42 protein-coding genes and 7 pseudogenes (1 of these 49 running past the window's edge) are annotated in these 57,671 nt (G+C 62.2%); 28 read left to right on the top strand and 21 right to left on the bottom strand.

Features of this window, described 5'->3' with window-relative positions; all coding sequences use genetic code 11:
- Positions 1-1,141 carry the 3' portion of a serine hydrolase domain-containing protein gene (locus FFS08_RS00255; RefSeq protein ID WP_137861116.1) on the top strand. It extends 41 nt beyond the left edge of the window, so the window shows 1,141 of its 1,182 coding nt (coding positions 42-1,182); the start codon falls outside the window, past its left edge; it ends in the stop codon at positions 1,139-1,141.
- Positions 1,142-1,171: 30 nt separating this feature from the next.
- Here the strand turns inward: FFS08_RS00255 and FFS08_RS00250 are convergent, their stop codons facing one another.
- Both FFS08_RS00250 and purF read right to left on the bottom strand, forming a co-directional pair.
- A complete protein-coding gene (locus FFS08_RS00250; protein WP_137861117.1) occupies positions 1,172-1,885 on the bottom strand; it encodes an SDR family NAD(P)-dependent oxidoreductase in 714 nt (237 codons plus the stop codon).
- 7 nt (positions 1,886-1,892) lie between these two features.
- Complete coding sequence (gene purF, locus FFS08_RS00245; protein WP_137861118.1) at positions 1,893-3,353, bottom strand: amidophosphoribosyltransferase; 1,461 nt, start codon at positions 3,351-3,353, stop codon at positions 1,893-1,895.
- 131 nt (positions 3,354-3,484) lie between these two features.
- On the opposite strand from purF, the gene FFS08_RS00240 reads away from it, so the two are divergent.
- The 6 genes from FFS08_RS00240 to FFS08_RS00215 all read left to right on the top strand — a co-directional run bounded on the left by FFS08_RS00240 (position 3,485) and on the right by FFS08_RS00215 (position 8,736).
- Entirely contained in the window at positions 3,485-3,736 is a 252-nt protein-coding gene (locus FFS08_RS00240; protein WP_137861119.1) for a DUF7218 family protein, read from the top strand.
- Positions 3,737-3,788: 52 nt separating this feature from the next.
- The gene (gene hisI / locus FFS08_RS00235; protein WP_137861120.1) at positions 3,789-4,145 is read left to right on the top strand and encodes a phosphoribosyl-AMP cyclohydrolase; all 357 of its coding nucleotides are present in this window, start codon (positions 3,789-3,791) and stop codon (positions 4,143-4,145) included.
- Positions 4,142-4,648: a hypothetical protein gene (locus FFS08_RS00230; protein ID WP_137861121.1), complete on the top strand. Its 507-nt coding sequence runs from the start codon at positions 4,142-4,144 to the stop codon at positions 4,646-4,648. Before hisI ends, FFS08_RS00230 begins: the two co-directional genes overlap by 4 nt.
- Positions 4,649-4,861: 213 nt before the next feature.
- Complete coding sequence (locus FFS08_RS00225) at positions 4,862-5,281, top strand: MerR family transcriptional regulator (RefSeq protein WP_137861162.1); 420 nt, start codon at positions 4,862-4,864, stop codon at positions 5,279-5,281.
- A gap of 18 nt (positions 5,282-5,299) precedes the next feature.
- Positions 5,300-7,102, top strand: coding sequence for an acyl-CoA dehydrogenase C-terminal domain-containing protein (locus FFS08_RS00220; protein ID WP_137861122.1), 1,803 nt, complete (start codon positions 5,300-5,302; stop codon positions 7,100-7,102).
- A gap of 203 nt (positions 7,103-7,305) precedes the next feature.
- Positions 7,306-8,736 (top strand): ISNCY family transposase, encoded by a 1,431-nt coding sequence (locus tag FFS08_RS00215; RefSeq protein ID WP_137861123.1) that lies wholly within the window; start codon positions 7,306-7,308, stop codon positions 8,734-8,736.
- Positions 8,737-8,851: 115 nt separating this feature from the next.
- Here FFS08_RS00215 and FFS08_RS00210 read toward each other — a convergent pair.
- A pseudogene (locus FFS08_RS00210) lies at positions 8,852-9,109 on the bottom strand (transposase); the annotation flags it as partial.
- A 56-nt stretch (positions 9,110-9,165) separates the two neighbouring features.
- On the opposite strand from FFS08_RS00210, the gene FFS08_RS00205 reads away from it, so the two are divergent.
- Together FFS08_RS00205 and FFS08_RS00195 are read left to right on the top strand one after the other, a co-directional pair.
- Complete coding sequence (locus tag FFS08_RS00205) at positions 9,166-10,257, top strand: IS630 family transposase (RefSeq protein ID WP_137861124.1); 1,092 nt, start codon at positions 9,166-9,168, stop codon at positions 10,255-10,257.
- A 203-nt stretch (positions 10,258-10,460) separates the two neighbouring features.
- A complete protein-coding gene (locus FFS08_RS00195; RefSeq protein ID WP_137861125.1) occupies positions 10,461-11,627 on the top strand; it encodes a serine hydrolase domain-containing protein in 1,167 nt (388 codons plus the stop codon).
- A gap of 146 nt (positions 11,628-11,773) precedes the next feature.
- Here the strand turns inward: FFS08_RS00195 and FFS08_RS00190 are convergent.
- Positions 11,774-12,312, bottom strand: a pseudogene (locus tag FFS08_RS00190) (IS5 family transposase); the annotation flags it as partial.
- A gap of 25 nt (positions 12,313-12,337) precedes the next feature.
- Here FFS08_RS00190 and FFS08_RS00185 point away from each other — a divergent pair.
- The 5 genes from FFS08_RS00185 (at position 12,338) to FFS08_RS00165 (ending at position 20,418) form a co-directional block, all read left to right on the top strand.
- Positions 12,338-13,414, top strand: coding sequence for a GAF domain-containing protein (locus FFS08_RS00185; RefSeq protein ID WP_249341318.1), 1,077 nt, complete (start codon positions 12,338-12,340; stop codon positions 13,412-13,414).
- A gap of 140 nt (positions 13,415-13,554) precedes the next feature.
- Complete coding sequence (gene adh / locus FFS08_RS00180; protein WP_066278437.1) at positions 13,555-15,075, top strand: aldehyde dehydrogenase; 1,521 nt, start codon at positions 13,555-13,557, stop codon at positions 15,073-15,075.
- 79 nt (positions 15,076-15,154) lie between these two features.
- Positions 15,155-16,189, top strand: coding sequence for an alcohol dehydrogenase AdhP (gene adhP / locus FFS08_RS00175; protein WP_066278433.1), 1,035 nt, complete (start codon positions 15,155-15,157; stop codon positions 16,187-16,189).
- Positions 16,189-18,471, top strand: coding sequence for an acetate--CoA ligase (gene acs / locus FFS08_RS00170; protein WP_249340945.1), 2,283 nt, complete (start codon positions 16,189-16,191; stop codon positions 18,469-18,471). The genes adhP and acs overlap by 1 nt, the downstream gene beginning before the upstream one ends.
- Positions 18,472-18,957: 486 nt before the next feature.
- Complete coding sequence (locus tag FFS08_RS00165; RefSeq protein WP_137861126.1) at positions 18,958-20,418, top strand: ISNCY family transposase; 1,461 nt, start codon at positions 18,958-18,960, stop codon at positions 20,416-20,418.
- Between the two features lie 236 nt (positions 20,419-20,654).
- On the opposite strand, the pseudogene FFS08_RS00160 reads toward FFS08_RS00165, so the two are convergent.
- A pseudogene (locus FFS08_RS00160) lies at positions 20,655-20,771 on the bottom strand (transposase); the annotation flags it as partial.
- 202 nt (positions 20,772-20,973) lie between these two features.
- The gene (locus tag FFS08_RS00155) at positions 20,974-21,579 is read right to left on the bottom strand and encodes a hypothetical protein (RefSeq protein WP_137861127.1); all 606 of its coding nucleotides are present in this window, start codon (positions 21,577-21,579) and stop codon (positions 20,974-20,976) included.
- Between FFS08_RS00155 and FFS08_RS00150 the strand changes: the two genes are divergently transcribed.
- The gene (locus FFS08_RS00150; protein ID WP_249340952.1) at positions 21,568-22,848 is read left to right on the top strand and encodes a restriction endonuclease; all 1,281 of its coding nucleotides are present in this window, start codon (positions 21,568-21,570) and stop codon (positions 22,846-22,848) included. The two genes, FFS08_RS00155 and FFS08_RS00150, sit on opposite strands and share 12 nt — an antisense overlap.
- A gap of 5 nt (positions 22,849-22,853) precedes the next feature.
- Here FFS08_RS00150 and FFS08_RS00145 read toward each other — a convergent pair whose 3' ends face one another.
- Genes FFS08_RS00145 through FFS08_RS00120 form a run of 6 tightly spaced genes read right to left on the bottom strand, consistent with a single transcriptional unit; the run spans position 22,854 to position 32,311 of the window.
- The gene (locus tag FFS08_RS00145) at positions 22,854-24,938 is read right to left on the bottom strand and encodes an AIPR family protein (protein ID WP_137861128.1); all 2,085 of its coding nucleotides are present in this window, start codon (positions 24,936-24,938) and stop codon (positions 22,854-22,856) included.
- On the bottom strand, positions 24,931-25,935 hold the full coding sequence (locus FFS08_RS00140; RefSeq protein ID WP_137861129.1) for a PD-(D/E)XK motif protein: 1,005 nt from the start codon (positions 25,933-25,935) through the stop codon (positions 24,931-24,933). The genes FFS08_RS00145 and FFS08_RS00140 overlap by 8 nt, the downstream gene beginning before the upstream one ends.
- The gene (locus FFS08_RS00135; RefSeq protein ID WP_137861130.1) at positions 25,932-28,823 is read right to left on the bottom strand and encodes a Z1 domain-containing protein; all 2,892 of its coding nucleotides are present in this window, start codon (positions 28,821-28,823) and stop codon (positions 25,932-25,934) included. Before FFS08_RS00135 ends, FFS08_RS00140 begins: the two co-directional genes overlap by 4 nt.
- A 5-nt stretch (positions 28,824-28,828) precedes the next feature.
- On the bottom strand, positions 28,829-30,352 hold the full coding sequence (locus FFS08_RS00130) for an ATP-binding protein (protein ID WP_249340953.1): 1,524 nt from the start codon (positions 30,350-30,352) through the stop codon (positions 28,829-28,831).
- 5 nt (positions 30,353-30,357) lie between these two features.
- On the bottom strand, positions 30,358-31,845 hold the full coding sequence (locus FFS08_RS00125; RefSeq protein WP_212741929.1) for a DNA cytosine methyltransferase: 1,488 nt from the start codon (positions 31,843-31,845) through the stop codon (positions 30,358-30,360).
- Positions 31,832-32,311 carry a very short patch repair endonuclease gene (locus tag FFS08_RS00120; RefSeq protein WP_249340946.1) on the bottom strand — a complete coding sequence of 160 codons (480 nt, stop codon included), beginning with the start codon at positions 32,309-32,311 and terminating at the stop codon, positions 31,832-31,834. Before FFS08_RS00120 ends, FFS08_RS00125 begins: the two co-directional genes overlap by 14 nt.
- A gap of 282 nt (positions 32,312-32,593) precedes the next feature.
- Between FFS08_RS00120 and FFS08_RS23345 the strand changes: the two genes are divergently transcribed.
- On the top strand, positions 32,594-33,013 hold the full coding sequence (locus FFS08_RS23345; protein ID WP_171012410.1) for a tyrosine-type recombinase/integrase: 420 nt from the start codon (positions 32,594-32,596) through the stop codon (positions 33,011-33,013).
- A gap of 4 nt (positions 33,014-33,017) precedes the next feature.
- On the opposite strand, the pseudogene FFS08_RS00115 reads toward FFS08_RS23345, so the two are convergent.
- Positions 33,018-33,224, bottom strand: a pseudogene (locus tag FFS08_RS00115) (TrbC/VirB2 family protein); the annotation flags it as partial.
- 246 nt (positions 33,225-33,470) lie between these two features.
- Here FFS08_RS00115 and FFS08_RS00110 point away from each other — a divergent pair.
- The 4 genes from FFS08_RS00110 (at position 33,471) to FFS08_RS00095 (ending at position 40,117) form a co-directional block, all read left to right on the top strand.
- Positions 33,471-33,707, top strand: coding sequence for an RHS repeat domain-containing protein (locus tag FFS08_RS00110; protein WP_137861132.1), 237 nt, complete (start codon positions 33,471-33,473; stop codon positions 33,705-33,707).
- 121 nt (positions 33,708-33,828) lie between these two features.
- On the top strand, positions 33,829-35,862 hold the full coding sequence (locus FFS08_RS00105; protein WP_137861133.1) for a hypothetical protein: 2,034 nt from the start codon (positions 33,829-33,831) through the stop codon (positions 35,860-35,862).
- A gap of 10 nt (positions 35,863-35,872) precedes the next feature.
- Entirely contained in the window at positions 35,873-38,626 is a 2,754-nt protein-coding gene (locus tag FFS08_RS00100) for an RHS repeat-associated core domain-containing protein (protein WP_171012413.1), read from the top strand.
- A gap of 228 nt (positions 38,627-38,854) precedes the next feature.
- Entirely contained in the window at positions 38,855-40,117 is a 1,263-nt protein-coding gene (locus FFS08_RS00095) for a CoF synthetase (protein WP_137861135.1), read from the top strand.
- Here the strand turns inward: FFS08_RS00095 and FFS08_RS00090 are convergent.
- A complete protein-coding gene (locus FFS08_RS00090; RefSeq protein WP_137861136.1) occupies positions 40,114-40,374 on the bottom strand; it encodes a hypothetical protein in 261 nt (86 codons plus the stop codon). The genes FFS08_RS00095 and FFS08_RS00090 overlap by 4 nt on opposite strands.
- A gap of 319 nt (positions 40,375-40,693) precedes the next feature.
- On the opposite strand from FFS08_RS00090, the gene FFS08_RS00085 reads away from it, so the two are divergent.
- From FFS08_RS00085 to FFS08_RS00055, 7 genes are all read left to right on the top strand, one after another.
- On the top strand, positions 40,694-41,254 hold the full coding sequence (locus tag FFS08_RS00085; protein ID WP_249340947.1) for a TetR/AcrR family transcriptional regulator: 561 nt from the start codon (positions 40,694-40,696) through the stop codon (positions 41,252-41,254).
- A 20-nt stretch (positions 41,255-41,274) separates the two neighbouring features.
- Entirely contained in the window at positions 41,275-42,276 is a 1,002-nt protein-coding gene (locus FFS08_RS00080) for a 3-oxoacyl-[acyl-carrier-protein] synthase III C-terminal domain-containing protein (protein WP_137861137.1), read from the top strand.
- A complete protein-coding gene (locus FFS08_RS00075; RefSeq protein WP_171012412.1) occupies positions 42,273-43,253 on the top strand; it encodes an NAD-dependent epimerase/dehydratase family protein in 981 nt (326 codons plus the stop codon). Before FFS08_RS00080 ends, FFS08_RS00075 begins: the two co-directional genes overlap by 4 nt.
- A complete protein-coding gene (locus tag FFS08_RS00070; RefSeq protein ID WP_137861139.1) occupies positions 43,246-44,082 on the top strand; it encodes an MBL fold metallo-hydrolase in 837 nt (278 codons plus the stop codon). Before FFS08_RS00075 ends, FFS08_RS00070 begins: the two co-directional genes overlap by 8 nt.
- A gap of 200 nt (positions 44,083-44,282) precedes the next feature.
- On the top strand, positions 44,283-45,212 hold the full coding sequence (locus FFS08_RS00065; protein WP_137861140.1) for an ATP-grasp domain-containing protein: 930 nt from the start codon (positions 44,283-44,285) through the stop codon (positions 45,210-45,212).
- Complete coding sequence (locus FFS08_RS00060; protein WP_171015305.1) at positions 45,209-46,336, top strand: GNAT family N-acetyltransferase; 1,128 nt, start codon at positions 45,209-45,211, stop codon at positions 46,334-46,336. Before FFS08_RS00065 ends, FFS08_RS00060 begins: the two co-directional genes overlap by 4 nt.
- A 14-nt stretch (positions 46,337-46,350) precedes the next feature.
- Positions 46,351-47,334 carry a Rieske 2Fe-2S domain-containing protein gene (locus FFS08_RS00055; protein ID WP_171012411.1) on the top strand — a complete coding sequence of 328 codons (984 nt, stop codon included), beginning with the start codon at positions 46,351-46,353 and terminating at the stop codon, positions 47,332-47,334.
- Here FFS08_RS00055 and FFS08_RS24165 read toward each other — a convergent pair.
- On the bottom strand, positions 47,325-47,456 hold the full coding sequence (locus FFS08_RS24165; protein ID WP_275427233.1) for a hypothetical protein: 132 nt from the start codon (positions 47,454-47,456) through the stop codon (positions 47,325-47,327). The genes FFS08_RS00055 and FFS08_RS24165 overlap by 10 nt on opposite strands.
- Positions 47,457-47,834: 378 nt before the next feature.
- Positions 47,835-48,023, bottom strand: coding sequence for a hypothetical protein (locus tag FFS08_RS00050; protein WP_137861143.1), 189 nt, complete (start codon positions 48,021-48,023; stop codon positions 47,835-47,837).
- A 274-nt stretch (positions 48,024-48,297) separates the two neighbouring features.
- Between FFS08_RS00050 and FFS08_RS23925 the strand changes: the two are divergent.
- A pseudogene (locus FFS08_RS23925) lies at positions 48,298-49,128 on the top strand (plasmid partitioning protein RepB C-terminal domain-containing protein).
- An 835-nt stretch (positions 49,129-49,963) separates the two neighbouring features.
- Here the strand turns inward: FFS08_RS23925 and FFS08_RS00035 are convergent.
- The 5 genes and pseudogenes from FFS08_RS00035 to FFS08_RS00005 form a co-directional block, all read right to left on the bottom strand.
- Positions 49,964-50,740, bottom strand: coding sequence for an SIR2 family protein (locus FFS08_RS00035; protein ID WP_137861145.1), 777 nt, complete (start codon positions 50,738-50,740; stop codon positions 49,964-49,966).
- A 762-nt stretch (positions 50,741-51,502) separates the two neighbouring features.
- On the bottom strand, positions 51,503-53,956 hold the full coding sequence (locus tag FFS08_RS00025) for a hypothetical protein (protein WP_137861147.1): 2,454 nt from the start codon (positions 53,954-53,956) through the stop codon (positions 51,503-51,505).
- A gap of 447 nt (positions 53,957-54,403) precedes the next feature.
- Positions 54,404-54,708, bottom strand: a pseudogene (locus FFS08_RS00020) (transposase); the annotation flags it as partial.
- A gap of 241 nt (positions 54,709-54,949) precedes the next feature.
- A pseudogene (locus FFS08_RS00010) lies at positions 54,950-55,262 on the bottom strand (transposase); the annotation flags it as partial.
- 487 nt (positions 55,263-55,749) lie between these two features.
- Positions 55,750-57,671 (bottom strand): RHS repeat-associated core domain-containing protein (locus tag FFS08_RS00005; protein WP_137861148.1); only part of this gene is annotated, 1,922 nt, incomplete at its 5' end.

Below are 57,671 nucleotides of genomic sequence, written 5' to 3'. Positions count from 1 at the left end.
CTTCGCGGGGCAGGGGGCGAAGGCACAGGCGGTCGCCTCGCCCGGCGTGCAGATGCAGCCCGGCGACAATTCGGGCCTTCGCAAGGTCGGCGCGGAGGTGCTGTTCTGGAGCCAGGCCCAGCGCGACCAGAACTTCCCGCACATGGAGAAGCTCTTCCCCGGCCACATCGTCCGGGCGGGCGGGAAGGTGCGTCCGCTGCCCGCCGGCAAGCCGCTGGCCTTTCCCGATGCCGATCTCGATGCCTTCATCGCCGAGCAGAACGTCGCCGGGCTGATTGTGCTCAAGGACGGCAAGATCGTCCTCGAACGCTATGCCCGCGGCTATTCGCGCGAGGGGCGCTGGACCAGCTTCTCGGTTGCCAAGTCGTTCACGTCATCGCTGGTCGGCGCCGCGATCAAGGACGGCTTCATCAAGTCGGTCGACGAGCCGGTGACCAAATACATTCCCGAGCTGGCGGGCAGCGGCTATGACGGCGTGACGATCGCGCAGCTCCTCACCATGACCTCCGGCGTCAAGTGGAACGAGGACTATACCGATCCCAAATCCGATGTCGCCCGCATGTTCCTCGAGCCGGTGCCGGCGGGAGAGGACCCCACTGTCTTCTACATGAAGAAGCTTCCCCGCGAATTCGCGCCGGGGGCGAAATGGGTCTACAAGACCGGCGAGACCAACCTGATCGGCGTGCTGGTGATGCGCGCGACCAAGCAGCCGCTCGCCAGCTATCTCAGCGAGAAGATCTGGAAGCCGTACGGGATGGAGCAGGACGCGTTCTGGATGGTCGATCCGTCCGGGCACGAAGTCAGCGGCTGCTGCCTCTCGGTGAGCCTGCGCGACTATGCGCGGATGGGCCAGTTCGTGCTCGAAGGCGGGAAGGGAGTCGTCCCGGCAGACTGGTATCGCCAGTCGACCACCTCGCATGCCGATATCGGCGTGCCGGGCCGCGGCTATGGCTATCAATGGTGGACCTATCCTGAGGGCCGTTTCGGCGCCCAGGGCATTTTCGGCCAGACGATCCGGGTGGATCCGAAGTCGAAGGTGGTGATCGCCGTCTCGGCGGCGGCGCCCAAGGCGTCTGATGACGCCTATGGCATGGCGCGGACGGCGTTCCTCAACCGGCTGTTCGAAGCGGCGGCCAGATAGCCGCCGTCCCCGCTCGCGCCGGGTGGCGGGTCAGCCCGTCACCCGCTCGAAATGCCCGGCTTCGAACCCGGAGGCCGCAAGCGCCGCGATCCGCTGGGCCACCACTTCGGGGGCCTTCACCGTCTCCGGATCCTCGCCGGGAAAGGCGCGCGCGCGCATCTTGGTGCGCGTGGCGCCGGGATCGACGATGCCGACGCGCACACCGCTGAGATTGGCGACTTCCTCGCCATAAGTAAGCAGCAGATTCTCGAACGCCGCCTTGGATGCGCCATAGACGCCCCAATAGGCGCGCGCGGTGCGACCTACGGCGGAGGTGATGCCGATCACCCGCGCATGCTCCGCCGCCTTCAGCAACGGATCGAACGCCGCGAGCAGGGCTGCCTGTGCAGTGACGTTGAGTGTCAGTACCTTGGCGAATTCCTTGAAGTCGATCACCGGCACGGCGCTCAGCGTGCCGAGCGTCGCCGCGTTGAGCACGAGCACGTCCAGCGCCGTCCAGCGCCCGGAGATCGCCTCGCCAAGGCGGGCGATGCTGTCATTCTCGGTCAGGTCCAGCGGGGCGATCGTCGCGGAGCCGCCCGCGGCGAAGATCGCCTCCTCTACTTCCTCGAGCCCGCCCGCGGTACGCGCGGTAAGGATCACGTGCGCGCCCAGCCTGGCCAGTTCCAGCGCGGTCGCCGCGCCGATGCCGCGGCTCGCGCCGGTGACGAGCGCCGTGCGCCCCGAAAGTGCCCCTTCGTGCATGGCTGGATCAGCCCACCCGCTCGTGGAGCAGTGCGAACTGGTCGGCCGGCGGGCCGTTCTCGTCCTGATCGGTCAGCGTGGTGGGATATTCGCCGGAGAAGCAGGCGTCGCAATATTTCGGATGGATATCCGCGCGGTGTGCCTCGCCCAGCGCCTTGTAGAGGCCGTCGATGCTCACGAACGCCAGGCTGTCGGCATGAATGAAGTCGGTCATCCCGCCGACGTCCATCTTGGCGGCGAGCAGCTTGGCGCGCTCGGGCGTGTCGACGCCGTAGAAGCACGAATGCCGGGTCGGCGGCGAGGCGATGCGCATGTGCACTTCCGCCGCGCCCGCCTCGCGCATCATCTGCACGATCTTCAGCGACGTGGTGCCGCGCACGATCGAATCGTCGATCAGCACGATCCGCTTGCCCTGGATCAGCTCGCGATTGGCGTTGTGCTTGAGCTTCACGCCCAGGTGGCGAACCTTGTCGCCCGGCTGGATGAAGGTGCGGCCGACATAGTGCGAGCGGATGATGCCGAGCTCGAACGGAATGCCGCTCTGCTGGGCATAGCCGATTGCCGCGGGCACGCCCGAATCGGGGACGGGGACGACCAGATCGGCTTCCACCGGCGCCTCGATCGCCAGCTGGGCGCCGATTGCCTTGCGCACCGAATAGACCGAGCGGTTGTCGCTGATCGAATCGGGGCGCGAGAAATAGACATATTCGAAGATGCACGGCCGGGGCGCGACCGGCGCGAACGGCTTGTGCGAGCTGACCTCGCCGCCCTTCACGATCACGAGCTCACCCGGCTCGACGTCGCGGACATAGTCGGCACCGACCACGTCCAGTGCCACCGTTTCCGACGCGAAGACGATCGTGTCGTCGAGCTTGCCCATCACCAGCGGGCGGATGCCCAGCGGATCGCGACAGGCGATCATGCCCTCGGGCGTCATCACGATCAGCGAATAGGCGCCCTCGACCTGCTTCAGCGCGTCGATGAAGCGGTCGATCAGCGTGCGGAACTGCGAAGTGGCGACGAGATGGATGATCACCTCCGTATCGCTGGTCGACTGGAAGATCGCGCCGCGGCGGATCAGGTCGCGGCGCAGGCGCATCGCGTTCGAGATGTTGCCGTTATGCGCGATAGCGAAGCCGCCGCTCGCCAGCTCGGCATAGAGCGGCTGGACGTTGCGCAGCGAAGTCTCGCCGGTGGTCGAATAGCGCACATGGCCGCACGCCGTGTCGCCGTGCAGCGCCCGGATCACTTCGTCGCGGTCGAAATTGCCCGCCACATGTCCCATCGCGCGGTGGATGTGGAACTGGCGGCCATCGAAGCTGGTGATGCCCGCCGCCTCCTGGCCGCGATGCTGCAGCGCGTGCAGGCCGAGCGCGACCGCCGCGGCGGCGCCATCCATGCCGGAAACGCCGAAAATGCCGCACTCTTCGCGCAGTTTGTCGTCATCGAACGGGTTCGTGGTAAGCATCAGCCCTCGAGGGGTTTGGAACTGTCGGGCGCGCATATAGGCGCTTCGGCGCGATTTGTCGCCGGTCTGTCACAAATAAATGAACTGACAGGGTTTTTCGGTGGTTTTTCAGGGCGGAAAGGAGACTTCCGATGCCCGGCCACGACCATGGATCCCAGGTCAAGAACGACGAACTCTACGAGAAACTGCGCGAGGAAGGGAATTCGAAGGAGAAGGCGGCGCGAATCGCCAACGCCCATGAGGCGGGCACGCTTCATCCGCGCGGCGCCGACCTTGAGGACCGCTCCCGGGAAGAGCTCTACGCCGAAGCCAGGAAGATCGGCATCGAGGGCCGTTCCAGGATGGACAAGGAAGCGCTGATCGATGCGATCCGGGATCACTAGGCGCTGCGACTCCCTTAATGACGGGAAGGGGCGAGCAGGCTAGATAGCCCCCGTGGACACCAATCGCGAAACGGGCGCCGTGCTCGACCCGAAATATGATGCCGCCGGCCTGATTACCGCCGTCTGCACCGCGCCCGACGGCACGGTGCTGATGGTCGCGCACATGAACGCGGAAGCTCTCCAGGCAACGCTCGATACGGGCGAGGCGACCTTCTGGTCGCGCAGCCGCGGTCGGCTCTGGAAAAAGGGCGAGACTTCCGGGCACGTTCTCAAGCTGATCGAAGCCCGCATCGATTGCGACCAGGATGCGATCTGGCTCAAGGTCGAACCGCAGGGACCCGCCTGCCACACCGGCGCGCCGAGTTGCTTCTACCGGATCGTCGAGGACGGAAAGCTCGTGCGCGAATGATGCGCGCCGGGCTGCTCCTCGCGCTGTTCCTCGCCGCCTGTTCCGGCGGCACCAAGCAGACCGACAAGGCCCAGCCGCCCCAGGACCTGGAAAGGGCCGCCATCGAGCGCGGGCTGGTCCGCAATCCGGCCGATACCGATATCGCCGGCCTCTATGCCCGCGACACCGATCGCATCTGCATCGTCCCCGACGAGCAGCTCGGCTACCGGATCGGCGCGTTCGTCGATTACGGCGACCGCATCACGTGCAGCGGCAGCGGCCGGGCGAGCCGGGTAGGGGAGGCGCTCCATATCGAATTGGGCGAGGACGGCAGCTGCTCCTTCGATGCCCGGTACGACGGCGACAAGATCACCTTTCCAGGCGCGTTGCCCGATGGCTGCAATCGATATTGCGCCAAACGGGCTTCCTATGCCGGCCTCGAAGTGACCCGGCTGAGCGAGTCGGCCGCCGAGGCAGCGGCGATGCGCGATACGAACGGCAAGAGGCTGTGCGGAAACGGCTAGCCGCCTCCAATGCAGGGCTTCCTCTGAAACACTCGCGTCATGCTCATGCGCGATCATGCACGAAGGAATGCGGCATCCTCGCGGCGCCGCCCATGGCCGCCCATGGGTGTGGCAGGACGCCGGGGCGCCTCGCGCGTAGGTGCCATGACCCTTGTGACTTTACGACGCGCAAGTAGTTGACGTTCACGTAAAGGGAAGGTAATTTCCATGCCCATGAACGCACCAGCCTTTCCGCTCGAGGCCCTGGCGCCGATCGAATCGCGACCGGACCGCGAGACCTTCACCATCTCGGACCTGTGCGCCGAGTTCTCCGTCACGCCGCGTGCATTGCGCTTCTATGAGGATGAGGGGCTGATCGCGCCCGAACGCCGCGGAACCACGCGCATATATTCGCATCGCGACCGCGCTCGGCTGGCCTGGATCCTGCGTGGCAAGCGCGTCGGCTTCAGCCTCGCCGAGATCCGCGAGATGATCGATCTCTACGATGTCGGCGACGATCGCAGCACCCAGAAGCAAGTAACGCTCGAGCGCTGTCTCGAGCGGATCGGCCTGCTCGAGAACCAGAAGCGCGACATCGACGCACATATCGCCGAGCTCCAGCAATTCGTCGATCTGCTCAAAAGCAGCGACTAACCTCCGAGGAACCCTGAAATGCCCCAGTACACTCCGCCGGTGCGCGACACGCGCTTCATTCTCGAGCAGGTGATCGGCCTCGATCGCTATACCAATCTTCCGGGCTTCGAGAATGCAACGCCGGACACCGTCGATGCAGTGCTCGATCAAGGCGGCCAGTTCGTCGCCGAGGTGCTGTTCCCGCTCAACCATTCGGGCGACCAGGAAGGCTGCAGGCGCCACGACGACGGCAGCGTCACCACGCCGGCCGGCTACAAGGAAGCCTATAGGCAGTTCGTCGAGAGCGGCTGGGGCACGCTCAGCTTTCCCGAGGCGTTTGGCGGGCAGGGGATGCCCCACGTCATCTCCACCGCGTTCCAGGAATTCATGATCTCCTCGAACATGGCGTTCGCCATGTATCCGGGCCTCACGCACGGTGCGGTCGCTGCGCTGCTGGTCAAGGGTACGCCCGAGCAGCAGGAGAAATACGTCCCCAGGATGGTCGCGGGCGAGTGGGGCGGCACGATGAACCTCACCGAGCCGCAGTGCGGCACCGATCTCGGCCTGATCAAGACCAAGGCCGAGCCCCAGGCGGACGGCTCGTTCAGCATCACCGGCACCAAGATCTTCATCTCGTCGGGCGAGCACGACCTGACCGAGAACATCATCCATCTCGTCCTCGCCAAGACGCCGGGCGCGCCGGAGAGCAGCAAGGGCATCTCGCTGTTCGTGGTGCCCAAGTTCCTGGTCAACGACGACGGTTCGCTCGGCGAGCGCAACGCTGTCTCGTGCGGCTCGATCGAGCACAAGATGGGCATCCACGCCAACTCGACCTGCGTGATGAACTATGACGGCGCCAAGGGCTGGCTCGTCGGCGAGGAGATGAAGGGCCTGGCCGCCATGTTCATCATGATGAACGCCGCGCGGCTCGGCGTCGGTCTCCAGGGGCTGGGCGTGGGTGAGGTCGCTCTCCAGAACGCCGTGCAATATGCGCATGACCGCCGCCAGGGCCGCGCGCTCACCGGTCCGCAGGAGCCGAACGAGAAGGCCGATACGCTGTTCGTCCACCCGGACGTGCGCCGCATGCTGATGGAAGCCAAGGCGCAGACCGAGGCGCTGCGCGCGCTCTGCCTGTGGGGGGCGCTCCAGGTCGATCTCGAGCATGCCGCCGCCACCGAGGAGGAGCGCCAGCTCGCCGCCGATCTGGTCGGCCTGCTCACGCCGGTCATCAAGGGCGTCGGCACCGATATCGGCTACAAGGTGGCGACCGACAGCCAGCAAGTCTATGGCGGCCATGGCTATATCGCTGAATGGGGGATGGAGCAGTATGTCCGCGATGCCCGCATCTCGATGATCTACGAGGGCACCAACGGCGTGCAGGCGATGGACCTGGTCGGCCGCAAGCTCGCCATGAACGGCGGCCGCGCGGTCCAGGCCTTTTTCAAGCTCGTCGCCGAGGAGGCCGCTGCCGCCAGGTCCGACGAGAAGCTGGCTGCGCTGGCCGAAGGTCTCGAGAAGGCGCTGGGCCATCTCCAGGGCGCGACGATGTGGCTGGCCCAGAACGGCTTCAAGAACCCCAACGACGTCGGGGCCGGTGCCTATCCGTACATGCAGCTCACCGGCACGGTGGCGCTCGGCCTGATGTGGCTCCGCATGGCAAGGGCCGCTGCGGATGCGCTGGCCGCCGGCGGTGGCGACGCCAGCTTCTATGAGGCCAAGCTGGTCACCGCGCGCTTCTATGCCGAGCGTTTCCTCCCGGACGCGAGCGGCCTGCGCCGCAAGATCGAGGCGGGCAGCGAAACCGTGATGGCGCTCGACCCGGAGCTGTTCCGCGCCGCATGATCGCGATCCCGAGGGCCCCCGGTTTCGACCGGGGGCCTATCGGACCGGCAGCACCGATCTTTACATAATGTACATTATCGTTCTGATTGCCTGTAAGTGCCAGATACAAATGACACCATCCTGCTAGATAGAGATGGCACTGCCGGTGCTGTCAGCGGGTCGCTGGTGTCATAGCCTTCCTCGGCAACGAGGACGCGCATGGTATGACGGTGCTGACGATGAGTGCTGCAGAGATTACCCGGTTCGACACGCTGATGCGGCTGGACCGTGGCGAAATCCGGATCCCGGACGCGATGGAGCTGCTGGGCCTCCAGCGGCGGCAAATCTACCGGCTGCTCGATCGCCTTCGACAGGAAGGCGCTGCGGGCCTCGTGTCGCGCAAGCGCGGGCGGCCAAGCAATCGGCGCTACAGCGATGCCTTTCGCGCCGAGGTGGTCGCGCTGGTGCGAGAAAACTATGCCGACTTCGGGCCGACGCTCGCGCGCGAATATCTCGCCGAACGCCACGGCCTCGGCCTGTCGTGCGAGACGCTGCGGCAGATCATGATGGAAGCCGGCCTTTGGAAAGACCGCGCCGCCAGGCGCCCTCGCCCGTACCAACCCCGCTATCGGCGCGAGTGTCGCGGCGAGCTGGTCCAGGTCGACGGCTCGAAGCATTGGTGGTTCGAGGACCGCGGCCCGCAATGCACGCTCCTGGTATTCATCGACGACGCCACGAGCGAACTGATGCACCTCGAGATGGTCGAGAGCGAAAGCACCTTCTCCTACATGCGCGCGACGCGGACGTACCTCGAACGGCACGGTAAGCCGGTCGCCTTCTATACGGACAAGCACAGCGCGTTCCGCAACAACACGGCCTCGGCGAACGGCGACGGCATGACCCATCTTGGACGCGCGCTGGAACGGCTGAATATCGACCTGATCTGCGCGAACTCGCCGCAGGCGAAGGGCCGCGTGGAGCGCGCCAATGCCACGTTGCAGGATCGACTCGTCAAGGCGATGCGGCTTCAACGCATCGACACCATCGACCAAGCCAACGCCTTCCTCCCCTCCTACATGGCGCAGCACAACCAACGGTTCGCCAAGGCGCCCTTCGACCCGCGCGATCTACACCGACCGCTGGCCATCCACGAGAACCTCGAAGCCGAGATGGTCTGGCGCGAGCAGCGCACCGTCACCGGTGCCCTCACCCTCCACTACAATAAGGCGATGTTCATCCTGGAGCCGACCCCGGTCACACAGGGTCTCGCCCGCAAGAAGGTGGATGTGTGCGAGTATCCTGATGGCCGGCTCGAGATCCAGCATGAGCGCGAGGTGCTCCCCTATCGGGTCTTCGACAAGATGCGCCGGGTGAACCAGGCGCCGGTGGTCGACAACAAGCATCTCGACGCTGCCTTGGCGCTCGCCCACGCCATCCAGCAGGTGCAGCCGCACCACGCGAAGCGCAACAACAACGAGCCCGCCCGTACCGCTCAGCCCGGCGGGATGTTCAAGGCCCCCTCGCCCGTCCCCCCTGGGCCAAAGTTGGATCGCCGCAAACTGGGCAATCAGCGCCTGAAGCGAGGCCCTCGCCTTTCCGATGATGAGCTCGTTGCCCGCGGCTTGGGCGAATATGTCCGCCGGCAGACGGGATGACCGGATGGCGTGCCCGCCAGCGTCTCGAAAACGATGGTGTTTTGGGACAGTTACATGCTTACCGCAGTGGCACCCACCAAGCGCGCGATCATGCTTTAAGGTCAGGACTCGTTGATTACAGCCAGAAGATGACGGTGGCAGCGAGGGCGATGGCGGAGAAGAAGACGGTCGGGCAGCGGTCGTAGCGGGTTGCGACGCGGCGCCAGTCCTTGAGGCGGCCGAACATGATCTCGATGCGGTGACGTCGCCGATAGCGGCGCTTGTCGTACCTGACCGGCTCGTTGCGGGACCGCCGCCCTGGGATGCAGGGTTGGATGCCCTTGGCCTGGAGCGCATCCCTGAACCAGTCGGCGTCGTAGCCGCGGTCACCTAGTGTTCACCACCTGACGGATGATTCCCTTTATTGCCGTGATGTTCTATTCTGGCGTCATGAGACGCGATGACATTTGCCTATACCTCTGCCCGACTGACCGTGAGCAGCTTCAGGCACTACTCACCGACCGAAATACGCCTCGCAAGGTCGTCTGGCGTGCTGAGATCGTTCTGGCGACGGCAGATGGCTGCGGCACCAACGAGATCATGCGGCGCGCGGATACGTCCAAACCCACGGTCTGGCGTTGGCAAGAGCGCTATCTTGTCGATGGCGTGGCCGGCCTCAGGCGGGACAAGACCCGGCCTTCGCGTGTGCCACCTTTGCCACGGGAGATACGCCTGAAAGTCATCGCAAGGACGGTCCAGGAGACGCCGTCCAATGCCACGCACTGGAGCCGCGCCGCGATGGCCGAGGTCATGGGGATTTCGCCGTCGAGCGTGGGGCGCATCTGGTCTGAGGCTGGTCTGAAGCCGCACCTGACGCGCGGGTTCAAGGTTTCGAACGACCCGATGTTCGAGGAAAAAGTCACCGAGATCGTTGGGCTCTACCTCGATCCGCCGGAGCGGGCTGTCGTGCTTTGCGTTGACGAAAAGTCGCAAATTCAGGCGCTTGACCGAACCCAGCCGGGACTGCCGCTCAAAAAGGGCCGTGCGGCCACGATGACCCACGATTACAAGCGCCACGGCACGACCACGCTGTTTGCAGCACTCGATGTAAAGTCCGGCATGGTCATCGGCGAATGCCTGCCGCGCCACAGGGCCAAGGAGTTCCTGCGTTTTCTGCGCCGCATCGACCGCGCTGTCCTCAAACCGCGCGATGTCCATCTGGTGCTCGACAACTACGCCACCCACAAGACACCCGAGGTCAGAGCATGGCTGGAGAAACATCCACGTTTCAAGCTGCATTTCACGCCGACCAGCGCATCATGGCTGAACATGGTCGAACGCTTCTTTGCCGAGATCACCACAAGACGCATCCGAAGAGGCAGTTACTCCAGCGTCGACGACCTGGAAGCCGCTATCTACGACTACCTCGGGCAGCACAACACAAAGCCCAAGCCGTTTACCTGGACCAAAACGGCCGACGACATCCTCACCCGTGAGCGACGCGCCCTGGAAAAACTCGATGAAATCAGAGGAAACAGGTAGAAGCGTCAGATTCAGAACGCTAGAGGCCGGAAACGATAGCTTCCGCTTCAAGGCAAGTTCAGCGATGGCATCCGCAGCCAAGAAAAAGGAGGAGACAAACCCAGCATTGACCTCAACATGAGAGGAAGTTTACAATCAGAGGTCGCTCAGTTCTGGGTGAAATCAACAGTTATGGCCTGCAATAATCAAAGGTAAGCACCTCAATGAACCCCGATTCCACTCCATCCTCGGTTGGTTTGAATAAGGATGCGCTCGCCCGGCTTGGTGCCTCTATTCAGGCCGACATCGACAACGGGAAGCACTTTGGTGCTTCGATCCTTGTCGCTCGCCACGGTCATGTAGCTTATCAAGCGAGCTTCGGAAAGGTGGCCCCGGGTCGCGCTCCATCAGGTGACGACCGATACCTGCTCATGTCGATGTCGAAGGCATACACCGCAACGCTCGTCCTCAAAGCAATTGATGAAGGCCGTTTCGGCCTCGATACACGCATCGCGGACCTCGTTCCCGGCTTTGGCGCACTGGGCAAGCAGCGGGCGACCCTGCGACAGTTGCTGGCGCACACTGCGGGGCTGCCGTTCGGTCTCGTCCCCCCTCCGTTGGGCCTAGACAAGGTCGGCAACCTCGCCGTCAAAGCCGCCGCGATCAGCGCATTGCCTGCGGCCTACAAGCCCGGCACCAGATGCCTCTATACCTCCGGCTTGGGCTACGATCTGCTGGGCCAGATCCTCGTCAATACCGATCCGAAAAAGCGCGGCTTCAATCACATAGCCCAAGAGGATTTGTTTGCACCGTTGGGCATGGCGGACAGCAGCTTCGCGTGCGCGATCGACGATCCTCGGCGAGTTCCAGTGTCGTTTACTGACGCGAATGTGGGACCTACCACACCGATGCTTCTGCGCTTTTTTAACGAATTCCTTGACGGCGAAGCGGAAATGCCGAGCGGAAATGCGTATTCTACGATCAATGATGTCTTTCGATTCACAGAAGTCTTCCGCGGGCGCGGGACGGCGCACGGTCAGCGCGTTCTCTCGCCCGCGCTCTTCGACTACGCCCGGCAAGACCACGCAACGGGCTTAATTAACGATGCGACCGTCTTCGAGGTCGAAGAGCGCGGCCTCGACGATTTCCCGGCGCACTTCACCTTGCTCGGTGGTTATGTCCGCGGGAGGGGGCACATCCTGAACGCGACCGGGCACACCGCATCACCGCAAAGTATCGCGGCGGTCGGTGGTGCCTCCACGGCATGGATGATCGACCCCGAGCGTGATCTCACGGTCATCTTCCTGTCTGCCGGCTTCATTGAAGGGCTGCGCCATATCGAACGTGTGCAACGCATCAACGACCTCGCGCTCGCGGCGGTCGACGCCTAACAAAGGGACGAAGGAGTTTGTGGAAGCATAAGTTTCCGCGACAACCTGGCAGCCGGAAGGTCCGCATAGCTGACCCCGGACCTTCGTCTCGGCAGCCAAGGGCGCACCTCAGGAAGGGCGGGAACCTTACGTCAGGTGTGGAACACTAGCAGCCACTGAGCCTTCGGCAGGTCGTCCAGCAACGCGGCCGCACCGGTGTAGTCGCTGACCTGCCCGGCGGTCATAAAGAAGCTCAAGGGGCGTCCGTTCGCATCGGCTACGGCATGGAGCTTGGTGTTCATGCCGCCCTTGGTGCGGCCTATCAGGCGGCCAAGGCCCCCCTTTTTACCCGCAGGCTCGATGCCGTGCGGTGCGCCTTCAGGTAGGTGGCGTCGATCATAACCGTCTTCGGCTCGGCGCCTGCCGCCGCCAGCCCTTCCATCATCCGCGTGAACACGCCTGCCTCACCCCAGCGCTTCCACCGGTTGTAGAGCGTCTTGTGTGGCCCATAGGCGCTGGGCGCATCTCGCCAGCGCAGCCCATTGCGGTTGACGAAGACGATGCCGCTCAGAACCCGTCGGTCGTCCACCCGCGGCCGGCCGTGGCTCTTGGGAAAGAACGGCCGCAGCCGCTCAATCTGCTCATCCGTCAGCCAAAACAGGCCTGTCCTGACTGACGGACGAACCGATGGGCGGCTGCAAGCAATTGCCGGATGGCACGATGCAGGCAGGGTGACCGGTCAGCGTGATGTCAATTTATCGACGCAAGGATACCTTTCTTCACACCAAAGGCCGCTGGCGGGATGCAGAACACTACGGCATTGGTTCGCCAACTGGCGACATTTCGTGTATCCCGGCGCGATGAAGGATCGGCATGAAGCAGTTGTCGAAGAGGTCCTGCATTGCTCAGCCAGTGCCGCGCATTCGCTTGTTGCTGCCAGCTGGTGTCGTTCGGGCCTAAAGCACGGTCTCGACGCAGGAGCCGATCGGGTTCCAGATCTTGTATCTGCAAGTGACCTGATTCAGCGGCGGCAACGCTGTGAGTTGATGCTGGAGGTCGCGCGTCCCTTGCTCGACCAGCTGTTCCAGATCGTCTCTGCCACGGGTTGCGCCGTGATGCTGTCGGACAATGACGGTGTCGTTCTGGAAGCGCGTAGCCTCGCGGGTGACCGCGAGCTTTTCGATCGGATCGGCTTGACGCCCGGCGGAGTGTGGAGCGAAAGCCGGGAAGGCACGAACGGGATCGGCACCTGCCTGATCGAGGGTCGACCGGTCACGATCCATCGAGATGAACACTTCGCCAGCCGGAATACGGGCATAAGCTGCATGGATGCGCCGGTGCGCGATGCGACCGGCCAGCTTGTCGGCGCCTTGGATATCTCGAACTGCCGCTACGACCACAGCGCCGCGATGGGAATGCTCGTTCAGAAGATCGTGCAGGATGCCGCTCGCCGGATCGAGAGCGGCATCTTTCGCGCGCATTTCGCCTCGTACCGGATCATCGATGCCAATCTGCCAGGCGGCGATGCAGCCTTGCTGGCCGTTGATCGGGACGATCTGGTCATCGGCGCGACCTTCGCTGCAAGGCATCGGTTCAAACTGACCAACGCGTGTCTCGGGGGCCGCCGCACGGCTTCGAATATCCTCGGTGGCGAAGAAGCCACCTCGTTCGCTGACTCGGAACGGGCTTTCTTGCGCCGCGCGCTGGCGCGGGCAGACGGCAACGCCACCAAGGCGGCAAAGGAACTCGGCATCGGTCGAGCTACTCTCTATCGTCGAATGGAAAGGGTAGGTTTGCAGCGTCGCTGACATATCTGGTCTCCCCATTGTCTCGATAGCGAGACAATCGACCCATTCCATCAACCGGCAGTCCCTGTGCACCGCCGCCATCTCGCGGAACTATCGTCCTCGCGACCGGAAGGATCCGGCGGTTTCGAGAGGATGACGTGATGGACATGCAGACCAACCCCGCCACTTCGATGACGGTGCCGTTCGCGGAACGCTACGACAACTTCATCGGCGGAAAGTGGACCGCGCCCAAGGACGGGCGCTATTTCGACAACATCTCGTCGATTACCGGCAGATCCATTGGTCAGGTGGCACGCAGTCAGGCGGCCGATGTCGAAGCCGCGCTGGATGCGGCGCATGCGGCGAAGGAGGCCTGGGGCCGCACCAGCGTTAGCGAGCGAGCCTTGATCCTCAATCGGATCGCGGACCGGATGGAGGAAAATCTTCGCGAGCTCGCCATCGCGGAAACCTGGGACAACGGAAAACCGCTACGCGAGACAATGGCCGCGGACATTCCGCTGGCGATCGATCACTTCCGCTATTTCGCAGGCTGCATCCGCGCGCAGGAAGGCGGTATCTCGGAGATCGATCACGATACGGTCGCTTATCATTTCCATGAGCCACTGGGCGTGGTCGGCCAGATTATTCCGTGGAACTTCCCGATCCTGATGGCGGTGTGGAAACTCGCACCGGCACTGGCGGCAGGCAATTGCGTGGTATTGAAACCGGCCGAACAGACGCCGGCGTCGATCATGGTCCTGATGGAAATCATCGGCGACCTGCTGCCCGCCGGGGTGGTCAACGTGGTCAACGGCTTCGGCTTGGAAGCCGGCAAGCCGCTCGCCAGCAGCAACCGCATCGCGAAGATTGCCTTCACGGGCGAGACGACGACGGGTCGGCTCATCATGCAATATGCCAGCGAGAACCTGATCCCGGTGACGCTGGAGCTCGGCGGGAAAAGTCCGAACATCTTTTTCGAGGACGTATGTCGCGAGGACGACGATTATCTCGACAAGGCGATCGAGGGCCTAGTGATGTTCGCGCTCAACCAAGGCGAGGTATGCACCTGTCCAAGCCGGGCACTGGTGCATGAGAACATTTACGACCGCTTCATGGAACGCGCGATCCAGCGCGTTGAGGCGATCAAGGCAGGCAATCCGCTCGATCTGGAGACAATGATCGGCGCGCAGGCATCATCCGAACAGCAGCAGAAGATCCTATCCTACATCGATATCGGCAAACAGGAGGGCGCCGAACTGCTGACCGGCGGCGAGGCAGCCCGGTTCGAAGGCGATCTTGCAGGCGGCTACTATGTAAAACCCACCGTGTTCCGTGGCCATAACCGGATGCGGATTTTTCAGGAGGAAATCTTCGGACCGGTCCTGTCGGTCACCACCTTCAAGGACCAGGATGAGGCGCTGAACATCGCCAACGATACGCTTTATGGCCTGGGCGCGGGCGTGTGGAGCCGGGATGCGAACACCTGCTACCGCTTCGGCCGCGCGATCCGCGCGGGACGTGTGTGGACCAATTGCTACCATGCCTATCCCGCTCACGCGGCGTTCGGCGGCTACAAGCAATCCGGCATCGGGCGCGAAAACCACCGCATGATGCTCGACCACTATCAGCAGACCAAGAACATGCTGGTCAGTTACAGCCCGAAGAAGCTCGGCTTCTTCTGAGGCGAACAGCCCGGGCACGGCGACGCGGAGTTTCGCCCGCCGCCCGGCCTTCGAACGATAAAACTACAGGAGAGATGTCATGAGCAAGACCATGAAAGCCGCCGTCGTGCGCGCCTTTGGCGAGCCACTGCGGATCGAGGAAGTTCCGGTTCCCGAGGTCCAGCCCGGCATGATCCAGGTTGCCATTCAGGCCTCCGGTGTGTGTCACACCGACCTCCACGCCGCAGAAGGCGACTGGCCGGTAAAGCCCGAGCCGCCCTTTATCCCGGGCCACGAAGGCGTGGGCTTTGTCTCCGCTGTGGGCAAGGGCGTGACCCACGTGAAGGAAGGCGACCGGGTCGGCGTGCCTTGGCTCTACACCGCTTGCGGTCACTGCACGCACTGCCTCGGTGGATGGGAGACGCTGTGCGAAAGCCAGTTGAACACCGGCTATTCGGTCAATGGCGGGTTCGCCGACTACGTGCTGGCCGACCCCAATTATGTCGGCCACCTGCCGGACAATGTCGGCTTCAACGAAATCGCGCCGGTGTTGTGCGCGGGCGTGACGGTCTACAAGGGCCTGAAGATGACCGATACCCGGCCCGGCGATGCGGTCGTCATCTCCGGCATCGGCGGTCTCGGCCATATGGCGGTACAATATGCGGTGGCCATGGGGATGAAGGTGGTCGCCGTCGACGTCGACGACGCCAAACTCGACCTCGCCCGCAGGCTCGGTGCGGTGGAGACGGTCAACGCACGGACGGACAATGATCCCGCCACGACGGTAAGGCGATTGACCAGCGGAGGCGCGCGCGGCGCGCTGGTGACCGCGGTGAGCGAAAAGGCCTTTGAACAGGCGGTCGGCATGATCGGGCGCGGCGGCACCGTCGCGCTTAACGGCCTACCGCCGGGTGATTTCCCGCTCAACATCTTCGGCATGGTACTGAACGGTATTACCATACGCGGCTCCATCGTCGGCACCAGGCTGGACCTGCAGGAATCGCTCGAATTCGCTGGCGACGGCAAGGTAAAGGCGACGATCTCGACTGCCGGTCTCGAAGACATCAACTCGGTGTTCGACCGTATGCGGCAGGGCCAGATCGAAGGGCGGGTCGTCCTCGACCTGACCGTATAATGGCGAACGGTGACGAGCAGGACGAGGGAAAAATGGGGCGGGCCGCTTTGGTTCGCCGTGTGATTGCCACCGAGGCGGGAGCGGCGCTGCTGGCCGAAATCGTCGACCGTCACGGCCCGGTGCTGGTCCACCAGTCGGGCGGTTGCTGCGACGGTTCCAGCCCGATGGTTTATCCCCGCAGCGAGTTTTGCCTTGGCGGATCGGACGTGCTGCTCGGCACCATAGGCACCACGCCAGTCTATATCGGGGCGCAGCAATTCGCGGCATGGAAGCACACGCAGCTGATCCTCGACGTGGTGGAGGGACGGGGCGGGATGTTCAGCCTCGACAACGGAACGGGCCGACGCTTTCTCGTGCGAAGCCGTGTCTATGAGAAGGCCGAGATCACCATGTTGGCGGCAACCGACAGGCTTCACGCGATGCAAGCATCGGTGGAGCGCGATCCCGACGCCTTTTGGCTGGCCGAGGCATGCCGCCTGAACTGGAGCGTCTTCCCGACCAAAGCGGACGAGAGCAGCTTCGACAAAGCCGACTTCGGCATTCGCTGGTTTGCCGACGGCGAACTGAATGTTTCGGTCAACTGCCTCGATCGCCATCTGGATGCCCGTGGCGACAACGCCGCCATCGTTTTCGAAGGGGACGAGCCGGGCGAGGGGCGAACCCTCACTTACCGCGAACTGCATACGGAAGTCTGTCGTTTCGCCAATGTGTTGAAGGGCCGCGGCGTCGCCAAGGGAGATCGGGTAGTCCTGTACATGCCGATGGTACCCGAAGCCGCGATCGCCATGCTTGCCTGCACACGAATCGGCGCGGTACATTCGGTGGTGTTCGGTGGCTTTTCACCCGATAGTCTGTCTGATCGTATTTCCGATTGCGGCGCCAAGCTCGTTATCACCGCCAATGAAGGCAGGCGCGGCGGCAGGTCGGTTCCCCTAAAGGCCAATGTCGACGCGGCCTGTGCAAAGGCGGGCGGGGTCGAAACGGTTATCGTCGTACAGCGGACGACGACCGAGGTCGATCTCAAGGAGGGCCGCGATTGGTGGTGGCACGACTTGAGCAAAGGGGTCGATGCCGATTGTCCGCCCGAGCCAATGAATGCGGAAGATCCGCTGTTCATTCTCTACACCAGCGGATCGACCGGCAAGCCCAAGGGCGTGCTGCACAGCACCGGCGGTTATCTCCTGTGGGTCACGCTCACCACGGATCTTCTATTCGGGTTAGCCGACGACGATCTATTCTGGTGCACGGCCGATGTCGGTTGGATCACGGGCCACAGCTATGTCGTTTACGGGCCGCTCGCGAACGGCGCCAGCACGGTAATGTTTGACGGCGTGCCGACCTATCCTGATGCCGGACGCCTATGGGAAACGTGCCAGCGTCTGGGCGTCACCGTGTTCTACACCGCGCCGACCGCGATCCGCGCGCTGATGCGCGAAGGAGAGGAGCCGGTGAAACAACACGATCTGTCCCGGCTGCGGCTGCTCGGCACCGTAGGCGAGCCGATCAATCCCGAGGCCTGGAACTGGTATCACCGCGTGATCGGCGGCGAGCGTTGCGACATCGTCGACACATGGTGGCAGACCGAAACTGGCGCGGCGCTGATCGCGCCCGTGAACGGCACGGCGGAGGCGAAGCCAGGATCGGCGACCAAGCCGCTGCCGGGTGTATTTCCGGAACTGGTCGATGCCGAAGGCCGCACACTGGCCGGCGCGGTGGAGGGCAATCTCGTCCTCACCCGTAGCTGGCCCGGTCAGATGCGCACGGTTTACGGCAATCACGAACGCTTCTTTCAGACCTATTTCAGCACCTACCCGGGCAGCTATTTCACCGGAGACGGCGCACGTCGCGATGCCGATGGCGATTACTGGATTACCGGCCGGGTGGATGATGTGATCAACGTATCGGGCCACCGCATGGGCACCGCCGAAGTCGAAAGCGCGCTGGTGGCGCATGAGCGTGTGGCGGAAGCGGCGGTGGTGGGCATGCCGCACGATATCAAGGGACAAGGCATTTACGCCTTCGTGACGCTCAACGCGGATCAGGAGGGCGACGAGGCCCTGCGTGCCGCGCTGTGCAAATGGGTGCGCAGCGAGATCGGTCCGATCGCCACGCCCGATGCGATCCAGTTTGCGCCCAGCCTACCCAAGACGCGCAGCGGCAAGATCATGCGCCGCATTCTGCGCAAGATTGCCGAAGGGAAACCGGGCGAAGTCGGAGACATGTCAACCTTGGCCGACCCTGCGGTGGTCGACGAACTCGTGGCCAACCGCATCAGCGCCTAGGGTCCGTGACGGGGACAGGAAAGCTTTCCGAAGTTAGGATCGTCTCCGGCACCGTCTCGTTTGGGAACGGCGATCGAGATCCTGGGTCGCAAACCGGCTACGCCTTGCGGGTCCGGGGCTGATTTTCCCGAAATATGTTCCCGATTGCCTTTTCCCGAAATGCGGCGTCGGAGACGGAGTTTCGGGAAAGCTCGAGCGCTCGAAAACTGGCGTGACCGAGCCCGCTGCTGGCGCAGCGGGTCCGGGGGCAGGAGCCGCAAGTTCATCGCATCAGCGGGGGCAGCGCTGCGCTGTTTGGATGGCTCCACGCTGCCCCCGCTGCTACCAGACGGTGTCATGTCTACTTGGCGAAGAACGTGTCTTCTCTAACTGACAGGAACATTGCCTGTAAGCCCTCATGCGAAAGGGGCACGTTTTCCACAACCGAAATGGGACTCGCCTCTTTTCCTGCCGTCTGCACGGGCGGCCCGGCAATGGAGGCTTATCATGAGTTCGAATTCTCCCGTCGATATCGAGATCGATGAAGAGTCATATGAAATCAAAGCGATAAAGGCCTATCTTGCAAAGGAGATTTCGATCTCGGATCTTCGAACGTCGCTTGGTCTGAAACGCACTCAAACTTACCGGCTTGTCGATCGATACAGGGAGCACGGGGCTGCTGGCCTCGACTCCAAGAAATTCGGAAACCGAAATGGCGCATATCCGCACTCGGACCGTGCAAAAGTCATGGAGATAGTGCGGGAATTTTACGCCGATTTCGGTCCAACACTCGCAGCCGAGAAGCTTAAAGAGAACCATAAGATTCTGATCACGGCTGAAACGCTGCGGAGATGGATGAAGGAGGATGGGCTTTGGGTTGATCGAGCCGGACGGAAACCGCGCATCTTTTCACCCCGTCCTCCACGCGACCGGATCGGGGAACTCGTCCAGGTCGATGGATCCTACCATCGCTGGTTCGAAAAGCGCGGCGACGAATGTTGCCTGCTCGTCTTCATCGATGATGCCACCAGCGAGTTGAAACTCTTACGGTTCGTCGAGCATGAGAGCTCATACAATTACATGTCCTGCCTTAAGTCCTATATCGACAGGTTCGGCCGTCCCCTCGCCCTCTTCTCAGACCGTCATAGCATTTTCCGCGCGACGAATCCTACTGCGGAGGGCGAGCGAACGCCAACACAGTTCGCGCGAGCGTGCGGCCGATTGGGCATCAAAGTCATCTGCGCCAAAACACCGCAGGCGAAGGGGCGGGTCGAACGAGCAAACCGCACTCTGCAAGATCGGCTCGTGAAGGAATTGAGGCTGCGCAATATTTCAACGATGGAAGCAGCGAATATCTACGCTGAAAAATATCGCCGCGAACACAACAAGCGTTTTGCGCGGGTGCCAGCAAATCCCGAAAATGCACACCTGCCAAAACCGAATGAAAGCCTGAACAGTCTCCTTACATACACGGTCGAGCGAAAGGTTTTTAAGGATCTCACGCTTTCGTTCAATAAGCTCAGGATTATCCTCGAGGACAACTCGCTGAGCCGGAAGGCGGTAGGGAAACGGGTGACAGTGGCGTTAGACCTTGAGGGAACCTTGGAGGTTTTATTCGAGGAGAACCCCCTTCCCCACCGTGTGTTCGACAAGATCCAGCGCGTCGGCGATCGATCTCCAGATGTGGTCGATCATAAACGGCTTGGTGCTGCGCTTAGCATGGCCAAGGCCATCAACGAGGTCGAGCCGCATCATTTCAAGCGGAATAATCATGTCCTGGCAGGATTTAGGAATCATTTTCGAGATCCAGAGGATCCGACTAGCAGCAGATTGCAAAGCCCGCCGGAGGCACTTCGGAAAAAATACAATGGCCGCCCCCGCGCCAAGCTCGGCCAGCATCCAATCGTTGTGCTTGAAGACAGGATCTCGACGATCAAGCGGCATATGGATGACGCGTCCTCAGACTAGTCCGGAAGATGGCAAAGCCATTTGAATTGCCGAAATTGGGCCGGTAGTGGGCCGTCATCTTCTGGACCAGGCCCGGTGAAAGCTGCCCGCCGCCGAAATCATGAATGCCTCGATCGCATTGGCGTCCTCAATATGTCGAGCTCGCAAAAGCCGAAATGCATGGCCACGCTGGGGCGTAGCAACGCGATCAGTCCGCGACAGCTCTCGATCGGCGACAGCGGCAGACTCGAACGGTTGTAGAATGTCGCGCTGCTCACGCCGTGCTTGCGGCACACGTCCGCCGTCGATGAACCAGCTTCCTGCTCACGCAGGATCGCTATGACCTGCTCCTCGCTAAACCTGCTGCGCTTCATCGTCGTCCTCCTCAATGAAGGACTCTAGCTCAAACTGGCGGAGTTTCAGGGGAGCACGTCACAGGCGAAAGCGATGATCGACGCCGCCGGCGCTCGGGTTCGGAGACGCGTATCGCGTCTGGATGGATGTGGAGTATCCTGAAACCAAGCCGACGGACTCGGACGAAAGCTGATCATATACCATCGGTTTTCGCGCGCCGCTTCACGCGCGGTCTGAGTACTTCGCTTCGGTGTCGGAGAAACCGAGCCCATCGAAAAGATCGCGATTTTCAAGCAGCGTTGCTGCGAAGGCCGGCATGCGGCGGATGTCATCGGCATAGACCATGACCTCGCCCATTTGGCCGCTTTCCATCCCCACGCCGGTCAGCTCCGCTGCTGCCAGTAGCAGCGGTAGATGCTCGCGGCGGGCGCAGAAGACGACGAGCGGATGAGATTCGTGGTGCGGCCCGCCGAATGCTCCGCCATTGCAGCTGGCAAACGGCACGCACCCCGCCGCGGAAAGCGCCGCGACGGTCGATGCGACACCGATATCGAGGCCCATCATTCCGCCGGGATCGTCAGTGAACTCCTCTTCGATGAGTTCACTCTCCTCGACTGGGTTCTCGGCTAGCTCGATCCGCTCGATTAGTTCATATTCCTCGCGAAGGACATCGGTCACGTCCGACCAGGGCTGTCCGCGAAGATCGCAATAGTCCCGGTTGCCGCCGAGGCCGCTGCCGTCCCGGACCTGCCTCGCCGAGGGCCAGCGGAGCCGTTCCACAGATATCTTCCGCTCGATATCGATGTCGAAGTGGATATGTTCAAACATTCCGCAATGCTACTCCGTCCGGAAGGGGCCGGAAAGTCGTCCGAGCGGATCGACCAACTTGCCTCATTCTTGTTCTGGAAGAGGCCGGTCTTGAAAATTGTTTCTGTCGATCAGCTTTCCATCACCGACCTTCATGTCGATGCGGTCTATCAGGGCGGCCGGAGCGGGAATGCCGGCGACGATCCCTTTCCGCGCCTGCTCGGCATGAGCAATCAAGGAGGCTTCCGCTACCGCGGTGACATTGCCGGGCGGCTGGAGATGATGCTGCTGACCTCCAGTTTCAGCGACCCCGATTGGCCCGATGCGCTCGACCGCGAGACTGGCGTGTTCACCTACTATGGTGACAACAAGAGCCCGGGCCGCGTGTTGCACGACACCGGCCGGCGCGGCAATCGCCTACTGCAGCGCATTTTCGAGGACGCGCATAGTGGCGCCGAAGGCCGGCTGCGGGTTCCCCCCACCTTCCTCTTCGCCCGCGCCGGTGGCTGGCGCGACATGATCTTTCTGGGATTGGCGGTGCCAGGCGCCTCGGACCTCTCGCTCTCCGAGGACCTTGTCGCGATCTGGCGAACCGCCGGCGATCGTCGCTTTCAGAATTATCGGGCGCGCTTCACCGTGCTCGACGCCGCCGTCATTTCGCGCGCCTGGATCGACAGCGTCATCGCCGGCGCGCCCGATGATGCGCTCGCCCCGTCTGCTTGGCTGACCTGGCAGAAAAGTGGACGGCGCAAACCGCTGATCGCGCTTCGGTCGATCGAATATCGCAGCCGCCGGGAACAGATGCCGGCCGATGCGGATGGCGAGGCAATGATCCAGGCGGTTCGCAATCACTTCCAGGGGCGGCCGCATGCCTTCGAACATTGCGCCGCGGCGATCGCCCGCCTGATGATCCCCGACATCGCTTCGCTCGACGTTACGCGTCCGTCCCGTGACGGCGGCCGCGACGCCGTCGGCCAGTTGCGCATCGGCGCAGGCCCGGCATCGATCCTGGTCGATTTCGCGCTGGAGGCGAAATGCTACTCGCCGCCGGGCTCGGTCGGCGTCCGCGACATGTCACGGCTGATCTCCCGGCTGCGGCACCGCCAGTTCGGCATTCTGGTCACCACGACCTGGCTGGACCTCCAGGCCTATCGCGAGATCAAGGAGGACCAGCATCCGGTGATCGTGATCGCTGCGGCGGATATCGTTGCGCTGCTCCGCGCGGGCGGCCGTGGCAGCGTCGAGGCGGTTTCCTCCTGGCTCGCGGAGGAGTTTCCGCCGGACCTCTGATACCGTCAGCCGTCTTCGACCTGCATTCGCGCGACGTCCGCAGGCAGGAAAGGGTCGAAGCCTTTTTCCCGGGCGATCTCCAGAATCCTCACGCCATGCGTCGCCTGTTTCGGTGTCGGTGACCGGGTCCATCCACCGCTGGCATAGCTGCTCAGCGTGTGCGCAATGCCCGCCTGCCACTCGGCAAGGGTTCCCGTACGACGGCCCCAGAGATGCAGCGCGAACCAGGTTTCCGCAGGTAATCGCATGCAGGCGGCCGCGGCATGGGCATCGGGCGCGGCCAGCTCCGGTCCGGCTCCGCCGGATGCGACCGAAGCGCTGCCCCATTCGGGCGGCAGCGGATTGCTCACCGCCAGATCGAGATTGCGCAGCCCCGTCCAGCAGGCCTCCTTCTTGCACCATTCGGTGACATTGCGGCCCGCTGCGCTCTCCTGGATTTGCCTGTCGACCCCGTGCGACCAGCTGCGCAGCAGGGCTTCGAGCCCGGCGCTGATACCCTGCCCCCGCCAGATTTCGTCGAGAAGCATCCGACCGCCGGTGCGGTGCGACAGATACGCCAGAAGATAGCAGACGATGTTGGCGCGATAGGCTGGAAAGGCTTCCTGCCGGACGATGCGCTGTGCCGCCGCAAACAGGATGATCTGCGCGACCGCCTCCCGGAAATAGGCTTCATCCGGTTCCCAGGAAGCGCCCCGCTGCTCGCGCAGGCTGCGCATGAACGCGACGAAGTTCTTCTGAGTGCCGCCGCTGACGACATGCGGCAGGCGGCCCCAGCTGTTAAGCGCACGCGCCAAGTCGGTCTTCGAGAATTTCTGGCCGGGCGGCGTGCGGTCGCGAAATGCCCGCATGCGCGCAGGCGTCGTGCCTTCAATGTTCATCGCCGTCTGATACTGGCCGCGCGACCGCTCGTAGAACCAGCGCGAGCGCTCGCCCGGCGCCCAGATCGTCTTCGACAGTCGCTCGATCGCGATGTGATAGGGCTCGTTGGCGGAGAAGTCGGCCTCCTGGATGACGTTCTGCGTGTTGGCGAAGCGCGAGATTTTCGGGACCATCTCCTCCACGCTATCCGACGGCAGCCGGGTGATCTTCGCGGCGACGTGGATGTGCGAAATGTCGAGACGTTCACGTTTGCGCGCGCGGTGGATCGACGCGGTGGTCTGCCCGCCATTTACGATCTGCAGCCCGCGGAAACCCGTGATCTTCAGCCCGTCCGTCGCGGCTTCGGTGGTGATCTCGTCCACCGTCACCGAAATACCGTTGTTGTAGGCCATGAAGTGGTGGGGTTCGTCGCGCAGCGTGTCCCGGATGCCGCGGTTGACCTTGCCCGTCGCCTGGAGGAACGCGCGCACATTGTACTCTAGGAGCCGAGGACCGAATTCCTCGTACATCCGGTAGAGCGCTTCGCCTGGGAAGATGGCGAGATAGGATTCGAATTCGCCGCCCGACGCCGGCATCGCCACGCAGGGAATCGGCTGCAGCCCCATCGCGGCCAAGTCGATCTCGATGATCTCGCGCGTCTGGCCGGTCGCCATCGTCCGCATGAGGCGGCGCAGGTCGTAGATCTCGAAGGTGACTGAGACATTCCCGATCGTCTGCGGTTCGAGGCCGCGAGCAGCCGACAGGCCGTCGGTCAGGACGAACACCCGCGCCTCGTGGACGCCGCCTTCAAGCAGCTCGGCGATCCGCCGCATCATCGCATAGGCGTCGCTGGCGCGCTCCATCTGCTCTTGGTCGCCGCGGGCCGCTGCTTGCAGCGCACGGGCCGCCTGGCTGCCGATCCGCGCGACATCTGCTGTGGGTACGGTCCGCTGATCCGTGCCGCCTTCGAAAATCGCCACGAGCAGGTCGAGCCGTTCGCCGTCATCCGGAACGGCATAGCCGTTCAGCCGGACGCCGCCAGCGCCGAAACGGCCCTGGTGGAAGCACACCACCGGATTGTCGAACATGCCGATGTCGGCGAGATGCTCAGAGACGATCTCGACGAACGCGTTCTCGGTGAATTCAGCGCCGGCCGAATCGCCCAGCGCTCGGTCGCGCACTTCTTCGGCAAGCGCAGCCGCGAAGGTGACCAGATCTCGTTCCTCAGCCAAGCGCGCTTCTCGCCGTCAGCGCGTCGAGCACAGTCGGCTCGACGGCGAAGGGCACGCAGGCCGCCAGCTCGATGGTATAGCTGCAGTTCCGTATCCCGACCTCGAGCCCGGCGCGCGTCAGCCTGGGAAAGGCGCCAGTGACGTCGAACAGCTCGATCCGGTCGCGGCGAAAGGCGCGTACATAGAGATCGTCATGCGCGGCCAGATAACCCGCGGCGAGCAGCCGGCCTTCGAAATCAGCGAGCGACTGCGGCGCTTCGCCGGCGAGCTGCCGCCGGACGTCTGCCGCAAGTTGCGGCAGCGTGGCGCCGCCCTCCATCCGCAGCCGGACATGGCCGAGCAGTATCCGGCCGCGGCTGTCGTCGAGCTGGTCGGCGTTGGCGATGTCGATCAGCTCCGGCGCCTGGCGCGTCGTCGCCTTGATTTCGACGAATCCGCCCGGCAGCGCAAAGTCGTTCGGCTCGCCGGACGGGCCGGCCCACATCGCAACCGCTGCGCCGAGCCCGACCCTGGGGGCCAGCTCATCCCGCAGAAAGATCAGCTCGCCGACCAGACCTGTGACCGCAACATCCGAAAGACCGCCGATGCCGTGCCGGGCCATGAACGCCTGCCAGATATGCAGCCGTCCGGTCCAGTTCCGCAAGGCAAGCCGGGGTGTCGATGCCGCAGCCGCCGCGTCCGCCACATCCTCGCATAGCACGGTGAACACGGCGCCGTAGCTGCGATCGGTCAGTGCCAGCGAAAAGCGGACCGTACCGGCATGGCCGCTCCCCAAAAGCACGGTCTCGACGATGAATCCATTGGATCGCGGCAGCGCCAGATCTGGCGGAACTTGGTCGACCGGAACTTCCAGCAACAGCCCGGGGATGTCATCGGGCCGGCGCAACCCGGCCAGGATCTCGCAGGGTGCAGCTGGATGGACCCGGCGGACATGCCAGCCGGGTTCGCGTCGCCCCTCCGCTTCCAGTGCCGTCCAGGCCTCGGCAACTGCTGTCATGTCTCTCCCTCATCGTCATCGTCGGCGGCGTAGATATTGTTGACGACATAGCTCACCGACTGCGCGCGGCTGCTGGCGGGAAAGCTGATCCCCATGCCGATCGGCGGTACCGCCGCCTCCAGAAACCGATGCTCGACCCGCGTGTCGTCGGGTCCTAACAGGGCGCTGCGCGACAGTGGATAGAGCAGCAGCAGGCCGGTCTCGGGCGCGCGCTGGCGCCGCAGATAGACGCCCGAAGGCTGCGCCGGCGCCCGGCCGTCGTCGGCCCGGCGCCGCTTGGGCGGATTGGCGATCGTCTCGGCCATCGCCGCAGCATAGGCGGTCGCGTCGATATCGACCGCCTCATCGCGCGGGTTGAGCAGACGGCGGATCACGAAGCGCTCGCCCGCCGCGATCGTCAGCCAGGGCGGACTGTCGCCATAGCCGCCCTTGGGCTGCCGCAGCACCGAGTTCATAGAGATCGAACCGATCGTGACCGCGTCGCGACCTTCGCCGCCCACCAGCAGCACGTTCCAGCGGGTGAGCTCTCCGAGCAGGACTTGGCGCCGGATATAGCGCGCCAACACGCTCGCACTGGCGCGCGAAGCATCCTCGTGCGTGCTGAACCGATCGAGAAAGCCGAGGACTGCATCGGACGACGCGCCTGACCAGAAATGCGACCCATCCCAGCGATGCGGCCGCCCGCCCGCGCGCGTCTGTTCCGGATTGGCGCGATAGATGGCTTCCGAAGCCTGGAGGCGGTCGATCAGATCGTTGGCGGCGGCCAGATTGACCTGCAGCGTCCGGTCGTCCGTCGCAAAGACCGTGGTCTCGGAGACATCGCCGGCAAAGGAGACCCGGAGCTCGGTGCCGTGCCGCATCTTGGTGCGCGAGGTGACGGTGAGCGTCGGATGGCTGCGCACGCGCAGGCCGAAATCGATCGGCCGCGCGCGTATCGCCTCCATCCGGTCGAATTCCCGACGCAACTCTTCGCTCGCGACTGCGATATGCTCGTACCATTCGACAAGGTCGGCGGTGGTGAACAGGCGGCAGAGGTCGAGATAGCCCTGACGATAGCCGAACCAGCGGCCCATCTGCATGAGCGTGTCGTACATGGTGGTGCCGCGCAGGAAATAACTGATGGACAGCCCTTCGAGCGTGAGACCCCGCGCCAGCTTGTCGCCGCCGATGGCGATGACGTTAAGCCCGCTCTCGCGGTTCTGCTCATAGTCGAGCACATCGGCGGAGCTGCCGTTGATCTCGCGAATCCGGATCGATTCGATCGTCGCGCGGAGCGCTGCCTCGACATCTTCCCAGGCCACCGGCGGGCAGTCGGGCAGCGCCAGCTCGGCGGTGACCGGCGCGAAATCGCTTTCCCAGCGCTCGCGAAGCCGCCGCATGCCCTCGCCGCCGCCATAGCGGATGGCATTGGCGAGTGCGTCCAGCGCTTCGCGGATCTGCTGCACGACCCGGCGTTGCACCGCCTTCCAGCGCGTGACGTGGATCAGCATGCTGTTGTGCTCGCGGCCCTGGCCGCGCGCGCGGCGGGCCGCGACGACGAGCGCGAAGCTCTCGATCGCCTGTTCGAGCGACGGCGGCACGCTGTCCCGGCCTTCGTAGAGTGGAACATGATCGGTCTTGTGCACCGGCGGCATCCAGCCCCGCGTCTCTCGCCGCGCCGTACTCGCGGCATAGTCGTCGATTTCTTCGATCAGCGCCGACAGACCGGGCTCGGCCTCGCCGGTTTCCTCGTCGACTGCGGAGCCGAACAGCCGGCTGGGGCCGACATAGGTTTCCGGCGCCGGAATGTTGATGATGAAGTCGCGCGGGAACAGGTCCTGGAACTCATTGCCGGTCTCCGCATCGGGATGAATGAAGATGTTGGCGAACGGGGTCGCGGTGTAGCCGACATAGGAAACCTGATCGAACCGGCCAAGGATCTGACGGATCCGCGCGTTGATCCGCGACGGCTGATGGTCGGGATCGGCAACACCCCCGTTGAAGCTCTGCTGTTTGGTGTCGATCGAGGCCTGATCGGCCTCGTCGTCGATCACGAGCAGCGGCATATGGGCGAAGCGCGGTCCGTGCTGATCGCTCGAATTCGCCGTCGACCGGATCCATTCGAGTACGCCGTTGAGCACGCTGCCGTTCTTCTTGACGACCAACAGCAGCGGCCGGCCGCCGGGATGGATGCCGAACTGCGACATCGCCCGGTGATTGAAATCGCCTTTCTCGGTCCGGTTGGTGCCCCAGTCGACAATGACCGACGGGTCGATCTCGCCGACCCCGACGAAGCGGCTGGTCGCTTCGTCCATCGGCACGCTGATCTTGCCGATAAACCCCTCGTCGAGACGGATCTGGGTCTGGCTGCGCAGATTGTTGTTCATGCCGGTGAGGACAATGATGACCTTGTAGCCGGCATCAACCGCCTTGCAGACCAGCCCGGTATAGTTGCCGGTCTTGCCCGACTGGACGTCGCCGACGACCATGCCGCGCCGATTGAACGCGCCGGCGCTCGACGGGTCGCCGAGCAGTTCCAGTGTGCGATCGGTAACGCGCCCGAGTGCGTTGATCGCAGTCTGGGGCATGTGCTTGCGGATCAGGTGGGTGCGATAGCGTTCCCACAACCGCCATTCGATTTGGTCGCGCCGCCCGTCAAGCCAGAGCGCGTGGTTGTCGTTGGCGCGAAGGACCGATTCCTCGCCGACGAAGGTGCTGAACAGCGAGCTGAGCGTCGCCAGTGCGGCGTCCAGCGAAATGCGGTCGCGCCACTCGGGGAACGCCGCCAACAGTTGATCGACAGTCCGGGTGATTTCCTCACGGGACAGCGGTTCGGCCGCACCGCGTTGCGACAGCCTGAGCTGGGCGAGTTCGACGAGCTGGGTCTGGGCATCGGGATCGATCGGCATGGCGTCTATGTCGTCTCATCTGCGAGCTGGGCAACCGCGGCGGGATAGGCCGCGAACGGTTCGATCGAAAGCAGCCGGCGGTGGGCATCGGCGGCCGACAGGCCCAGTCCGCCGCGCATATGGCTGTAGAGCGACTGCATCGCGGCAGCTTCATCGGGCGGCATACCGGCCGGCGCCGGTGGCAGATCGCCCTGCTCAGCGACGTCGAGCCAGATCCGCTGTACCGGCAGTCCCGCCTCGATCACCGTCAGCATCTCTTCGGCGAGCCGGCGGCTTGCGCCCGCCGCGTCGAGCGCGCGCTGAACGGCGGGATGGGAACGGTCGATGCGATACACGGTGCCGCGCGCGGTCTCGACGGTGTTCCACACGCGCACAACCGGCGCGCGCGGCTGCTTGGCGCTCCGGCCGCCGCGCCAAGCGAACACCTCGCGAGCATCCTTGCGCACCTGATCGGCAAGGCCCTGCAGCCGGGGGCGCAGCGCAGGCGGCGGGGTCGCCGTCGACTTGCGGATATCGACCTTCCAGTCACCGTCGCCGCTGTTTGGCAGGTCCAGCCGGAGCCGGGCCAAGCGATGGACATCGTCGCGGGTCCAGCGCCGGCCGGGTCCCAGGCCGAGCCAGCCGCCAGCGACGAGCAGCCGGCGGTTGCGATAGACGAAGAAGCCTTCATGCGCGAGCCAGCCGTCCGGACCGGCCGCGTCGTCGAACTGGTCGGCGGTCAACCGGTCGCGATGCGGCAGCACGAAGCCCTGAACCTCGATCGCGCCGCTCCGGTGCGCGAGCCGTTCCACGGGGGTCGCGGTGGTGGCCGGATGCCATTGCAGGAACGGATCCCAGGGCGCGATGCGGGCGCCCTCGCCGCCGCCGGCTATGACGAGCTCGAGACGTGGCTGCGGGCCTTCCAGAAAGCGATGGAAGGTCATCGCCAGATGCCGCTCGACGCGGCGGGCCATCGCCCGGAAGCGGGCCTGTGCCGCATCGCTCTCCATGTCTTCGCCGAGCAGCCGGTCCAGGCGGCCGATCACCACCGCAGTGCCGGCGCCTTCGCCCGGGACGATCGCATAGTTCCGTACATCGGCCGGAATGTTGCGCAGCAGCCGCCATTCATCAGCCCGGGCGACATAGTCGAGATCCCAGCTGCGCTGTGCTTCGGCGCCGTCCGCGGTGCGCGACACGACCGCCAGCACCCGGCCCTGCGACAGCGACGCGGTCTTGAGACCCAGACCGAACCGTCCGAGATCCTGCGGATCCCGGATCAGCAACGGGTGGCGTCCGCCGGGCCGCATCGCTTCGAACAGCGTGTGGTCATCCATGCCGCGCCCGTCGTCGACGAGACGGACGACCGAGGCGGGGCCGTCCCAGAGGAAGTCGATCCGGACATGCCGGGCACCCGCGGCGATGCTGTTGTCGATCAGGTCCGCAATGGCGGCTTCGGCGGAATAGCCGAGGCCCCGCAATGCTTCGAGCAGCGCACTCGCCGCCGGCGGCGCGTGATCGAAGAGATCCTCCTGACCCTCCACCGCGGCCATGCGGTTCACGCCGCCTGCCGGCCGTCTGTCTCTTCGGCAGGAACCAGCACCTCCTCGATCTGCCGCTTCAGCGATGTTGCCACCGCCAGCCCGAGCAGTGGCGGCACAGCATTGCCGATCTGCTTGAACGCCGCGTTCATCGCCCCGGCAAAGCGGAAGCCGTCGGGGAAGGATTGCAGCCGCGCGGCCTCGCGCACCGACACGGTGCGTGCCTGATAGCTGTCATAATGGATGTGCGAATAGGTATCCTTGCCCATATGCGCGGTCAGCGTGCGCGACGGCTTGAGCGGATCCAGCTTCCACCATTTGTTCGGGAACTTGGCGGGATCATAGGGCGGAACCATGCTCTGGCGGAGGTCCTTCCAGGCGTCAGATTCGACGTCGGTCAGGCCCCGGTCCTGCGCGGCTTCCGCGAACAGCGCCTCCGCCAGCTTGAGCGCCTGCGGATAATCCGCGCCATGCTCGAGGTGACGGAAGATCGGAAAGTCGCGCGGCGTCAGCCGGACAAGATGGCCGCCGGCTTCGCCCTGCGTCTCGAAGCCGGCCCAATTGCGCATCAGCTGCGCATAGGCGGACAGCCCGCCCTTCGGCGTCCGATACGGGAGACCGTCGTCAAGCTTGCGGCGGCGGATGATCTTCGGGTCCGTCGCATGCTCCTTGATCTTGGGAAGATCGCCTAGCGCCGCGCGCACGCCGACCGCTTTCGGAAGGCGGCGCGAGGGCTTGTGGATTTCGTGAAACCTGCCGCTTTCCTTGTCGACATGCTTCAGCGCCACGCGCCGCGATCCCTCATAGCCGCGCGGCAGCTCAAGGAAGTTGGTCGGCGCGGGAAAGGTGGGCGCGATGTCGAGCACATCGGCAAAGGCGACAACGAACAGCCGCTCGCGGACCTGCGGAACGCCATAATAGGCCGCGTTGAGGATCGTATAGGCCGTGCGGTAACCCCACTCCTCCAGCGTGTCGCAGATTTCCTCCGGGACATTGTGGCCACCGAAATTCAGAATGTCCGGGACATTCTCGATGATGATGACGAGGGGTTGGGTGGCGGTCACATAGTCCAGGAAGCGGCGATAGAGCGCGGCACGGGGGTCCTTCTGGAAGGCGTCCTCCTCGCCTCCGGCTTCAGCGCGAAGCTTCGAGCGGCCGATCCGGGCGAACGCCTGACAGGGCAGCCCCGCTGCGAGAATGTCGAATGCCGACGACGTGGGCGTCTTGAGACCGAGCTCGCTGACGAGGTCGTCAGCCGAGCAATGCTCCATGTTCCGGGGCAGTGCCCAGGGATCGTCGGCCGCCCGGTCGCCGCCGAAATTGAGCGCATAGCTCTCGGCGGCCTCGCGATCCATCTCGACATGCGCGGTGAGTTCGAAGCCGGCGGTTGCCAGCCCGAGCGAAAGCCCGCCCGCGCCCGAGCAGATTTCGAGGGTGCGCAGCTTGGCGCCCGTCCGCAGGCGCTCGAGCTTGCCCCGGCGAAGCTGCTGTTCAGCGGTGGCCATGGCCGAGATGTCCCCGCAGCTTGGCATCGACAAGATCGCTATCAGCCGTTTCGCATTCCCAAATGACAAGAATGTCCCATGCCATACATTCCAGCTCCCCCTTCACACGAATGTCGCGTTCCTTGTTTTTCCTGAGCTTGCTTTCCCAGAACTCGACATTCGACTTCGGCTTATATGCAAACCTGCAGCCATCGTGACAGTGCCAGAAACAACCATGGACGAATACTATCTTCTTTCGCCCCGGGAACACTAGGTCCGGCGAGCCCGGCAGGTCGCGGCGATGTAGCCGGAACCGGTAACCCAGGCGATGCGCCGCCCTCCGCACAATCATCTCGGGCTTGGTATTCCGGCCACGGATTCCGGCCATCATCGCCGATCGGCGAGCGGGCGAGACTACATCCATGGACAGGCGCTTGGCGGCGAAAGCATCGAGGGCCTCGATTGCGTCACGATCCGGATACCGCACGTGCCACGGCGTCGGGCGCCTCGGCGATCACGCGCAGCAGAACCAGTGCTGTGCGCTCGGCCCCGCAACCCGTCTCCCTCGGCAAACGCGATCACGTCGGCGGGCCCGATCGCAATTCTGGCATCACCTATCTTGCGCTTCCCCATGACTTGGCCGCCTGCCCATGTCAGTTTCCGATCGGCGTCATCTACGGCGTGGCCGTAGCCCCATCAAGTACTAAGTTCCCATTTTGTTCCGAAGCCGACGGATCGATCAACCTTCTGGCCAGGCATTCTCGATGCTGTGGAGAGCGGTTTTAGCAATGCCAAGCACCGGCAGCAGTGGCGCAATACCCTGAAGGCCGGCAACCTGCATCAGGTGCCGCTGAGCGATAAAGCTGTGGCCATTTTGGCAAAGATGAAGCCCGCCAAGACTTCACCTGGCAAGATTGTGTTTCCGGCGCCTCGCGGGGGAGTCATGTCCGATATGGCTTTGTCGCAATTGCTGAAGCGCATGGGGCGAAGCGATATCACCGTGCATGGCTTTCGATCGGCCTTTCGAGATTGGGCTGGGGAGTTGACCCAGTTCGGTCGCGAGGAAATTGAGATGGCGCTGGCGCACACGATCGAGTCCGCTGTGGAGCGGGCTTATCGCCGTGGCCGCGCTGTGGATAAACGACGCGACCTGATGGCTGCGTGGGCAGTTTATTGCTCTGGGGGCTGATCAAGTTGATCCGGCCAGTGAGCATCATCAGACCGACCGCTGCAACCGCTATCACCGCGACAACCGTTGCGACCGTTCCGAGCAGGGTGCCCTGGAGCCAGTTCACGGCGGACACGATCACGCCGGAGCCCGCGGGGTTGCCTGCAATGTCCTGTGCGGACGCGGATCCGGAAATTCCTGTCAAAGCCAAGCACGTAAGCGCCCGTTTCACTGCGCCAAAGCGCTTCAAAGCCTGCACTGAATCCCCCTGATTCTTCACGGGCACATTGCTGGCTGGTGCGGCATGTTGCCAAGTTGGAAAAGTAACAAAATCCGAAATGGATCAAATCATTATGGTCCATTTCTCGCTTTGCGATGAGCTGCGTGCCGACAATATTCGGGCGAGCAACACTCGAATCATCCGTTACGGAAGTGACGCCGTCGGTGCGGTTTGAGCATGCGAAAGGGGGGGGTGCGCGTGCGGTATTTGAAGCAACTGGCTCTACCAATTTCGTTCATCGCGCTGGGCATTGCGGCGCTGTCGGCTTCAGCCTCGCCGCCGCTGATGAACGAGACGGTCAACTACAATTATGATGAGCTAGGCCGGTTGGTGAAGGTTGAGCAGAAGGGCGATGCAAACAGCAACGCTCTCTCCAATTATGCCTATGACAAGGCTGGGAACCGCACCAACGTGAGCGTCACCCGCACGCCCTGATCGCGTTGGGGCCTTGCGCCTTCTCTGATTTTCAAAAGCTCGCTCGAGGCGAATTTCGCTCGGAAGTGCAGCGTATTTGCGCGCCGTCCGGGATTCTTGCCCAAACTCATATGGAGGACATGTGCGCCAAGACCGAAATCTGCGGAAGTTCTGTCGCCACGCGGCCAGCGCAACTGTGATCGCCCTAGCAGTGTGTCAGTTCGCGAGTTCGACCGCTGCATTTGCCCAGGCAAGCACCAACGCCCAGGCCTATGCCAGCGCGCCTGCCGACCATCTCCTCGTCACCAAGGGGGGCGTGGATATGCGCAGCGGCAAGTACAATTTCTCGCAGACGGACTTGTCGATCGGTGAGGAAGGGAGTGCACTGGCACTTGTTCGTGCATCACGTCAGGGCCCGATGACGCACGCGCTTCCCTTTGGGAACTTCACGCATAACTGGGACATGTTCATCGTCGAGAAGCGGATCGACATTACCGCGGGCCATTACGAAGGATCTGGTCCGGACTATCGGTTGACGGCTTATACGGGCGGGGGTGCGGAAGCGTTCGACGGGCGGGCGAGCCTGACGGTTTTCGGGGGCATTTCGAAGGGGCCGGTCAGCTGGCTGACATATACGGGTGACCGCTCCACGGGCACTGCCGTATACACGCTGCAGAAGACAGACGGGACCCTCATTACCTTCCGGCCGATCAACAGCGGCGACTGCATGACCTATCAGCGTTGCGCCTATGCGTCGCAGATCGTGGAGCCGGATGGGACGGTCCTGAAATTCGAGTATGATCAGCTGCCCGGCGGTGGCGTCAATACGACCCGGTTGCGCAGCGTGTCGAGCAATCGCGGTTATGCGCTGCTGTTCGAATATTCGGGCACGAGCGTTAGCAAAGCCTGTGTCCTGAACCTGGCGATTACGCCGAAGCCTTCAGGAAACAACTGCCCCAGTGGGGTCAAGGCATCCACCTATGTATACGGCTACGCCTCGGGGGTAGTGCTCACCAGCGTTACCGATCCGGGAAATGCGACGTGGTCATATACCTACGGGACGTCAGGTGTTACGCAGACCATCGGTTTCGTGAAGCCGGGAGCGTCTTCGCCTTACCTGACGAACACCTACGGCAGTTCAATCTCGGCGGATGACGTCCACGATGTAGTTTATTCACAGAATTTCGCCGACGGCCAGAGCTATCAATACGACTACACCGACATTCCTGGTCAGACCAACGGCACCATCAATCAGATCGCGGGCGGTGTGGTGACCGATGCGCAAGGTCATACCATCTCGGTCCAGTATGGATTGCCAATGCTGCCGCGGACGCTAACGCCTGGCTATAATTCAGGACAGGAAGAAACGCTTCCGAATCCTGGTGATCCGGGCGATCCTGGTGGTGGCGGCTTCGTCCGCATCTACCAAATCACGCCTGGCCCGGTCAGCGTCACAGATGAACTGGGTCGCACGACTACCTACGAATATTGCGACCCAGTTGTGGCAGCTGCTCTGCCTTCCACCGAATATGATCGGTGCGTCGTTCTACCGCTACGCTACTATACCGATCCTGAGGGCATGCGGACTGACGTGACCTTCGGCGCGAATGGCCTGATCGGCAGCGCGGTGCGTCATCCCAAACCCGGCAGCCTGTTGGGCAATCTCACGCTGGTTGTGAGCTATGCTCCCTGCCTTTGGTATCCCAATAGCTGCACCAAGCCCGAAAGCACGCTGGATGCCAACGGCAATGTGACGCACTTCGGCTATACCAGCTTCGGCGAGCCCGAATGGGAGATAAGCCCGCCGCCGACTAGCGGTGCGGCAAGGGCGCTTAAGCTCTACACCTATGTGCAGAAGTACGCCTATGTCTCGAACGGGGGCGCGCTGGTTCCGGCTGCCACGCCGGTATGGGTGCGGGCATCCGAGACGGTATGCCAGACGGTTGCGGGAACTGGAACGGGCCGCCCGTCATCTACGCCGGCGTGTGATTCCACTGCGCAAATTACCACCACCACCTTCGAATATGGTCCGAACGGTACTGCCGGCAACCTGAGAGTGCGGGGCGCGCTGGTAAGCTCGGGCGGGGAGAGCCTGCGCACCTGCTATGGCTATAACCCAGACGGCAACAAGATCTGGACCACCAGCCCCCGCGCGGGCTTGGCAGCCTGCAACTGAGGGGGATGGCATGAACCGATTGATGTTGGGGTTGCTCGCCTCCTCTGTCTTTGTTCCGGCCGTCGCCTTTGCCCAGGCGTCGCCTTCGGATTTCACCAGCGGCATCCGCTATGATGCTCTGGGGCGAGTTACCGGCACGATCGCGCCCGATCCAGATGGATCTGGGCCGCTGCACCATCTCGCCGTGCGCAACAGCTATGACGTCGCTGGTCAACTGATCCGTGTTGAGAAGGGGGAGCTGTCAGGCTGGCAACCAGAAGGTATCGCGCCTCAGGACTGGACCGGCTTCACCATCTACCAGACTGCAGAGACGGATTATGACGCGATGGGCCGTAAGGCCGTCGAGCGGCTGCGCGAAGGGGCTGCCGGCCCGGTCCGTCAGGTCACGCAGTATAGCTATGCCACCAATGGCAAGATCGAATGCACCGCAGTTCGTATGAATTTAGCGGCCTTCGGATCGCTGCCTGCCAGTGCCTGCACGCTTGGGGTGCAAGGTAGTCAGGGCGCTGATCGGATCACGAAGAATATCTACGATGCGGCGGGCCAACTGGTTCAGGTGCGCCGGGCAGTGGGAACCAGCCTTGAGCAGGCTTATGCGACCTACAGCTACACGCCAAATGGCAAACAGGAATATGTCGTCGACGCCAATGGCAACAAGGCTCGGCTGACGTATGACGGCCTCGATCGCCAAGCTCAGTGGCAATTCCCGTCGACGAGTGCTCCAAGTGGCTTCAATGGCTCGACCGCAGCAACAGCACTGGCAACTGCCGGCGCGGTGAACACCAGCGATTACGAAGCTTATGGTTATGATCCCAATGGCAATCGTACGAGCCTTAGGAAGCGTGACGGGCGCACTTTCACCTATGGCTATGATGCGCTCAACCGGATGACGTCGAAGATCGTGCCGGACGCCTGTGTGTCAGGCTATGTCTGTACGAATGTGAGTTCGAGTGCGACGCGCGACGTCTATTACAGCTATGATCTGCGTGGACTGCAGACGGCGGCGCGGTTCGATAGCACAAGCGGTGCGGATGCAGTGACCAGCGCTTATGATGGGTTTGGTCGGCAGACTTCAAGCACCACGAGTATGGCCGGTACATCGCGCCAGTTCACCTATGGATATGACGCCAATGGCAACCGGACTCGGGTGACGCATCCTGACGGCCATTCCGTGAACTATTACCGCGACGGGCTGGATCGGCTCTATTATGCCGACCTTGACGGTTCGATAGGGCTTTTTTACCCGCCCTATGATGGGGGCGGTCGTGTATCCACGCTCTATCGATGGAGCCAAGCCTCGGGGGCGTGGTCATTCGGAACTAACTACGGTTACGACGGCATCTCGCGCCTGACCAACTATGTGCACAGCTTCTCAAGTGGTGGCAATGTCTCCACTGGGTTGGCTTATAATCCCGTGAGCCAGATCGTTAGCCGCACGCGAGACAATGACGATTATCGCTTCACCGGACACGTCAACGCGGATCGAAACTATGCGGTGAACGGACTCAATCAATATTCGAGCGTCGCGGGTATGGCCTTCGGCTATGATACGAACGGCAATCTGATTTCCGACGGTGCTACCAGCTACGTCTATGACGCCGAGAACCGACTGGTGGCGAGTTCGGCGGGCGTCAATCTGGTCTACGATCCGCTAGGTCGCCTGTATCAGGTGTACCGATTAGGCGTGAGCGACACCCGCTTCCTATATGACGGCGATGCGCTGACGATCGAATATGATGGTGCGGGCAATATGCTGAAGCGCTATGTGCACGGCGCGGCAGATGGTGTGGACGATCCGCTGGTCGAATTCGCCGGCACCAGCCTGTCGCCGCGCTACCTGTTCACCGATCATCAGGGATCGATCATTGCGATGTCAGATGCGAACGGCAATCGCATTGCGGTCAACAGTTACGATGAGTACGGCATCCCGCAAAACAGTGTGACTGCCAACCGAGAGCCTTATGGGCGCTTTGCTTACACCGGTCAGGCTTGGATCCCTGAGCTTGGCATGTACCACTATAAGGCGCGCATATACTCGCCGACCCTCGGACGCTTCCTCCAGACCGATCCCATCGGCTATGAAGACCAGATCAACCTGTACGCGTACGTGGGCAACGATCCGATTTCGGGAACCGATCCGAGCGGCCTCTCCTCCGACAAAGATAACGCCCGGATATCCAATTGCGTCTACGATCCAAAGTGTACGTCAGTTGGAGACTTTACACGTACAGACTATAAATCTGACGATCAAACAGGATTTGCTGCGGGGACATTCTCCAATGGAAAGGAGACAATCGTAGCATTCGCGGGGACCGACCCAAAATCGGGGGCTGATTATATCACGGATGCTATGAATGCAGCTGGTATTCCGACGAAACAATATGCCCAGGGCGTGGCCTATGCTCGGGAGGCAGTGAAGGCGGTGGGGAACGGAGAGCTCAGCTTCACCGGCCATTCTTTGGGTGGGGGTATCGCAACGTTGAGTGCGGCGGCGACTGGTCGCTACGCCACCGTGTTCAACTCTGCGTCGCCAGGCAACGGGGCCTTTAAAGATGCTGGAACATCCAGGGCCGCAGCTGATAAGGTCGTCAGCAATGTGGTGGTCAGGGGTGACCCGATTACCCGTTGGCAAAGTATGGCTCTCAATTCGAATCCTGGAAGCTATCGTTATATCGGATCAGTTTTCCGGAATCTTACTCCGGATTCTATTAGCCTCTTAACAAATCATCCGGTTTCGGTGGCAATTCAATTGCTGAAAAGATAAAGTCCTTGGGGTTGGGCCCTGCGTCAAATTGATCGTTGGTTCTGTATCCCTTCGAGACCTAAGGCGTGCAATGACCCTGCTTCTAGCGACGTCTCGGCCCAAGCCAGAAAAGCTAGGTCGAGTCGAGCGTGCTGCGGTCATGGTGTGCTTTGTCAGCGGAGTTTGGGGCTTAGGGGCGGTGTGTGCTGGGGTAGTTGAGGATCTGTCTCAATGGCAGCTGGGGGGGGCATGTCCGTCGCGATGAATGCCGCGCTGGCTTTTCTGCGCACACGTTGGCTTGCCTGCCAGTTGAGAACAGCCGATGGACTTCATAAGTGGCAGTCCAGACGGCTGGCGATCTGGCTGAGAGATTCCGTGCCGCGGGTCGGAGCGTTCGCCGGGCAAAAGATTGTACGTCTTCGGGATGTGCAACCGACCGATAAAGCGATCCTGATGGCGAGTTTCTCAACGTACAATCGTGCTGCCGTCACCGCGGCAGAGGTACGCGCGGCGATCGATGCGGGAGAGGACCATGTACGTGGCTATCTGGTGGGCCAGAGCACGGGCACCAGCGGCAATCGCGGCTACTACGTTATCAGTGATGCCGAGCGCTTCGTCTGGTTGGGTACGATCCTTGCCAAGGCGCTGCCGGATGTATTGTGGCGACGCCACCGGGTTGCACTCGCCCTGCCAGGCTTCTCGACACTCTATCGCTCGGCAGAGCGCGGAGGGCGCATCCGTTTGCGCTTCTTCGATCTTGGCCTCGGGGTCGACGCTTGGGCAGATGATCTGACCGCGTTCGCGCCGGATACGATTGTAGCGCCGCCCAAGGTACTACGGCGGCTGGCCGAAAGTGGACGACTAACAGCACCTCACCTGTTTAGTGGTGCCGAAGTGTTAGATCCGCTGGATCGTGCGGCTATCGAAGCTGCCACCGGCGTCACGGTGCGCGAAATCTACATGGCGACTGAGGGGCTCTTCGGCGTGGCCTGCCCGCATGGGACTCTGCATTTGGCGGAGGATGTCGTTAAGTTCGAGTGGTTGCCGGCGGGAAGTGGCGGCCTAATGACGCCGCTTATCACGGACTTTACCCGCCGAACGCAAATCATGGCCCGCTACAAGATGAACGACCTAATTATGCTTTCAGACTTACGTTGTCCGTGTGGATCTCCGCTGCAGTCGGTCGCTCGGATCGAAGGCCGATGGGATGACGCCTTCGAACTTCAGGACGCCAAAGGCGCGTGGCGTATGATTACGCCCGACGTGCTGCGTAACGCAGTCGTGGACGTAGATCGCGCCATAACCGATTTCCGAATCGTGCAGTCGGCCCCCGACCGAGTGACCGTGTCGCTCGATCCGGCGCTTCCGCAAGATACGGATGCGCGTGTAGTTGCGTCTTTGAGTGCGTTGTTCGGTCGTGCTGGTGTGTTGCCGCCTGGCATCACCGTCTCTCGAGGGTTCGCGGTTGATTTCGAGCATAAGTTGCGTCGCGTCCGCAAGGAATGGTGTTAGAGGTAGAGCGTCGTATCGCGCAGCTCGACTCGCTGTGGCTGGCCATTTGCTAACCGCCACACCGTCGGCCCTATCAGGTCTGCCGGACCGATGATGAAATTGACTTCATCCCAATCCTCCAGCGCTTCGATTTGTTCTGCCAGCATGCGCTGGTCCTGGCGCAGCAGGGGGAAGTTTAACGTCTTAAGCAACCAGAGCTTGAGCCACGCGGGTACGCCCCCTTTTCTCGTGGCAAATAGGGCGTAAGGGCGGACCATATCCTTGTCCTCCGGGGCAAATATAGCGGTCAATGAGACGCTCAGGCCACGCTCAGTGCGGAATTCAAGCTGGCCTAATAGCTGGCGGAGAATAGCGCGCGATCGAGACCGTTCGCTTGCCCTCGAGCATTTGTGGCATGAACCCTGTCGCGCGCGTATTCTCATGATAAATCGCCTCGGTTCCATACCGGTCTTCACCCGGTTCATGCAGCGTGTCCTCGGCGTGCAATGCTTAATTCTATTGAACACCGTAAAGAACGAAGGCAGTGTGCGGCGGGTGGCACGCCGATCCGATCACACGCGGGACGAACTCCGGACGATGATCGTCCACGAGGGGCATCGCCAGATCTCCGAAGTAGGCTTTGCGCGCTTCTCCGCTCGTGAAGTAGCGAAGCGGATCGGCTACTCGATCGGCACGGTCTACAATGTGTTTGGAAGCCACGACATGCTGCTCGTCGCGATCAACGCGCGGACGCTGACGCAGTGGCAGGCACATGTCCAAGCCCGGCTGGCAGCCGCTACCGATAGTCGCCTGCACGTGTTGGTAGAGGCCTATTTCGAGTTCGCGATCCTCCACCGCCGCGCATGGACGGCGCTTTACGACCATCGCCTGCCCGACGATGTCGCGGCGCCCGAATATTATCGCGAGCACATCCGTTCGTTGACTGAGATCGTGCGCGATGAGATCGACGCCGCGTTGCCCCCCGAGCGCCGGGGCGAAGTGGATGCACTGACCCGCTCGTTGTTGGCGACGGTGCATGGGCATTGCTTCTTCACGCTGAACGGCACGTTCGCGCTCCTCGGCGAAACCGCGCCTATCGATACAGTCTATGCCCGCATCTTAGAAGCGATCGGGCAGTCCGGCTTTACAAGTAAATAAACACTGTTCAGTATATTTGCATGAACGCGATTCGCGGCTTCGGATTTCGCCTCGCCGGCAGTGGCGCTGCCCTGCCCCGAACCGCTGTCCCATCCTCGGAAATCGACGCGCGGATCGGCCAAGCTCCGGGCTGGACCGAGGCCCATTTCGGGATCGCGAACCGCTATTGGGCGCGCGACGGCGAAACCAGTTCCTCGCTCGGTGCGGCGGCGGGATCGGCCGCGTTGGCAGCGGCGAATTGGGAGCCCGGCGACCTCGACGTGATCCTCTCGGCATGCGGCGTGATGGAGCAGCCGATCCCGGGAAACGCACCCCTGATCCAGCGGCGGCTAGGCATCGGCTCCAGCGGCATTACTGCATTCGATATTAACGCCACCTGCCTCTCGTTCCTTGTCGCGCTCGACACGCTGCTGACCGGAATGGCGGTGGGCAAATGGCGCCGCGGTCTGATCGTGTCTGTGGACATCGCCTCCGCCGCCCTAGATTTCGGCTCGCCCGAAGCATCGGTGATCTTCGGGGACGGTGCGGCGGCGGTGGCGATCGAAGCGGATGGCCTCAGCCGCCTACTCGCGTGCCGGCTCGCGACCTTCGGCGACGGTGCGGAATTGTGCCGGCTGGAATCGGGCGGCACACGGATGCGACCCACCGAGGATCTCGATGTGTTCCTGGAGGCCGCGAAGTTCCGGATGGACGGCTCTGCCCTGTTCGCGGCGACAGCTAAGCGCTTCCCGCGTTTCCTGCGCGACCTGCTTGCCGAGAGCGACGTCGCCGCGGACGAGCTCGGCACGATCGTGCCGCACCAGGCAAGCGCAGCCGCCATCGAGCATCTCAAGCGAGCGGTGCCTGGCGGCCATGCCAAGACGATCGATATCTTCCGCGATCATGGCAACCAGATCGCTGCGGGCATGCCGCATGCGCTCCACGTCGCACATGGGCGCGAGCAACTCGCGCCCGGCAGCCACAGCCTGCTGATCGGCACGTCGGCGGGCGTCTCGCTGGGCGGTGCGGTGATCCGGTGGTGATCCGCCTCGCGCTCGTGACCGGGGCGACCGGCGGGCTGGGACGCGAACTAGTCGACCAGTTGCTCGCCCGTGGATATCGCGTGCGCGCTACCGGACGCGATGCGGCCATCGGCGCGCGACTGAAGACGGAGTTCGTTCCGGCTGATCTCACCACCGATCCGCTGGCCCCGCTGGTTGCCGGCGTCGATATGGTGTTCCACCTCGCCGCCTTGTCCTCGCCCTGGGGATCGCGCGCCGCTTTCAAGGCGATCAACGTCACCGCGACCGAACGGCTGTTGGCTTCGGCGCGCGCAGCGGGATGCTGTGGGATGGTCTATGCATCGACGCCGTCGATCTATGCCGCGCCGCGCGCGCGCATCGGATTGACCGAGGACAGCCCGGTGGGCTCGCGCTTCGCCAATGCCTATGCCGCGACCAAATATGCCGCCGAGCGGCTGACCCTCGAGGCGGATACGCCGGGATTTCGTACCGTCGCGATCCGGCCGCGGGCGATTGTGGGTCCGAACGACACTGTCCTCCTGCCGCGAATCCTGCGCGCGGCGGGGCGCGGACGCTTTCCGCTGCCCGGTGGCGGAGAAGCGCTGATCGAACCGACCGACGTGCGCGATGCCGCGGCTGCGTTCGTCGCCGCCGACCGGCATTTGGCAGTGGCAGGCGGACAGGCGATCAACATATCCGGCGGCGATCCGCGACCGGTCCGCGAATTGCTTGGCAAGCTATTCGGCCGCATCGGGGAAACGCCCCGCTTCGTCGCGGTGCCGACGGGTCTTGCCATGACGCTGGCAGGCGCAATGGAGCAGGTCGCAGCATTGTTGCCCGGCCGACCCGAGCCGCCGGTTACGCGCTACGGCGTAATGACCTTCGCCTTCTCGCAGACGATGCGGCTCGACCGCGCGCGCGATCTGCTCGATTGGGTACCGCGCCACCGTGTCGAAGCGATGATCGCCCATGCCCTGCCGGAGCGGATCGATGCGTGAAGTTGCCGTCAGTCTGATCCGCGCCGGGCATTGCGTCCATCCTCAACGCGCGACGATCCGCGATGGCAGCTGGCGGCCGACGATCTTCCCTGCCCTGTCGGTGCTGCTCGTCCATCCCGTCGAAGGCCCGATCCTGTTCGACACCGGCTACGACCCGGCGTTCTTCGCCGCGACCGGGCCCTTTCCCGAACGCTTCTATCGCTGGCTGACCCCGGCAACGCTTCCGCCGGGCGCCGACGTCGCCAGCCAATTGCAGCGGCATGGCTTTGCACCCGACGATATCCGCCACCTTATCTTGTCCCATTTCCATGCCGACCATATCGCTGGGACGCACGCCTTTCCGAAGGCAGCGATCCATTGCGCACGCGCCGGGCTCGACGCGACATGCTCGAGCGGCCGGATCAGGGCGCTGCTCGGCGGCGTGTTGCCGGCTCTGCTCCCGGCCGACATCGCGGCGCGTGCGCGCTTTTTCGAGGAAGCGCCGCGCGTTCCCCTGCCCGGCGCGCTCCATCCCTTTACGGAAGGCGCCGACATTATCGGCGACGGGAGCCTCCTCGCCGTCGAGCTGCCCGGCCACTGCCCCGGTCATTGGGGGATGGTCGTCACCGACGACCGGCACGGCGAGCATTTCCTGGTCGCCGATGCCGCCTGGTCCAGCGACGCGATCCGCCGCAACATGCCACCGCCACGGCTGACCAGCGGGCTACTCGGCCATGCCGGCCGGGTCGAGCAGACACTGGCGAGACTGCACGCGCTGTGGCGCCGCAATCCGGAAATCCGGCTTACTCCGGCGCACTGCCCCGAACGCGCCGCCGAAGCCGAGGCGTGAGCACGGTCCTCATTACCGGCGCGCGGGCGCCGGTCGCGGTCGATCTGGCACGATCCTTCGCGGCTGCCGGATACGAGGTTCATATCGCGGATTCGGTGACCGGATGGGCGGCCCGATCCTCCCGCGCCGTTGCCACGACACATCTGCTGCCATCGCCGCGAGCCGATTTCCCAGGGTTTGCCCGCGCCCTGCAGGACCTGATGCGCCGGCTCGATCCGGTAGCGATCATCCCCACCTGCGAGGAAATATTCTACCTTGCTGCGGCTGGCCTGGGAGACAAAGTGCTCGCGCCACCGCTCGCCATGCTCCGCACGCTGCATTCGAAGGTGGCCTTCGCAAGCCATGCCCGCGCGCTCGGCCTTGCCGCGCCCGATACCTGGCGGATCGAGACGCGGGCGGCGCTCGATGCCTTGCCGGTAGCGCCGCAGGATCTGGTGCTCAAGCCCGAATTCTCGCGTTTCGCGACGCGGACGCTGATCCGTCCGACGCGCGCGCAATACGCCACCATCGATCCCACGCCCGAGTACGCCTGGGCGGCGCAACGCTTCGTTGTGGGCGAGGAATTGTGCCTGTGGTCGTTCGTGCGTGCCGGCCGGCTAGTCGCCTCGGTCGTATATCGGCCGACTTGGCGCCACGGCAGGGCCGCCGCCTATGCGTTCGAGGCCGTCGATTGCCCGGCCGCGACCGAGATCGCTCGCTCGATCGCTGCCGCGGACACCCTCACCGGGCATCTCTCATTCGACCTGATCGTCACGCCCGACGGCATGATCGTGCCGATCGAGTGCAATCCGCGCGCGGTCAGCGGACTGCACCTGTTCGACGCTCGGCCCGAGCTCGCCCGCGCGATGCTCGGCGGAGGCGAGGCGCATCCGGCCGGGGGCCTGCGTTATCTCGGCCCCGCAATGTTGCTGCTGGGCTTGCCCACGGCGCTCGGGAGCGGCCGACTTGGCGCACTGGCCCGCGATATCGGGCGCGGGCACGACGCGGTCGGGCGCCCGGGCGATCGCCGCCCGGTCCTTGGCGCGCTGCTCGATGCCACACGTTTCACGGCGCAGGCGCTGGCGTCCCAGCGCAGCGCGGCCGGCGCGACCACCGCGGATATCGAATGGAACGGCGAGCTGATCGCATGATGCTGTTCGACCCGCTCGCGCCGCCGCCCGGCGCCTGGCCGGCCGCGTGCGACAGCCGCAGCTATATCGAAGGCATCGCCCGCGCGGGAGCCGCCACGTTGATCACCAATGTGAAGACGCGCTGGCTGGCGCTCCGGTCCGGCGACCGGGTCTATCCGGTGACCGTCAATGACGGCGAGCATGGCGGTAGCTATGTCTGTCTGCCTCACAGCGCCTATGTCCTCTACGCACGCGCGGAGCTCGACATCGTCGATACGGGCTGGCTACAGCCGGCGTTGCGCGCGCTGATCGCCGCCGCCGACCACCTGCTGCGCTGGGGCAAGGTCAATCGCGTCGTACATGTTGACAATTGGCTGCTGTCGACCAACCTGCATGGTGACTGGACCGGGGACGATCTCCCGGCAATCCGCACCTTCCTGGCCAAGCTCTTTCCCTCCCATGCGATTGCGATCCGCTCTATCGACAGCTGGTCCTCGCCGGCATTGCTCGATGCGGCGCGGTGCGACGGCTGGCGATTGCTCGCGAGCCGCCAGATCTGGGTTACCGCCGATCTGGAAAAGGACTGGCAACCGCGGCGCAACGCCCATCACGACGCGAGGCTGCTTCGCCGGAGCGGCTTGGTGATAGATGAGTTTGCGGACATGTGCGCGGCGGATGCCGAGCGGATCGCAGAACTCTACCATCTGCTCTATGTCGGCAAATACTCGCCGCTCAATCCTGTCTTTTCCGCTGCCTGGGTGCTGATGACCTGGCGTGACGGCACGCTGCGCTATCGCGGTGTCCGCAATGCCGACGGGACCTTGCTCGCCGTGGCGGGATCGCTGGTGCGCGGGAACGTGCTGACTCCACCGGTCGTCGGTTACGATACCGTCCGGCCTCGGGCCGAGGGCCTGTACCGGATCGCGACCCTGTTGTTCACAACGATGGCGCAGGAGCGCGGGGCCCGGCTCAACGGCTCGGCCGGGGCGGCGCAGTTCAAGCGAAATCGCGGCGCGACCGGTGTGATCGAATACATGGCCGTCGCGGCCGATCATCTGCCCTGGCGGCGGCGTGCCGTGCTGGGCCTAATGGCGACCGTGCTCGATCGGCTGGCGGTTCCGATGATGAAGAGGCGAAGACTATGAGCGGAGCATGGCCGGTGGCTATCGCGCAAGGCTGGCATCCTCTGGCGGCGCTCGATGTGCTGGGCAGCAAGCCGATCGCGCGGCGCCTGATGGGAACTCCGATCCTGCTGTTCCTCAGCCAGGGCAAGCCGGTCGCGATGCTCGACCGCTGCCCGCATCGCGCACTCAGGCTTTCCGACGGCTACGTGCGCGGCGGCGCGATTGCCTGCCCCTACCATGGCTGGCGCTTCGGTGCGGATGGACGCTGCGTCGAGGTGCCTGGGGCCGACGAGATACCACCGGTCGCCGTGCGGGTGCTACCGGTCGAGGTGCGCGCGGGGCTCGTCTGGAGCTGCCTGGCGGAGGTGCAGCCGCCTTTCCCGCGCCTGCCCGCCCTGCTCGACGATCCGACGCTCGATCATTTCCGCTGGGTCTTGGAATCCAGCCGGATGCGATTGCTCGACGGGATCGAGAACATGCTCGACGCCTCGCATCCGCATTATGTCCATCCCTGGTTCCTGCGCGGCACCGGCAAGCGCCGGGCGATGCGCGTGGAGGTGTCGCTTGGCCCCGAGGGCGCCGAGGCGGTCTATCATGAGAATGCCAGGGCCGGCGGCTTCATGCCGCGGCTGCTCGAAGGCAAGCGGACAGTTTCGATCGGGCGCTATTTCCCGCCGACGATCGGCCAGCTCGAGTTTCGTACCGAGCGCGGCCTGAGCGTGTCGCTGACCGCGATCTTCGTGCCGGAGGACAAGGATCTTGTCCGCCCTTATGCTTTGTTCACAACGCGCAAGGGCATCACCCCGGCCTGGCTCAAGCGCTGGGCGCTCAAGGTCGTCAATTTGCCGCTGCTGCGCCAGGACCAGCGGGTGCTGGCCGACCAAGTCGATGCGCTGGAGGATTGGGGAACGGTCGATTTCGCGATCGGGCCCGCCGACCTGATCGGACCGACCGTGTGGCGGCTGGCCAATGGCAGGCCCCAGTCGATCGAGCGGCGCGAGACTGTCCTCTACCTCTGATGCCATTCGCGGCGGACACGGCGCAGCTTGCGGTCGAAGTCGATCGCTAGTTCACGCGAAACGGCGATGGCAGGCCGGACGACGCCGACAGGTTCGAACAGGGCATCCAGCGATGCGATCACGCGCCCGTCGCTCTCCGGTGGCAACGCAGGCGCGGGCTAGGCGGCGACGCGATCCGGCGCCATCTGCACGATGCGGAAATCGGTGACCAGAGGTGTCACCAAGCCACTCTCACCGGCGGCCAGCCACTCGCACGACATCCTCGGCGAGGTGCAGCGTGCCGTGCGGGCAGCTGACGCCGAACAGGCCTTCGGTCGCCATGTAGATCTCGCGAACCCGCCACAGGTCGCCGCCTCGATGGCCACGCGGCCCAGGGAATCTAGCACTTCGGCGCCCCTGAACAAGTGCTGCGCGGCAAGCCGCCCGCTTTCGGCCAGCCGGCGCATTACCTTGGGCGGCGCCACGATCGTATCGGGCACGAATGCGGCGAGCGCATCGGCTCAGGCGTCGACCCCAAGCCTCAGAGCCAAGAAGCGCAGGCTGATCCTCCGCCCGCGTTCGGCAGAGCGATAGAGCGTCGAATAGCCCGACAGGGCAAGCGCGACCCGATGGTGCCGCAACAGCACGTCAGGCAGGGCCTTGGCGAGGGCAGTGCCCAGCCAAACGAAACGCTCGGCATCGCTGATCACGCAATAGGCGCGGGTGCCGCTGGTCCCAGTACTCTGGCCTACCGATGGCGGCGCACGCGATCCTCTTCCGAATCAAGGGCGGCACGCACTTTCTTGGCAGTGATGCCGGGACGATTATAAGCGGCGAAATTCGCGGTCATGCCGCTGATCACTCGCCGGTCGTGGACCCGGGCGCCTTCGCGAAGCTTGTTCGGAAGTAGCGGACGAAGCCGATCAAACTACTCCCCACTCAACCGTAGCTCCCCCAAATAAGGTCCTCGAGGTTCCGCTCGGAATGATCCTACCCCTTCGCCCCATGACGACCCGGATCACCGGCTCGCGCCGTTACGCAAGGATCGCTACCTCTATCAAGGAAATCGGCATCATCGAGCCGCTCGCAGTGACCACGCCCAACGGACGCGGACAGCGCATGCTGCTCGACGGCCATCTCCGCCTACACGCACTCAAAGAGCAGCCGGCGGAAACCGCGCCCTGCATCGTGGAGGACGACGACGAGGCCTTCACCTACAACAAGCGCGTGAATCGGCTCGCGACGGTCCAGGAGCATTACATGATCGCCCGCGCGCTAGACCGCGGCGTGCCGGCCAAGATGATTGCAGCCGCGCTGGGTATCGACGAAAAGCTGGTCCTGCGGCGCCGCAACCTGCTTGACAGGATTGCCCCTGAGGTCGTCGAAATCCTAAAGGAGAAGCCCGTCAATCCCCAAATATTCGACATCCTACGCAAACTTAAGCCACACAAGCAGTTCGCCGCGGTCGAGATGATGGCCTAGATGAACAACTTCACTGCCAGCTATGCTAGGGCGATCATGGCGGCCGCCCGGCAGGATGACCTTGCGAAGCCAGATAGGGCCAAGAAGGTCGCGGGCGTGACTCCGGAACAGATGGCACGGATGGAACGCGAGCTGGAATCGCTCAATCACGACTTTCGTGCACGCGAGGCGACCTTCGGTGACGATGTCCTCCAGCTCGTCCTCGCCTCGCGATACCTGCAGCGTCTGATCGAGAACAGGAACGTCGCGGCTTACCTCGAGACTAGGCACGCGGACATCATTGCGGAATTCCGAACGATAGTGTCCGCAAGCACCTTAGATTCGGCTGCGTAATGAGGGCCGGGCTTCCGGCGTTCTAGCGAAATTGCATCGATATGAATTTGGTAAGCCGACATTGCCGAAGCGGGCCGAAAGTTGTGCTGGGAGACGGTGTGGCCTAAGTACCAGATATGGAAAAGCCCGAGACCAAGGACGGCCAGCGACGCATATCGCTTCTAGAGTTTGAGCGAGATCTCGCCCGTCGCCGTGAAAAGGCGGGGCGAATTGATTTTCCGCGAAACTCCGGCATGCGCCGCACTAAGAGCAAGAAAATATTACTCGAGATGCTCGCGAGGCTCGGCGCCACTTGGTAGCGCATCCGAAATTACGCGAACCCGCCGCGCCACAAATCCCGAATGTACGCGACGACGGCCTCCCCTTCCCCGCCCTCCACCAGTTGCTGTGCTGTGCGTCCGCCGAGCACCGGTATTGGAACTGAATGATACCAGCTTTCCGCTTGACCTTGATCGCCGGCTATAGCGCGCAGCTCGCAGAGGATTTTCGCCTCGAGAAGGTGGATCGGGTCTGTTTCGATTTCGCCCCACACTGAGCAAGGTACGCCCCTGCCCCGCCATTTGTTGATCTCAGATTGGGGATAACCATTCGCCAGCAGCCATCCGTCGATGGCTTGGCCCGGCGCTGGATCGAATGGCTTAGGAAAGCCGTATCAGGACCCGGAGGGCGGATCGATCCACCGCATAGATACCGTGCTCCTTCAACTACCGCCGGTCACGAGGCGCCGGCAAGCTGGTGGACCTTAGCGCACGCGCGCGCTCGTCCCCCTCAATCATCGTGATCGAAGAGCGCTCCTAGGGGATTGTATGGCTTCCCGGGAGGCCGAAGGTGAAAGTCACCATGCGGTGTTGCGACCCAGAAGCCTGGCCTCGCCTCCCATATATCCAGTTGGGTTAGCAGGTTCCCATCTTTTGTATCCCGCGACGATCAGGCCGAAGCGACGGCACGCGTCAACCAGCTGACGACGGAATTGCGCGTCCTGGTGGCGGAGTTCCTCACTGGTGTTCTTCAGCCGGCGCGATCGGAAATCGCCGTGAAGCTTCACCTCGATCGGCCATTGCTGTTCCGAGATGAATTCTCCCGCCAGCACGGAGCCATCTAGGGCAGCGGTATTGAGCGCAGCTGTGGTTTCAAAAGTTCGCGCACAGGCATCAGCAAGCAGATGATCGAAATTCGTCGTCCAGACGATATTGCTGTACGAAGCTCTCAAAAGCGCTGCGAGAGCGAGATGCCCCTGCGTCGGCTTCATGCCTCGAATCATGTGATCGATGTAGGATCGGCGATCCTGCTCCTGAGGATAGGTCGCCTCGAAAAGCGCAGAATACTCCTCGGGCATCCCAGGTTTTGGGAGAATGTCAGACTCCGCGACGAAGGCATCCAAGGTGGCACGGATAGCGGGACTGGAAAGGTCCGACAGCGCCTGCTTTGAGACTTTGCGCTGCGTGACATAGAGCTCACGCTTGAAGCGCCAGATCATGTCCCAAGCAGTCTGAATCCCCGCAGCGGCCGAAACGCCCGCACCCAAAAGCCACATCAACTTCGCCGGGCGCATCGAGAAGCGCCGCGCGAAGTCGTCAGGTGCAATCTCAATTACTTCGCCCACATCGCTCATTGCGATCAAAGTTAACCAACTAGGCGCTCGATGCTAGAGGGCGTAGAGATCCAGTCTGTGGAATATCCATTATGGATGTAAACGACCGGCACTTTGCAGCCCCTCGTAATGGGCCGCGCCCTTCACGGCCAGCCGCCAGCAAGCCGGTGCGGATGCAAGGCCACTGCTAAAACGAGCGGCAGGTTTCGGGCTCGTCCGTGAACCGATCGAATGACCGCTATTGGGGCGTATAGCAGACCGGCTGGTCGTGTCGAACCGGACTAGCCGCTTCTGGGCCGGAGGCGGACTGGCCGCTTTGAAACTGAAATCCCGGCGAAACAGACGTCCGAGGTTAGCACTCCAGCACCGGTTGATACATTCCCTCCTGCAACACCCGGCAGAGCCTTCAGCCTCGACGTCTGCGAGAAGAATAACGAGCCTCCCGCGCAGCTTTGTGATCCGCGTCCGTAGGGGGCGCGATCGCTTGCTCCAACTCAAGTCGCTCTCGGGCGCGTGCAACTCTCTCCGCCTTCTCCTGCTCTCGTGCGAGCCGTTTGCTCTCTCTCTTTTTCGCTTCAGCAGCCTCACGCGCGATTCGAGCTGCATGTCGCTCGGAAGCAGCAGCCTCGTCGACCGGAGCCTTAATCAGCAGTTTGTCGAGAGCAGCCTGCTTGGCCCTTGCCGCGAGCGCATTCCGCTCCTGAAATGTAGGTGGTCTATATGCCGGCATTGCCGATAATGCTCCCGTAAGAGATAAAACGCGATTAGAAACGCCGCGTGGCGCTACGACTTATTATTACTTCCAACAAACCGCCGAACCGATTCAAAAGATTTGCCCTGATCATTTATCGCCGACTGGAAATCAAAATAATTAATGTCAAAATTCGCGTCAAACCAAATGGACTCCAGATATTCAAGGAAATTTTTTGCCTTTACGAAGCGATCTTTAATTTCAAAACTTGCAGCATGTTTGAATATTATCTCGCGCCTATCTTTATCAAACACAGGGGTATCCAAGCAAATCGCATCCATAAATGAAAACGAACCGATCCAATGCCTAATGTGGTAAACACCCACCGATGTTGCCCTGAAATGGTATGAATCGACTACCTCATCATCCGTCACCGCAATTTCGCGGAAATGGGCATGGGGGGTCTCAATCAACCGATGCTCAGCCAATCGACGCAGTGCGGTTCGGATTTGAGATTCAACAAACCCCAGTCGCATCATCTCGGCGGATACGACAGTGCCAGGCACAAATCCGTCGCTGTTTTGCAGCCCCGCCGGTGATGTCAAATAACCAATCAGGAGTGATGAGAGAAAATGCTCCCTCTTATCAGCCAGACTGACATCAAAAACATTGCAGGCCACCAGCGAAGACGTGGCGTTATAGTACGCATACTCTCCCAACAACGCATGCTTCGTAAACTCGTGTATTGGGACAAGATATTTTTTATTGTCGGCCTCAATCTTTACGATTCTTTCCGACTCCACATTGGGAGATCCGCAAAAGCTTGTTATGAGCTCAAGTATAAGCCTGGTATTTCCGCCCGTGATATTCCCTAAGAAAGTCTTAATATCCGGGTTTCCACGTATCGATCTTAACATCGCCCTGAGAAACAGTTCGATATTTCCTAAATTAAGGCTTACGCCCTCTAGAGCTGCAGGGGCGACACGCCCGGCCGCCACTCGTAGGGCGAATACGATCCGCTTGCGTATAACCTCATGCGCCGGCGGTGGAGAGATGCTTAGAACCTCGTTCTTATATCCCGAAAGTGCGCCGCTCAGCTTAGAAGCATAAAATGTTGATGGTCGAAGTGCTACAAATATTAACATAGTCCGATTAGACGCGAGCTCCTGAGCAACAAGGAAAGCCTCTTGCTGCGTTTCAAAAGTACGCTGGTCTGCGTTGTCTAGGACGATCATCACCTGCCGCCCCATTCCCTTAACGAGGAAATTAAGCGATCTTTGCACGTGCATTGCTCGATCTTGAAGTAGACTCGATAGGTGCGCGATTCTGGCTTTCAAATACGCAGTTCTATCCACGTGTCTCAGCTGACCCTCGACACCTTCATCGAATTCCTCAATTTCAGGGGAATAGAGCTTCGACGCAAAATCATTGGAATCAATATTGATCCCATATTCTTCGCGCAGCACCAGAGGAACCCTACGAAGAAAATATGATTTCACGTCAGTCGCGAGTGCCGCTTCCTCTCCAAGATTGATATGAACATAGCAAGTATTTGACTTCTCATGTTCGTCTAGTTTTTGAAAAATATTTTCAAAGAATGAAGTTTTTCCAACCCCAACATCGCCTATGACGACGACGGGCCTCCCCGTTGTTGACGCAATCTCTGCGCCCTCAACTTTTACAGATCCATCCCGCACTGTTGTGTTAAGGTTGGCTGGCATTATACCATTGTCGGATACCCGCTTGTAGCGAGATGAAATCACCTCCCTACTTAGCAACGATGCCTTGTCATTGCCATATACAGAAACGTAGCACTCCTTATAGAAATCTGACTTTACTTCAGGATTGTATTCAACCTCTTCTAAAAGAACAGTCGCCAACGTACGGAGATTATCTTGGAACGGCGTTCTGTAACGATAAGCCTTCGGATCGGCCAATATTGTGGAAGCCTTCACAGGAATTCTGGGATTCTGTAGATCTGCGAGGGCTCTAACGGCTACATTCTCGTAGACCCCTTCTGGCGATAGAAAGCGCCACAGGGTGGCGAACCCAGATAGGTAGGCTTCAAATCCGTCGAAGACGAAACATTCCCCGTCCAAAGGTGAGGCTCCTTGGCCTACGCTCTGGAATATGACCATTTGGGGCCCGTTGCATACGACAGCCAGGCGAGCGCCATGTAAGGCGCAATAGGTAATAACCTGCGTACAAGCAGATTTCAGGGTCGCACACCCGTCTATGAGAGGCCTCAGCTTTCGAGCAGAACTCGGACGGGACGTCGGCAAGAAGTTGAATTTCTTCGCCTCCCGTTTTGCTTCTAGGGCGGCGCGAACAGGCCGACCCAATAGATAGTCCGCGCGCCCCCCGGCATCATCGTAGAATTCTACCTCGATCAGTGGCTTCTCCCAGCCGAGGCATTCACTCAACAATCGATCGATGAACTGGAACCGATTTTGAGCTTCATTCCAATACGAACTAGTCACCGGAAACTGCTCGATTATTCCGCGTAGAGCGCTCCGGCCTTGATGCATTTCGAATGAAGCTTGCATTGTCCCCCTCACTTAAACCGCTCTTCCCGATACACCTTGGAGTACCGAGCGACCAAATATGGGAACGATAAAGCTGTTGTGATCAGGATCAAGAGTTGGGACCGCGCTTCGGCTCAATGGCCTTCCTTCAGGTCGTGGGGCGGTAACCGTGTGAACCCGGCCGCCGAGGACATCTAACGGACGTCATTTGAGAACGGCTTCCCATCCGGCCGCTGCTCTTTAACAGCGCATCGACGAGCGTCCGCTTGGGGCGGTTCAGCAACGTCAGCGGACGACTGAATGGAGGGCGCATTCCCGTCATGCCCGCGCTGAAGTCGGAATAATTGCTTCCCACCCAACGTTGGTCTTTCGCGATCGACTTGCGAAATTCCGAAAGTCGTCATCCATGGTCCGCAGTGACCGCCTACCGTTCTAAATCATCCGCGGACCGCAGTGCGTTCTTCAACTCGCGTCGGCAACGGCATGGAGCTTGGTGTTCATGCCGCCTTTGGTGCGGCCAATCAGGCGGCCAAGGTCCCCCTTTTTACCCGCAGGCTGGATGCCGTGCGGTGCGTCTTGAGGTAGGTCGCGTCGATCATCACGGTCTTCGGCTCGGCATCCGCCGCAGCCAGCTCTTCCATCATCCGCGTAAACACGCCCCGCTCGCCCCACCGCTTCCAGCGATTGTAGAGCGTCTTGTGCGGCCCGTAGGCGCCGGGTGCGTCGCGCCAGCGCAGGCCGTTGCGGTTGACGAACACAATGCCGCTCAAGAGCTCTAAGGAGATCCGTCAGATCGGCAGTTAGACCAACCGATGCTCTCAGCCATCGGTCTAGCACACGACCTCGGGAATCCGCCGTTCGGGCATCGGGGTGAGACCGCCATCGGCCGCGGGTTCGAACGCCACCAAGACTGGATATTCACGAAGGTCAGCGAGGGCGACGAGGATCTGCCAGTCGAGATTGAGGGCGACGTCCGGAAGGAGTTTACCGGGTTCGACGGCAATCCCCAGACCATGATGCCGTGCGGTGCGCCTTCAGATGATAGGTCGTGTCGATCATCACCGTCTTGCGATCGGCGCTTGCGGAGGACAGGCCTTCCATCATTCGGGTGAAGACGCCCATCTGGCCCCAGCCCTTCCAGCGGTTGTACAGCGTCTTGTGCGGCCCATAGTCTTTCGGCGCGTCCCGCCAGCGTAGTCCGTTGCGATTGACGAAGATGATCCCGCTCAACACCCGCCGATCATCTACCCCGGCCTGCCGTGGCTCTTCGGGAATACCGCTCCAGCCGCGCCATCTGCTCGTCCGTCAGCCAGTATAGCTCGCTCACATCCGGTCTCCTTGCGGAGCCTCAATCAGATCGCGCCTCTCACATCAATGGGTCCTGACCCTAATACGCTCCCACGTATTTTGTTAATTTCGACAAAATAGCTACGAACGGCAAAATTTATTGCGTGAGCTATCCGATGATCACAGGAAAACGATCACAAACCAGAGCATTATTCCCATAGATATCGGGATTACTAGGTAAATTGATTTATTTATGAGAAATATAGCTATGTAAAATACAGAAAATCCCACGATAAAATTAAATAAAAATCCGAGAAAAATGTATACTGTCTTTCCAAAGGTACTCCCATACGATATAAGAAAGGAAGTAATATAAATAGTTGGATTCACAAATATAACCAACTTCTCAAGAAATGGTCCCATGCTTACGTCGAGTAGCAGCAACGTCATAGTAAATACATAAAATGTAGAATAGCATAGTGATAACACTACGGCCGACTTTATAGTAATTCTGTCAATCATGTCATTCACTCACACCTGGGATTGTTCGACCCCTCGTTCTTCTTTAACTGGTCAAACACAGTGTTGGGTTTGTTAAATACGGTGGAGGGATTCTTGACTCCAACGGATGCCAGGGCTGCCGAGCAAAAGCCCGCGCAGTTGTTTCCTGTTAGATTGTACGCAGGTGGGTTTCTAACCGCACTCGCGAGGTAACGATAGAGGGCAGCCGCCTGCCTATGGGTTATGGATATGGTCACGCTGCCCGCAACCGGCTGAGTGTCAACCTTGATTGACCCTTGGCAGCTTACGATACATGAAATACTTTCTTGGCCGTAGAAACCATAGCTCGGTCCGCCATTTATGGACATTCCCAGATGCCCCAGTATGGGTGGCGTGGTCTTAAAGAGATTTACGGTTACGGTTGCGCCACAAGGTTTGTTTTCTTTATTTTCTCTCGGTGTGTTCGCAGAACCTCCGCCAGTCGGTCTATCAGGATATACCGATCCCGGAGATTCGTAATCTGTACAATATTGCATCGATTGAACGTGTTCTATATGACCATTTCCATCAGAATCTTGATAGAAGGTAGTGTAGCCTGCCTGCGTCCAACAAAACCGCTGTAAGCCAGTTGGATCGGAGAAGTTCACAGGGTCACCCCCCACATAATTATACCAGTTCAGGCCATCTGCGTAACCAGTTGGGTCAGTCTGCATGAACCGCCCCAGGGTGGGCGAGTAGATGCGGGCCTTGTAGTAATACATGCCCAGTTCCGGCATCCAGGCCTGGCCGGTATATTGGAACCGCCCGATATTGCCGGCAGCCGGGATGCCGTACTCGTCATAGCTGTTGACGCCGATGACGTTGCCCGAGCCATCGGTCACCGCCACCACCGAGCCGCGCTCGTCGGTATGCAGCCAGCGCCGGTCGCTCGTGCCCGAGCCTTCGTACCACACGACCGTTTCATCCACGCCGGGGCCCGGCACATAGCGCCTGGTGATGGCCCAGCCGGAGGCGTTGATCTCGGCGGTCATCCGCCCGCCTGACCAGGCGAACCGCGTGTCGGCGCCCGTGGCGGTATTGTACGATTGCAGCAACTGCCCGCCGCCGGGCTCGTAGAGCATCGTGACGCCTGGCCCGGACACCAGCTGGTTCTCCACCGTATAACCATAGCCCGAGCTGCCCGAGCTGGTCAGGTTGCCGCGTCCGTCATAGCCAAGGCTGGTCGGGCCCGCGCTCGTGGCCTGGTTCAGCCCGTTGATCCCATAGCCGCGATCGACATTGTAATGCCCGTTCCAGGCATAGGCGTCGTTCGAGCGGGTCAGCGATGCGATCTGCCCCGCCGGATTGTAGCTGAAGCTATTGGTGAAATCATAGGCACTGCCCGCCAGATCCTGGGTGAGCGACGTAAGCCGCGACACCGCGTCATAGCCATAGCTCGTCGTCGTCCCGTTGCCGCGCGTCACGCTGGTCCGCCGGCCGAGATCGTCATAGGCATAGGTCGCGAGCACGCCCGCGCCCGAAGTTGCGCCATTCTCGCGGATCGCAGTCACCTCGCCGGTGACGTTATAGTCGTAGTCGGCATGGAAGCCGTCGCTCCAGGTGATGCGGGTCTGGCGACCGGCAAGGTCATAGGCATGGAGCGTGCCGGCGTTGTAATTCTGTTCGTTGGTCACGCGTCCGAGCGCGTCATAGGTCAGTGCGTTCACCGCGGAGCCGTCGCCGGTGGCATTGATCACCCGGCCCAGCAGGTCGTAGCTATAGGTCACGTCCCAATTGGGTGCGCTGCCCGGCGTGACCTTGCTGGTCACGCGATTGAGATTGTCATAGCCATAGGTGATCACCTGCCCGTCGCGCAGGCGGCGCGAGGTGACGTTGCTGGCCGCGTCATAGCCGAGCTGCTCATAATCGCTGCCCGAGCTGGTGCCCGAGCCGGCGGTGGTCACCGGGT

The sequence above is a fragment of the Sphingomonas sp. 1F27F7B genome, assembly GCF_005503355.1.
Taxonomy (GTDB): Bacteria; Pseudomonadota; Alphaproteobacteria; order Sphingomonadales; family Sphingomonadaceae; genus Sphingomonas.
This window is presented reverse-complemented; position numbering and strand designations above follow the sequence as displayed.

Coding starts and splice junctions, on each gene's coding strand:
- FFS08_RS00250 (WP_137861117.1), bottom strand. CDS start 1,885: ATGCACGAAGGGGCACTTTCGGGGCGCACGGCGCTCGTCACCGGCGCG.
- purF (WP_137861118.1), bottom strand. CDS start 3,353: ATGCTTACCACGAACCCGTTCGATGACGACAAACTGCGCGAAGAGTGC.
- FFS08_RS00240 (WP_137861119.1), top strand. CDS start 3,485: ATGCCCGGCCACGACCATGGATCCCAGGTCAAGAACGACGAACTCTAC.
- FFS08_RS00230 (WP_137861121.1), top strand. CDS start 4,142: ATGATGCGCGCCGGGCTGCTCCTCGCGCTGTTCCTCGCCGCCTGTTCC.
- FFS08_RS00225 (WP_137861162.1), top strand. CDS start 4,862: ATGAACGCACCAGCCTTTCCGCTCGAGGCCCTGGCGCCGATCGAATCG.
- FFS08_RS00220 (WP_137861122.1), top strand. CDS start 5,300: ATGCCCCAGTACACTCCGCCGGTGCGCGACACGCGCTTCATTCTCGAG.
- FFS08_RS00215 (WP_137861123.1), top strand. CDS start 7,306: ATGACGGTGCTGACGATGAGTGCTGCAGAGATTACCCGGTTCGACACG.
- FFS08_RS00205 (WP_137861124.1), top strand. CDS start 9,166: ATGAGACGCGATGACATTTGCCTATACCTCTGCCCGACTGACCGTGAG.
- FFS08_RS00195 (WP_137861125.1), top strand. CDS start 10,461: ATGAACCCCGATTCCACTCCATCCTCGGTTGGTTTGAATAAGGATGCG.
- adh (WP_066278437.1), top strand. CDS start 13,555: ATGGACATGCAGACCAACCCCGCCACTTCGATGACGGTGCCGTTCGCG.
- adhP (WP_066278433.1), top strand. CDS start 15,155: ATGAGCAAGACCATGAAAGCCGCCGTCGTGCGCGCCTTTGGCGAGCCA.
- acs (WP_249340945.1), top strand. CDS start 16,189: ATGGCGAACGGTGACGAGCAGGACGAGGGAAAAATGGGGCGGGCCGCT.
- FFS08_RS00165 (WP_137861126.1), top strand. CDS start 18,958: ATGAGTTCGAATTCTCCCGTCGATATCGAGATCGATGAAGAGTCATAT.
- FFS08_RS00150 (WP_249340952.1), top strand. CDS start 21,568: ATGTTCAAACATTCCGCAATGCTACTCCGTCCGGAAGGGGCCGGAAAG.
- FFS08_RS00155 (WP_137861127.1), bottom strand. CDS start 21,579: ATGTTTGAACATATCCACTTCGACATCGATATCGAGCGGAAGATATCT.
- FFS08_RS00140 (WP_137861129.1), bottom strand. CDS start 25,935: ATGACAGCAGTTGCCGAGGCCTGGACGGCACTGGAAGCGGAGGGGCGA.
- FFS08_RS00135 (WP_137861130.1), bottom strand. CDS start 28,823: ATGCCGATCGATCCCGATGCCCAGACCCAGCTCGTCGAACTCGCCCAG.
- FFS08_RS00130 (WP_249340953.1), bottom strand. CDS start 30,352: ATGGCCGCGGTGGAGGGTCAGGAGGATCTCTTCGATCACGCGCCGCCG.
- FFS08_RS00125 (WP_212741929.1), bottom strand. CDS start 31,845: ATGGCCACCGCTGAACAGCAGCTTCGCCGGGGCAAGCTCGAGCGCCTG.
- FFS08_RS00100 (WP_171012413.1), top strand. CDS start 35,873: ATGAACCGATTGATGTTGGGGTTGCTCGCCTCCTCTGTCTTTGTTCCG.
- FFS08_RS00095 (WP_137861135.1), top strand. CDS start 38,855: ATGTCCGTCGCGATGAATGCCGCGCTGGCTTTTCTGCGCACACGTTGG.
- FFS08_RS00090 (WP_137861136.1), bottom strand. CDS start 40,374: ATGGTCCGCCCTTACGCCCTATTTGCCACGAGAAAAGGGGGCGTACCC.
- FFS08_RS00085 (WP_249340947.1), top strand. CDS start 40,694: ATGATCGTCCACGAGGGGCATCGCCAGATCTCCGAAGTAGGCTTTGCG.
- FFS08_RS00080 (WP_137861137.1), top strand. CDS start 41,275: ATGAACGCGATTCGCGGCTTCGGATTTCGCCTCGCCGGCAGTGGCGCT.
- FFS08_RS00070 (WP_137861139.1), top strand. CDS start 43,246: ATGCGTGAAGTTGCCGTCAGTCTGATCCGCGCCGGGCATTGCGTCCAT.
- FFS08_RS00065 (WP_137861140.1), top strand. CDS start 44,283: ATGCGCCGGCTCGATCCGGTAGCGATCATCCCCACCTGCGAGGAAATA.
- FFS08_RS00060 (WP_171015305.1), top strand. CDS start 45,209: ATGATGCTGTTCGACCCGCTCGCGCCGCCGCCCGGCGCCTGGCCGGCC.
- FFS08_RS00035 (WP_137861145.1), bottom strand. CDS start 50,740: ATGAGCGATGTGGGCGAAGTAATTGAGATTGCACCTGACGACTTCGCG.
- FFS08_RS00025 (WP_137861147.1), bottom strand. CDS start 53,956: ATGCAAGCTTCATTCGAAATGCATCAAGGCCGGAGCGCTCTACGCGGA.